This is a genomic window from Enterobacter sp. Bisph1 (genome assembly GCF_000814905.1).
Classification (GTDB): Bacteria; Pseudomonadota; Gammaproteobacteria; order Enterobacterales; family Enterobacteriaceae; genus Kosakonia.
Window position 1 is genome coordinate 1 of the sequence record NZ_JXAG01000040.1, and the last position, 55,598, is coordinate 55,598.

General features: G+C 52.2%; 63 protein-coding genes, 1 other RNA gene, 6 pseudogenes and 1 other annotated feature (1 of these 71 running past the window's edge). Of the genes and pseudogenes, 45 read left to right on the top strand and 25 right to left on the bottom strand.

Going from position 1 to position 55,598, the window contains the following annotated elements; genetic code table 11:
• Nucleotides 1–192: 192 nt before the first annotated feature.
• From clpB to rluD, 3 genes are all read right to left on the bottom strand, one after another.
• Complete coding sequence (gene clpB / locus RW65_RS12170; RefSeq protein ID WP_039057015.1) at nt 193–2,766, bottom strand: ATP-dependent chaperone ClpB; 2,574 nt, start codon at nt 2,764–2,766, stop codon at nt 193–195.
• 129 nt (nt 2,767–2,895) lie between these two features.
• The gene (yfiH, locus tag RW65_RS12175) at nt 2,896–3,627 is read right to left on the bottom strand and encodes a purine nucleoside phosphorylase YfiH (RefSeq protein ID WP_039057016.1); all 732 of its coding nucleotides are present in this window, start codon (nt 3,625–3,627) and stop codon (nt 2,896–2,898) included.
• On the bottom strand, nt 3,624–4,604 hold the full coding sequence (gene rluD / locus RW65_RS12180) for a 23S rRNA pseudouridine(1911/1915/1917) synthase RluD (protein ID WP_039057017.1): 981 nt from the start codon (nt 4,602–4,604) through the stop codon (nt 3,624–3,626). The genes yfiH and rluD overlap by 4 nt, the downstream gene beginning before the upstream one ends.
• 131 nt (nt 4,605–4,735) lie before the next feature.
• Here rluD and bamD point away from each other — a divergent pair, with 131 nt between their 5' ends.
• The 4 genes from bamD (at nt 4,736) to pheA (ending at nt 7,501) form a co-directional block, all read left to right on the top strand.
• Entirely contained in the window at nt 4,736–5,473 is a 738-nt protein-coding gene (gene bamD / locus RW65_RS12185; protein WP_039057018.1) for an outer membrane protein assembly factor BamD, read from the top strand.
• A gap of 268 nt (nt 5,474–5,741) precedes the next feature.
• Entirely contained in the window at nt 5,742–6,083 is a 342-nt protein-coding gene (raiA, locus tag RW65_RS12190) for a ribosome-associated translation inhibitor RaiA (protein WP_039057019.1), read from the top strand.
• A 101-nt stretch (nt 6,084–6,184) separates the two neighbouring features.
• Nucleotides 6,185–6,310: a sequence feature (Phe leader region), on the top strand.
• Entirely contained in the window at nt 6,186–6,236 is a 51-nt protein-coding gene (gene pheL, locus RW65_RS22680) for a pheA operon leader peptide PheL (protein WP_156124000.1), read from the top strand. It overlaps the preceding feature by 51 nt.
• 30 nt (nt 6,311–6,340) lie before the next feature.
• Entirely contained in the window at nt 6,341–7,501 is a 1,161-nt protein-coding gene (gene pheA / locus RW65_RS12195) for a bifunctional chorismate mutase/prephenate dehydratase (protein ID WP_039057020.1), read from the top strand.
• Here pheA and RW65_RS12200 read toward each other — a convergent pair.
• The 6 genes from RW65_RS12200 to RW65_RS12225 all read right to left on the bottom strand — a co-directional run bounded on the left by RW65_RS12200 (nt 7,498) and on the right by RW65_RS12225 (nt 13,614).
• A complete protein-coding gene (locus RW65_RS12200; protein ID WP_039057021.1) occupies nt 7,498–8,370 on the bottom strand; it encodes an SMP-30/gluconolactonase/LRE family protein in 873 nt (290 codons plus the stop codon). The two genes, pheA and RW65_RS12200, sit on opposite strands and share 4 nt — an antisense overlap.
• A 70-nt stretch (nt 8,371–8,440) precedes the next feature.
• A complete protein-coding gene (gene tyrA, locus RW65_RS12205) occupies nt 8,441–9,562 on the bottom strand; it encodes a bifunctional chorismate mutase/prephenate dehydrogenase (RefSeq protein WP_039057022.1) in 1,122 nt (373 codons plus the stop codon).
• A 9-nt stretch (nt 9,563–9,571) separates the two neighbouring features.
• Nucleotides 9,572–10,642, bottom strand: a complete 1,071-nt coding sequence (gene aroF / locus RW65_RS12210) for a 3-deoxy-7-phosphoheptulonate synthase AroF (RefSeq protein WP_039057023.1) — start codon at nt 10,640–10,642, stop codon at nt 9,572–9,574.
• A gap of 179 nt (nt 10,643–10,821) precedes the next feature.
• Nucleotides 10,822–12,183 (bottom strand): PepSY-associated TM helix domain-containing protein, encoded by a 1,362-nt coding sequence (locus RW65_RS12215; protein ID WP_039057024.1) that lies wholly within the window; start codon nt 12,181–12,183, stop codon nt 10,822–10,824.
• Nucleotides 12,184–12,247: 64 nt separating this feature from the next.
• Nucleotides 12,248–12,673, bottom strand: a complete 426-nt coding sequence (locus RW65_RS12220) for a DUF2946 domain-containing protein (protein WP_039057025.1) — start codon at nt 12,671–12,673, stop codon at nt 12,248–12,250.
• 89 nt (nt 12,674–12,762) lie between these two features.
• Complete coding sequence (locus RW65_RS12225) at nt 12,763–13,614, bottom strand: phage repressor protein CI (protein WP_039057026.1); 852 nt, start codon at nt 13,612–13,614, stop codon at nt 12,763–12,765.
• 476 nt (nt 13,615–14,090) lie between these two features.
• On the opposite strand from RW65_RS12225, the gene RW65_RS12230 reads away from it, so the two are divergent.
• From RW65_RS12230 to RW65_RS12345, 26 genes are all read left to right on the top strand, one after another.
• Nucleotides 14,091–14,429, top strand: coding sequence for a DUF5347 family protein (locus tag RW65_RS12230; protein ID WP_039057027.1), 339 nt, complete (start codon nt 14,091–14,093; stop codon nt 14,427–14,429).
• A 64-nt stretch (nt 14,430–14,493) separates the two neighbouring features.
• Nucleotides 14,494–14,721 carry a DUF2732 family protein gene (locus tag RW65_RS12235; RefSeq protein WP_039057028.1) on the top strand — a complete coding sequence of 76 codons (228 nt, stop codon included), beginning with the start codon at nt 14,494–14,496 and terminating at the stop codon, nt 14,719–14,721.
• Nucleotides 14,721–14,942 carry a TraR/DksA family transcriptional regulator gene (locus RW65_RS12240; protein ID WP_039057029.1) on the top strand — a complete coding sequence of 74 codons (222 nt, stop codon included), beginning with the start codon at nt 14,721–14,723 and terminating at the stop codon, nt 14,940–14,942. Before RW65_RS12235 ends, RW65_RS12240 begins: the two co-directional genes overlap by 1 nt.
• Complete coding sequence (locus tag RW65_RS12245) at nt 14,943–16,997, top strand: replication endonuclease (protein WP_039057030.1); 2,055 nt, start codon at nt 14,943–14,945, stop codon at nt 16,995–16,997.
• Nucleotides 16,998–17,071: 74 nt separating this feature from the next.
• On the top strand, nt 17,072–17,257 hold the full coding sequence (locus RW65_RS12250; protein WP_039057031.1) for a hypothetical protein: 186 nt from the start codon (nt 17,072–17,074) through the stop codon (nt 17,255–17,257).
• A gap of 211 nt (nt 17,258–17,468) precedes the next feature.
• The gene (locus tag RW65_RS12255) at nt 17,469–17,672 is read left to right on the top strand and encodes a tail protein X (RefSeq protein ID WP_039057032.1); all 204 of its coding nucleotides are present in this window, start codon (nt 17,469–17,471) and stop codon (nt 17,670–17,672) included.
• Nucleotides 17,663–17,893: an HP1 family phage holin gene (locus RW65_RS12260; RefSeq protein ID WP_039057130.1), complete on the top strand. Its 231-nt coding sequence runs from the start codon at nt 17,663–17,665 to the stop codon at nt 17,891–17,893. Before RW65_RS12255 ends, RW65_RS12260 begins: the two co-directional genes overlap by 10 nt.
• Nucleotides 17,868–18,377: a lysozyme gene (locus RW65_RS12265; RefSeq protein ID WP_039057033.1), complete on the top strand. Its 510-nt coding sequence runs from the start codon at nt 17,868–17,870 to the stop codon at nt 18,375–18,377. The genes RW65_RS12260 and RW65_RS12265 overlap by 26 nt, the downstream gene beginning before the upstream one ends.
• A complete protein-coding gene (gene lysB / locus RW65_RS12270) occupies nt 18,374–18,799 on the top strand; it encodes an Rz-like lysis system protein LysB (RefSeq protein ID WP_039057034.1) in 426 nt (141 codons plus the stop codon). Before RW65_RS12265 ends, lysB begins: the two co-directional genes overlap by 4 nt.
• Nucleotides 18,687–18,932: an Rz1-like lysis system protein LysC gene (gene lysC / locus RW65_RS23040; protein WP_231564386.1), complete on the top strand. Its 246-nt coding sequence runs from the start codon at nt 18,687–18,689 to the stop codon at nt 18,930–18,932. Before lysB ends, lysC begins: the two co-directional genes overlap by 113 nt.
• Entirely contained in the window at nt 18,895–19,362 is a 468-nt protein-coding gene (locus tag RW65_RS12275) for a phage tail protein (protein WP_039057035.1), read from the top strand. The genes lysC and RW65_RS12275 overlap by 38 nt, the downstream gene beginning before the upstream one ends.
• Before the next feature lie 83 nt (nt 19,363–19,445).
• Complete coding sequence (locus RW65_RS12280) at nt 19,446–20,081, top strand: phage baseplate assembly protein V (protein WP_039057036.1); 636 nt, start codon at nt 19,446–19,448, stop codon at nt 20,079–20,081.
• Complete coding sequence (locus tag RW65_RS12285) at nt 20,078–20,425, top strand: GPW/gp25 family protein (protein ID WP_039057037.1); 348 nt, start codon at nt 20,078–20,080, stop codon at nt 20,423–20,425. The genes RW65_RS12280 and RW65_RS12285 overlap by 4 nt, the downstream gene beginning before the upstream one ends.
• A gap of 4 nt (nt 20,426–20,429) precedes the next feature.
• Nucleotides 20,430–21,338, top strand: a complete 909-nt coding sequence (locus RW65_RS12290) for a baseplate assembly protein (protein ID WP_039057038.1) — start codon at nt 20,430–20,432, stop codon at nt 21,336–21,338.
• Complete coding sequence (locus tag RW65_RS12295) at nt 21,331–21,939, top strand: phage tail protein I (protein WP_039057039.1); 609 nt, start codon at nt 21,331–21,333, stop codon at nt 21,937–21,939. The genes RW65_RS12290 and RW65_RS12295 overlap by 8 nt, the downstream gene beginning before the upstream one ends.
• Nucleotides 21,940–22,093: 154 nt before the next feature.
• Nucleotides 22,094–23,152: a phage tail protein gene (locus RW65_RS12300; RefSeq protein WP_039057040.1), complete on the top strand. Its 1,059-nt coding sequence runs from the start codon at nt 22,094–22,096 to the stop codon at nt 23,150–23,152.
• Complete coding sequence (locus RW65_RS12305; protein ID WP_039057041.1) at nt 23,152–23,745, top strand: tail fiber assembly protein; 594 nt, start codon at nt 23,152–23,154, stop codon at nt 23,743–23,745. Before RW65_RS12300 ends, RW65_RS12305 begins: the two co-directional genes overlap by 1 nt.
• 133 nt (nt 23,746–23,878) lie before the next feature.
• Nucleotides 23,879–24,829 carry a phage tail protein gene (locus RW65_RS12310; protein WP_039057042.1) on the top strand — a complete coding sequence of 317 codons (951 nt, stop codon included), beginning with the start codon at nt 23,879–23,881 and terminating at the stop codon, nt 24,827–24,829.
• Between the two features lie 144 nt (nt 24,830–24,973).
• Nucleotides 24,974–26,155: a phage tail sheath protein gene (locus RW65_RS12315; protein ID WP_039057043.1), complete on the top strand. Its 1,182-nt coding sequence runs from the start codon at nt 24,974–24,976 to the stop codon at nt 26,153–26,155.
• Nucleotides 26,156–26,167: 12 nt separating this feature from the next.
• The gene (locus RW65_RS12320; RefSeq protein ID WP_039057044.1) at nt 26,168–26,686 is read left to right on the top strand and encodes a phage major tail tube protein; all 519 of its coding nucleotides are present in this window, start codon (nt 26,168–26,170) and stop codon (nt 26,684–26,686) included.
• A gap of 60 nt (nt 26,687–26,746) precedes the next feature.
• Complete coding sequence (locus RW65_RS12325; RefSeq protein WP_039057045.1) at nt 26,747–27,028, top strand: phage tail assembly protein; 282 nt, start codon at nt 26,747–26,749, stop codon at nt 27,026–27,028.
• Between the two features lie 32 nt (nt 27,029–27,060).
• The gene (locus tag RW65_RS21420; protein WP_052250308.1) at nt 27,061–27,180 is read left to right on the top strand and encodes a GpE family phage tail protein; all 120 of its coding nucleotides are present in this window, start codon (nt 27,061–27,063) and stop codon (nt 27,178–27,180) included.
• Nucleotides 27,173–28,852, top strand: coding sequence for a phage tail tape measure protein (locus RW65_RS12330; protein WP_039057046.1), 1,680 nt, complete (start codon nt 27,173–27,175; stop codon nt 28,850–28,852). Before RW65_RS21420 ends, RW65_RS12330 begins: the two co-directional genes overlap by 8 nt.
• Before the next feature lie 2 nt (nt 28,853–28,854).
• Nucleotides 28,855–29,319 (top strand): phage tail protein, encoded by a 465-nt coding sequence (locus tag RW65_RS12335; RefSeq protein ID WP_039057047.1) that lies wholly within the window; start codon nt 28,855–28,857, stop codon nt 29,317–29,319.
• Nucleotides 29,312–30,475, top strand: a complete 1,164-nt coding sequence (locus tag RW65_RS12340) for a contractile injection system protein, VgrG/Pvc8 family (protein ID WP_052250309.1) — start codon at nt 29,312–29,314, stop codon at nt 30,473–30,475. The genes RW65_RS12335 and RW65_RS12340 overlap by 8 nt, the downstream gene beginning before the upstream one ends.
• 83 nt (nt 30,476–30,558) lie before the next feature.
• Nucleotides 30,559–30,753, top strand: coding sequence for an ogr/Delta-like zinc finger family protein (locus RW65_RS12345; protein ID WP_039057048.1), 195 nt, complete (start codon nt 30,559–30,561; stop codon nt 30,751–30,753).
• 127 nt (nt 30,754–30,880) lie between these two features.
• On the opposite strand, the gene rplS is transcribed toward RW65_RS12345, so the two are convergent.
• From rplS to ffh, 5 genes are all read right to left on the bottom strand, one after another.
• Nucleotides 30,881–31,228 carry a 50S ribosomal protein L19 gene (gene rplS, locus RW65_RS12350; RefSeq protein WP_039057049.1) on the bottom strand — a complete coding sequence of 116 codons (348 nt, stop codon included), beginning with the start codon at nt 31,226–31,228 and terminating at the stop codon, nt 30,881–30,883.
• 43 nt (nt 31,229–31,271) lie between these two features.
• Entirely contained in the window at nt 31,272–32,039 is a 768-nt protein-coding gene (gene trmD / locus RW65_RS12355) for a tRNA (guanosine(37)-N1)-methyltransferase TrmD (protein ID WP_039057050.1), read from the bottom strand.
• A 30-nt stretch (nt 32,040–32,069) separates the two neighbouring features.
• Entirely contained in the window at nt 32,070–32,618 is a 549-nt protein-coding gene (gene rimM / locus RW65_RS12360) for a ribosome maturation factor RimM (protein WP_039057051.1), read from the bottom strand.
• A gap of 18 nt (nt 32,619–32,636) precedes the next feature.
• Nucleotides 32,637–32,885 (bottom strand): 30S ribosomal protein S16, encoded by a 249-nt coding sequence (rpsP, locus tag RW65_RS12365; RefSeq protein WP_039057052.1) that lies wholly within the window; start codon nt 32,883–32,885, stop codon nt 32,637–32,639.
• Nucleotides 32,886–33,143: 258 nt separating this feature from the next.
• Nucleotides 33,144–34,505, bottom strand: coding sequence for a signal recognition particle protein (gene ffh, locus RW65_RS12370; RefSeq protein ID WP_039057053.1), 1,362 nt, complete (start codon nt 34,503–34,505; stop codon nt 33,144–33,146).
• Between the two features lie 166 nt (nt 34,506–34,671).
• Here ffh and RW65_RS12375 point away from each other — a divergent pair, with 166 nt between their 5' ends.
• Nucleotides 34,672–35,460, top strand: a complete 789-nt coding sequence (locus RW65_RS12375) for a cytochrome C assembly family protein (RefSeq protein ID WP_039057054.1) — start codon at nt 34,672–34,674, stop codon at nt 35,458–35,460.
• Nucleotides 35,461–35,476: 16 nt separating this feature from the next.
• Nucleotides 35,477–36,763, top strand: a complete 1,287-nt coding sequence (locus tag RW65_RS12380) for an HlyC/CorC family transporter (RefSeq protein ID WP_039057055.1) — start codon at nt 35,477–35,479, stop codon at nt 36,761–36,763.
• 49 nt (nt 36,764–36,812) lie between these two features.
• Here the strand turns inward: RW65_RS12380 and grpE are convergent, their stop codons facing one another.
• A complete protein-coding gene (grpE, locus tag RW65_RS12385) occupies nt 36,813–37,409 on the bottom strand; it encodes a nucleotide exchange factor GrpE (RefSeq protein WP_156123998.1) in 597 nt (198 codons plus the stop codon).
• A gap of 123 nt (nt 37,410–37,532) precedes the next feature.
• Between grpE and nadK the strand changes: the two genes are divergently transcribed.
• From nadK to bamE, 3 genes are all read left to right on the top strand, one after another.
• On the top strand, nt 37,533–38,411 hold the full coding sequence (gene nadK / locus RW65_RS12390; protein ID WP_039057057.1) for an NAD(+) kinase: 879 nt from the start codon (nt 37,533–37,535) through the stop codon (nt 38,409–38,411).
• Nucleotides 38,412–38,498: 87 nt separating this feature from the next.
• Entirely contained in the window at nt 38,499–40,160 is a 1,662-nt protein-coding gene (recN, locus tag RW65_RS12395; protein WP_039057058.1) for a DNA repair protein RecN, read from the top strand.
• A 147-nt stretch (nt 40,161–40,307) separates the two neighbouring features.
• A complete protein-coding gene (gene bamE, locus RW65_RS12400) occupies nt 40,308–40,649 on the top strand; it encodes an outer membrane protein assembly factor BamE (protein ID WP_039057059.1) in 342 nt (113 codons plus the stop codon).
• 126 nt (nt 40,650–40,775) lie between these two features.
• Here the strand turns inward: bamE and RW65_RS12405 are convergent, their stop codons facing one another.
• Complete coding sequence (locus tag RW65_RS12405) at nt 40,776–41,069, bottom strand: RnfH family protein (RefSeq protein WP_039057061.1); 294 nt, start codon at nt 41,067–41,069, stop codon at nt 40,776–40,778.
• Nucleotides 41,059–41,496, bottom strand: a complete 438-nt coding sequence (locus RW65_RS12410; protein WP_197058888.1) for a type II toxin-antitoxin system RatA family toxin — start codon at nt 41,494–41,496, stop codon at nt 41,059–41,061. The genes RW65_RS12405 and RW65_RS12410 overlap by 11 nt, the downstream gene beginning before the upstream one ends.
• A gap of 158 nt (nt 41,497–41,654) precedes the next feature.
• On the opposite strand from RW65_RS12410, the gene smpB reads away from it, so the two are divergent.
• The 4 genes and pseudogenes from smpB to RW65_RS12425 form a co-directional block, all read left to right on the top strand.
• Entirely contained in the window at nt 41,655–42,137 is a 483-nt protein-coding gene (smpB, locus tag RW65_RS12415; protein WP_039057062.1) for an SsrA-binding protein SmpB, read from the top strand.
• A 359-nt stretch (nt 42,138–42,496) separates the two neighbouring features.
• Nucleotides 42,497–42,859, top strand: a transfer-messenger RNA (tmRNA) gene (gene ssrA, locus RW65_RS21955).
• 165 nt (nt 42,860–43,024) lie between these two features.
• Nucleotides 43,025–43,843 (top strand): hypothetical protein, encoded by an 819-nt coding sequence (locus tag RW65_RS12420; RefSeq protein ID WP_039057063.1) that lies wholly within the window; start codon nt 43,025–43,027, stop codon nt 43,841–43,843.
• A 196-nt stretch (nt 43,844–44,039) separates the two neighbouring features.
• Nucleotides 44,040–44,768 (top strand): annotated as a pseudogene (locus RW65_RS12425) (site-specific integrase); the annotation flags it as partial.
• A gap of 27 nt (nt 44,769–44,795) precedes the next feature.
• On the opposite strand, the gene RW65_RS12430 reads toward RW65_RS12425, so the two are convergent.
• The 8 genes and pseudogenes from RW65_RS12430 to RW65_RS22875 all read right to left on the bottom strand — a co-directional run.
• Entirely contained in the window at nt 44,796–45,485 is a 690-nt protein-coding gene (locus RW65_RS12430) for a DarT1-associated NADAR antitoxin family protein (RefSeq protein ID WP_039057064.1), read from the bottom strand.
• A 3-nt stretch (nt 45,486–45,488) separates the two neighbouring features.
• Nucleotides 45,489–46,121 (bottom strand): DarT ssDNA thymidine ADP-ribosyltransferase family protein, encoded by a 633-nt coding sequence (locus tag RW65_RS21960; RefSeq protein WP_072037754.1) that lies wholly within the window; start codon nt 46,119–46,121, stop codon nt 45,489–45,491.
• A gap of 532 nt (nt 46,122–46,653) precedes the next feature.
• Nucleotides 46,654–46,813, bottom strand: a pseudogene (locus tag RW65_RS12435) (transposase); the annotation flags it as partial.
• Nucleotides 46,814–46,937: 124 nt separating this feature from the next.
• Nucleotides 46,938–47,084: pseudogene (locus RW65_RS22410) on the bottom strand (phage tail protein I); the annotation flags it as partial.
• Nucleotides 47,085–47,354: 270 nt separating this feature from the next.
• A complete protein-coding gene (locus tag RW65_RS12440) occupies nt 47,355–48,863 on the bottom strand; it encodes a P-loop ATPase, Sll1717 family (protein WP_039057067.1) in 1,509 nt (502 codons plus the stop codon).
• Nucleotides 48,864–48,982: 119 nt separating this feature from the next.
• Nucleotides 48,983–49,358, bottom strand: a pseudogene (locus tag RW65_RS23050) (phage virion morphogenesis protein).
• Between the two features lie 10 nt (nt 49,359–49,368).
• A pseudogene (locus tag RW65_RS21975) lies at nt 49,369–49,606 on the bottom strand (phage tail protein); the annotation flags it as partial.
• Nucleotides 49,602–49,846: pseudogene (locus tag RW65_RS22875) on the bottom strand (transposase); the annotation flags it as partial. The pseudogenes RW65_RS22875 and RW65_RS21975, both read right to left, overlap by 5 nt.
• A gap of 469 nt (nt 49,847–50,315) precedes the next feature.
• Between RW65_RS22875 and RW65_RS12445 the strand changes: the two are divergent.
• The 6 genes from RW65_RS12445 to RW65_RS12470 form a co-directional block, all read left to right on the top strand.
• Nucleotides 50,316–51,734 carry a Tle-like phospholipase domain-containing protein gene (locus RW65_RS12445; protein WP_082022444.1) on the top strand — a complete coding sequence of 473 codons (1,419 nt, stop codon included), beginning with the start codon at nt 50,316–50,318 and terminating at the stop codon, nt 51,732–51,734.
• A gap of 1 nt (nt 51,735) precedes the next feature.
• On the top strand, nt 51,736–52,473 hold the full coding sequence (locus RW65_RS12450; protein WP_039057068.1) for an ankyrin repeat domain-containing protein: 738 nt from the start codon (nt 51,736–51,738) through the stop codon (nt 52,471–52,473).
• A gap of 369 nt (nt 52,474–52,842) precedes the next feature.
• Entirely contained in the window at nt 52,843–53,301 is a 459-nt protein-coding gene (locus tag RW65_RS12455) for a hypothetical protein (RefSeq protein ID WP_039057069.1), read from the top strand.
• Nucleotides 53,302–53,490: 189 nt separating this feature from the next.
• Nucleotides 53,491–54,039, top strand: a complete 549-nt coding sequence (locus RW65_RS12460) for a peroxiredoxin (protein WP_502685556.1) — start codon at nt 53,491–53,493, stop codon at nt 54,037–54,039.
• A gap of 38 nt (nt 54,040–54,077) precedes the next feature.
• Complete coding sequence (locus RW65_RS12465; protein ID WP_039057071.1) at nt 54,078–55,301, top strand: protein-disulfide reductase DsbD family protein; 1,224 nt, start codon at nt 54,078–54,080, stop codon at nt 55,299–55,301.
• 8 nt (nt 55,302–55,309) lie between these two features.
• Nucleotides 55,310–55,598, top strand: the 5' portion of a protein-coding gene (locus RW65_RS12470) for a sigma-70 family RNA polymerase sigma factor (protein ID WP_039057072.1). The gene runs 266 nt beyond the window's last position; the window shows 289 of its 555 coding nt (coding positions 1–289); its start codon is at nt 55,310–55,312; the stop codon falls past the right edge of the window.

The following is a 55,598-nucleotide window of genomic DNA, read 5'->3' on the forward strand; positions in this document are numbered from 1 at the left end:
ACCGGCCGGTTTGTTTGCCGTTGTGCCGTGTCAGTGGAGGCGCATTATAGGGAGTTAATTCCGCCTGACAACCCTTAATTTGAAAAAAGTGATCGTTTGCTCATTCTGCAAGCAAATTACTCAAAAAAGGGTGATTTTTGGCTATTTTTTAAACAAAAACGAGCCCGGCGGGCTCGTTTTTTCTTTTATGACTTACTGCATGGCCACGATACGCTCATCTTTCACCGTTAGCTGTACCGGTTTGCCCGGTATTAACTCACCAGAAAGAATCTGCTGCGCCAATGGGTTTTCGATCTGCTGTTGGATAGCGCGTTTGAGAGGACGCGCGCCATAGACCGGATCGTAACCATTCGCACCGAGCAGTTTCAGCGCTTCGTCGGAAATTGTGACCGTATAGCCACGCTCTTCCAGACGTTTATAGAGACGCTGCAGCTGTATCTGGGCAATCGAGGCGATATGTTTTTCCGCCAACGGGTGGAACACAACAACTTCGTCGATACGGTTAATAAACTCTGGACGGAAGTTTTGACTAACAACACCCAGCACCAGCTCTTTCATATGACTGTAGTCCAGGTCGCCAAAACGTTCCTGAATCAAATCGGAACCCAGGTTTGACGTCATTATGACCACCGTATTACGGAAGTCGACCGTTCTGCCCTGCCCGTCTGTCAGACGACCGTCATCCAGCACCTGCAACAGAATGTTGAACACATCCGGGTGCGCTTTTTCGACTTCATCTAACAAGATGACGGAATAAGGGCGACGACGAACCGCCTCGGTCAGATAACCGCCCTCTTCATAACCGACATATCCCGGAGGTGCACCCACCAGCCGCGAAACGGAGTGTTTTTCCATAAACTCCGACATGTCGATACGCACCATCGCGTCATCACTGTCGAACATAAAATTCGCCAGGGTTTTACACAGTTCGGTTTTACCCACCCCGGTCGGCCCGAGGAACAGGAACGAACCAATGGGCCGATTCGGATCGGACAGCCCCGCGCGGCTACGGCGAATAGCGTTGGATACAGCCTCGACCGCTTCATCCTGACCGATCACCCGATGATGTAGATCGTGTTCCATGCGCAACAATTTTTCGCGCTCGCCTTCCATCATTCGTGCGACAGGAATACCGGTCCAGCGCGCCAGCACTTCGGCGATCTCCGCATCGGTGACGCGGTTACGCAACAGGCGCATGGTTTTACCTTCCGCTTGTGTTGCGGCAGCCAACTGTTTCTCCAGTTCAGGGATTTTCCCATACTGAAGCTCCGACATACGCCCAAGATCGCCATTACGCCGCGCCTGTTCCATGGCAATTTTTGCCTGCTCCAGCTCCGACTTAATTGTCTGCGTACCAGAAAGAGAGGCTTTTTCCGCTTTCCACTCTTCTTCTAATGTAGAGTACTGCCGTTCTTTATCGTCGAGCTCTTCATTTAACATTTCGAGCCGTTTGATACTGGCCTCATCAGACTCTTTCATAAGTGCCCGCTGTTCCAGTTTGAGCTGGATAATGCGGCGATCGAGCCGGTCGAGTTCTTCCGGTTTCGAGTCAATCTGCATACGAATGCTGGAGGCGGCTTCATCTATCAGGTCAATGGCTTTATCCGGCAGTTGACGGTCAGAGATATAACGGTGCGACAGCGTTGCCGCAGCCACGATTGCCGGGTCGGTAATTTGCACATGATGATGCAACTCATAACGCTCTTTCAGACCACGCAAAATAGCGATGGTATCTTCCACCGTCGGTTCGGCGACCAGCACTTTCTGGAAACGACGCTCAAGCGCCGCATCTTTTTCAATATACTGGCGATACTCGTCAAGAGTGGTTGCGCCGACGCAGTGCAGTTCACCGCGAGCCAGCGCGGGTTTCAGCATATTGCCCGCGTCCATGGCGCCGTCGGCTTTACCGGCCCCAACCATCGTGTGCAGCTCGTCGATAAACAGAATGACGTTGCCTTCCTGTTTCGACAGATCGTTCAGTACGCCTTTTAGACGTTCTTCAAATTCACCACGATATTTAGCACCTGCGACCAGCGCGCCCATATCCAGTGCCAGTACCCGACGGCCTTTCAGCCCTTCCGGTACTTCACCGTTTACTATGCGCTGCGCCAAACCTTCAACAATAGCGGTTTTACCGACACCCGGTTCACCAATCAGTACCGGGTTATTTTTGGTACGCCGTTGCAGCACCTGAATGGTACGGCGGATCTCTTCATCACGACCGATAACCGGATCGAGCTTGCCCTGTTCTGCACGCTCGGTCAGATCAACGGTAAATTTTTTTAAGGCCTGACGCTGATCCTCGGCCCCCTGATCGTTCACGCTGTCTCCCCCACGCATTTGTTCAATCGCCTGGGTCACATTAGCGGTTGTCGCGCCAGCAGATTTGAGTAAATCCGTCAGCGTACCGCGTGATTCCAGCGCTGCCAGAACGAAGAGTTCCGACGAGATAAAGTTGTCGCCTCGTTTTTGCGCCAGCTTGTCGCAAAGGTTCAGCACGCGCACCAAATCTTGTGAAGGCTGCACATCGCCGCCGGTGCCTTCCACCTGCGGCAAACGGCTTAGTGCCTGCTCGATAGCGGTACGTAACTGGCCAGCGTTGACGCCGGCTGAGGTTAATAAAGGATGAATCGAACCGCCTTCCTGATTCAGCAAGGCGCTCATTAAATGAAGAGGTTCGATAAATTGGTTGTCGTGCCCGAGTGCGAGGGACTGGGCATCGGCGAGAGCAAGCTGGAATTTATTGGTAAGACGATCCAGACGCATAACTCCTCCCATAACAGGTCAAAATTGCTACTGGAGATTAAATGAGGTCATCCCTCAATTATTCAAGGTGAATGACCTGAATTATGCGAAAGAAAACCTACGCGTACTGGATCGTCTTGATTCTTTAGGTTATATCAGCCAAATGAAACTTGCCATACGCCCCGTCGTCTTGTCCCGGCGGTATGAGAAAAAATCACCCTTCTCGGTAAAAGTGCAGCGATCGCCACCGAAAACCTGCGTAACGCCAGCGCCTGCAAGCCGCTGGCGCGCAAGCTGATAAATATCAGCAAAATATTTTTCACCGTGGGGACGAAAAGCGCTGTCGGCCCGACGGTCGTGGGCCATAAACGCTTTGCGAACTTCTGCGCCAACTTCAAACGCCTGCGGACCAATCGCCGGGCCGAGCCACGCCAGCAGGTTTGCCGGTTTATCCTGGAAACAGGCAATCGTCTCTTCCAGCACGCCCGCGCATAACCCGCGCCAGCCAGCGTGCGCCGCCGCCACTTCGGTGCCATCACGGTTACAAAACAGCACCGGTAAACAGTCTGCGGTCATCACCGCACAGACCGTACCGGGTGTGTTGCTGTATGACGCATCCGCCCGTTTCGACGCATAAGGCTCACCGCTGAGCGTTAGCACAGCGGTGCCATGCACCTGTTCAAGCCAGACCGGTTTTGACGGAAAACCGCCTGCGGCGAACAAGCGAGCACGATTCTCTTCAACATGTTCGCCATTATCGCCACAGTGAGCGCCAAGATTCAGGGAATCCCAGGGCGGCAAACTTACGCCGCCTGCACGCGTAGAGCTGCAGGCCGCTACACCTTGCGGCTGCGGCCAGTCCGGGAGGATCAGATTGGTCATAACCAGGCAATATCATCCTTATGGGTTTCGAAATCAGCACGCATCGCATCAATCAAATCGACCATATCTTGTGGAATGGGCGCATGCCATTCCATTTCAATCCCGGTGATTGGATGGTAAAGACGCAGCATGGTGGCATGCAGAGCCTGACGGTCAAACTTGCGCAGCGCATCGATAAACTCTTCGGATGCACCTTTCGGTGGACGCGGGCGTCCACCGTAAAGCTGATCGCCCACCAGCGGATGGGTAATATGGGACATATGCACGCGAATCTGGTGCGTACGCCCCGTTTCCAGGCGCAGACGCAGGCGCGTATGTACCCGGAAGTGTTCCATAATCCGGTAGTGCGTTACCGCCGGTTTGCCCATCGGGTGCACCGACATATGCGTACGCTTGGTCGGATGGCGGCTGATGGGTTCTTCCACCGTACCGCCGGAGGTCATATGCCCAATCGCTACCGCTTCATATTCACGGGTGATTTCACGCAGCTGCAGTGACTCCACCAGCCGCGTCTGGGCGGGTACGGTTTTCGCCACCACCATTAAACCGGTGGTGTCTTTATCCAGGCGATGGACGATACCGGCGCGCGGCACATCGACAATCGGTGGATAATAATGAAGCAGTGCGTTAAGTACCGTACCATCGGGATTACCGGCACCGGGGTGCACCACCAGATCGCGCGGTTTATTAATGACCAGGATGTCATCATCTTCATAAACGATGGTTAGCGGAATATCCTGCGGTTCAAAGCGGGCTTCTTCTTCGATTTCCGCATTGATAGCAATTCGTTCTCCACCCAACACTTTCTCTTTCGGCGTGTCGCAGACAACGCCGTTGACCAGCACGCGCTGGTCAAGAATCCATTCTTTTATTCGCGAACGTGAATAATCCGGGAACAATTCGGCCAAAGCCTGATCTAAGCGTTGACCGAGTTGATTTTCGGACACCGTTGCGGTGAGTTGTACCAGTTGTGCCATATACAGCTTCTTCGTTAACGTTGGGTTTTACGGCTTCGCCGTTTAATATAGTGTGCTATTGTAGCTGGTCTTAGTCGGGAGCAGGAATAAAGAATCTCCCGCATAAACATTCTGAGGAAAGTCTAAACGTCATGACGCGCTTGAAATATCTGGTGGCAGCCGCCACGTTGAGTCTGGCTTTGGCGGGTTGCTCCGGTTCAAAGGAAGAGGTGCCTGATAACCCACCAAATGAAATCTACGCGACTGCACAGCAAAAGCTGCAAGACGGTAACTGGAAGGCGGCAATAACGCAACTGGAAGCTCTGGATAATCGTTATCCGTTTGGTCCTTACTCACAACAAGTGCAGTTGGATCTGATTTATGCGTACTACAAAAACGCCGATCTGCCGCTGGCGCAAGCCGCTATCGACCGTTTTATCCGTCTAAATCCAACCCATCCCAATATCGACTACGTGATGTATATGCGTGGGCTGACTAATATGGCGTTGGATGACAGTGCGCTGCAGGGGTTCTTCGGCGTCGATCGTAGCGATCGCGATCCGGCGCATGCCCGTGACGCATTTAAAGATTTCTCAAAACTGGTGCGCGGCTATCCAAATAGCCAGTACGTGACCGACGCCACCAAACGCCTGGTGTTCCTGAAAGATCGCTTGTCGAAATATGAACTGTCGGTCGCGCAATACTATACCGATCGCGGTGCATGGGTTGCCGTAACCAACCGTGTCGAAGGCATGCTGCGTGACTTCCCGGATACCAAGGCGACACATGAGGCGCTACCGCTCATGGAAAGAGCCTACCGTGAACTGCAGCTGAATGCGCAGGCGGACAAAGTGGCGAAGATCATTGCGACGAACAGCAACCGCAGCTGATCGCGCCTGAAATGCAAAACGGCAGCCCTTGAGCTGCCGTTTTTTTATTCGTTTTATCTATCACCGGAGCGGCTTAGCCGCAATCCATCCTATCAACTATGACCTCAATCCCGGGCTTATACAAGGTTAATTTGCCCTCATCCTGTCCTGTCTCACAAAACCTTTGCTTTGACAAAAAGTGACAAAATAATGAGATTTAAATCACACATTTTGACATTAGGGGAGGTATGCTGAGATCACCTAGACGGAAAGACAAGAGGTAAAATTTATGACAATGAACATTACCAGCAAGCAAATGGAAATTACTCCGGCTATTCGCCAGCATGTCACAGACCGTCTCGCCAAACTTGAAAAATGGCAAACTCAACTGATTAACCCGCATATCATCCTGTCCAAAGAGCCGCAGGGCTTTACCGCTGATGCAACAATCAACACACCGAACGGGCAACTGGTCGCCAGCGCGAAGCATGATGATATGTATACCGCAATTAATGATTTGATTAACAAGCTGGAACGGCAGCTCAATAAAGTGCAGCACAAAGGTGAAGCGCGTCGCGCCGCAACATCGGTGAAAGATGCAAGCTTCGTTGAGGAAGAAGAAGAAGAGTAATCTCTATATTGAGTCCATCCTGACGCGCCTTCGGGCGCGTTTTTTATTGACAGAGCGAAAACAGTGCGGGTACTGTACTTCCGTCGCCTACAGGATAATTTTATGAAAAGTGTTCCGTTTTTCTTCGCATTCTTTTTTACCTTCCCCAATTAGGGAGGCGATTCGTTTTGTGATAAAGAATGCGAAGACGAACAATAAGGCCTCCCACTGCGGGAGGCCTTTTTTATTGATAACAATTAGAGATAAAAGGCAACAACATGACGGCTGAAAACCCCTTACTGGATTTACGCGTTAAGATAAGCGCACTGGATGAACAGTTGCTAAAGCTGCTGGCCGAGCGCCGCCAGCTCTCTGTTGAAGTTGGCAAAGCCAAGCTGGAATCTCACCGTCCGGTACGCGATATCGATCGCGAACGTGATTTACTCGAACGCTTAATCGAACTGGGCAAGTCGCACCATCTGGATGCGCATTATATTACCCGCCTGTTCCAGTTAATTATCGAAGACTCCGTTCTTACGCAGCAGGCATTGCTTCAGCAAAACCTCAATAAAAATAACCCGCATTCCGCCCGTATCGCCTTTCTGGGTCCGAAAGGCTCTTACTCTCATTTGGCCGCGCGCCAGTATGCGGCGCGTCATTTTGAAGAGTTTATCGAAAGCGGCTGCCTGAAATTTCATGATATTTTCAGCCAGGTGGAAACCGGCCAGGCGGATTACGCCGTCGTCCCGCTGGAGAATACCACCTCGGGCGCGATTAACGACGTGTATGACCTGCTCCAGCACACCACGTTATCGATTGTTGGCGAACTGACGGTGCCTATCGATCACTGCCTGCTGGTTTCTGGTACCACCGAACTTGAACAGATCACTACCGTTTACAGCCATCCGCAGCCTTTCCAGCAGTGCAGCCAGTTCATTAACCGCTTTCCGCAGTGGAAAATTGAATATTGTGAAAGTACCTCCGCAGCGATGGAAAAGGTCGCTCAAGCGAATTCTCCGCAAATTGCGGCGCTGGGCAACGAGGCCGGTGGCGCACTGTATGGTTTGCAGGTGCTGGAACGTAATTTGGCGAACCAGACGCAGAACATTACACGCTTTGTGGTGCTGGCCCGCAAAGCGATTGATGTTTCCGATCAGGTACCGGCAAAAACGACCCTGCTGATGGCCACCGGCCAACGGGCCGGTTCGCTGGTTGAGGCTCTGCTGGTGCTGCGCAATCATAATGTGATTATGACCAAACTGGAGTCGCGGCCGATTCACGGCAATCCATGGGAAGAGATGTTTTACATCGATGTTCAGGCCAACCTGCAATCCGCCCAGATGCAAAAAGCGCTACGCGAACTCACGGATATCGCGCGTTCGCTGAAAGTTCTCGGCTGCTACCCAGGCGAGAATGTGCTGCCGGTCGATCCGACTTAACACTCTTTAAAAAGTGGCTTCTTCATGCCTGCCACCGACACCGGCAGGGTGAAGATCGCGCCCGACAGCGGATACTGGGCGACTTCCTCCTGCGACATATTTTCTCGGGTGGTAGTAATAAACAGCGTTTTCATATCGGGACCGCCGAAGCAGACCATCGTCGGGCAACGCACCGGCAAACGGTACTCTTCAAGCTGTTCGCCCTCAGGCGAAAAACGGGCCACGCGCCAGCCGTCAAACATGGCGCTCCAGTAACAGCCTTCCATATCCATCGCCGCCCCATCCGGAATGCCTTCCCCGGCACTGAAACGGCGGAATACTTCCCGCCTTCCCGGCTCGCCCTGCTCGTCCAGTGGCGTGCGGTAAATCACGCCGTTCGGCGTATCGGAGGTGAACATCCACTGCTTATCATGGCTAAAGGCAAGGCCATTGGCGCCATGAATATCGCACTGCACCACTTTCGGCGTGAGATCGTTATCAATGCGCATCAGAAGCGCGCCATTATAGTCGCCCGGTCCCCAGAACGTGCCGGCATAAAAACGGCCAAGATGATCGGTACCGCCATCGTTGAAGCGCGCCAGCTGCGGGTTGGATGGGTTATCGCACACTTTTTGTCGCAGTAAGCCGCGCGTATCTGTTAGCCAAATGGCATTGCGCATCGCCACGATAAAGCCGCCTTTTTCACGTAACGCAAAACAGCCTACCTCTTCAGCAAACGACAGCACCGTATGTTCGCCCGAGGCTAAATGGTAACGGTGAATCTCGCCTTGCAAGATATCCGCCCAGTAGAGCGCCTGCTCCGTCTCGCTCCAGGTGGGGCATTCCGGTAACTCTCCGGTGTAATCAAACAGCGTCTGCAGCTCAGCCATTACATGTATCCCTTAAATGAAAAAAGCCAGCGGGTTAGCACTGGCTTTTCAGTATAAACGGCTTTTTAACTTACGGTCGGCTGTCGTTGGCCTGACGTAGCAACACGCGGCTTTCGCTCTGGAATCGTTGAGCATAGTCGCCAAACCAATGTTCAACTTTGCGGAAGCTGTCGATAAACGCCTGCTTATCGCCCTGCTCCAGCAGGCCAATCGCCTCGCCAAAGCGCTGATAGTAACGCTTGATCAGCGCCAGGTTATTAGAGGAGGACATAATAATGTCGGCATACAGCTGGGGATCCTGGGCAAACAAGCGGCCGACCATTGCCAGCTCAAGGCGATAAATCGGTGACGAGAGCGCCAGTAACTGCTCAAGCTGCACATTCTCTTCCGCCAGATGCAGGCCATAAGCGAATGTCGCAAAGTGGCGCAGCGCCTGAATAAACGCCATGTTCTGATCGTGCTCAACGGCGCTGATGCGGTGCAAGCGCGCACCCCAGACCTGAATCTGTTCTAAAAACCACTGGTAGGCTTCCGGTTGCCGCCCATCGCACCAGACCACGACCTGTTTCGCCAGGCTGCCGCTGTCTGGTCCGAACATCGGATGCAGGCCGAGCACCGGACCGTTGTGGGCCGTGAGCATGGCCTGCAATGGGCCGCTTTTCACCGACGCCAGATCCACCAGAATACAATCCTGCGGCAAGGTGGGCAGCTTAGCGATAACCTGTTCGGTGATATGAATAGGTACGCTGACAATGACCATGCCCGCGTCCGCCACCAGCGTATCGGCTTGCGCCCAATCCTCTTTCTCGAGGATACGCACCTGGTAGCCCGAAAGGGTCAACATTTTGCCAAACAGCTGCCCCATCTGCCCGCCGCCGCCAACAATCACCACCGGGCGAAGCGCCGGATAGAGGGTTTTGAAGCCCTTATCATTTTCGCTGGAGTAGGATTCGCGCATTACACGGCGCAGCACATCTTCAATCAGATCCGGCGGCACGCCGAGGGATTCGGCCTCTTTTCGGCGCGATGCCAGCATGCTCGCTTCGCGCTCCGGCACATAAATCGGCAAGCCAAACTTGCTTTTCACCTCACCAACTTCCGCCACCAGCTCCAGACGACGAGCCAGTAGTCCCAGCAGCGCCTTATCCACTTCATCAATTTGATCGCGCAGCGCGGTCAGTTCAGCAACCATAACACCCTCTTAAGCAAAACGCGTCGCCAGACTATTTCGCAGATCGTTATTAAGTTCACGCAGTAGCGCTTCCGTCGTTTCCCAACTGATACAAGCGTCGGTTACGGAAACGCCGTACTTCATCTCGCTGCGCGGCTGCTCAGACGATTGATTGCCTTCATGGATATTGCTTTCAATCATCAGGCCGGTAATAGAACGGTTACCGTCTTTGATCTGAGCCACCACCGATTCGGCAACGGCGGGCTGGCGACGGTAATCTTTATTGGAATTACCATGGCTGCAATCTACCATCAGCGACGGTTTCAGTCCCGCCTGCTCCATCTCTTTTTCACACTGCGCGACATCCGCCGGGCTGTAGTTCGGCGCTTTGCCACCGCGCAGGATCACATGCCCATCCGGGTTGCCCTGGGTTTGCAGCAGGCAGACCTGACCGGCCTGGTTAATACCAACAAAACGGTGCGGCATCGCGGCGGCGCGCATAGCATTAATGGCGGTCGCCAGGCTGCCGTCGGTCCCGTTTTTGAACCCTACCGGCATTGATAAACCGGACGCCATTTCGCGGTGCGTCTGCGATTCCGTGGTACGCGCGCCAATGGCCGACCAGCTAAACAGGTCGCCAAGGAACTGCGGGCTATTGGGATCCAAAGCTTCTGTCGCCAGCGGCAGGCCCATACTCACCAGCTCCACCAGCAGACGACGCGCGATCTTAAGACCCGCTTCCACATCAAACGAGCCATCCATGTGCGGATCGTTAATCAGCCCCTTCCAGCCAACGGTGGTACGGGGTTTTTCAAAATAGACGCGCATCACCAGGTAGAGGCTATCGCTGACCTCTGCGGCAAGGGCTTTAAAACGACGGGCATATTCAATCGCGGCATCAGGATCGTGAATCGAACAGGGACCGCAGACCACCAGCAGACGCGGATCGCGCCCGGCAATGATATTCGAGATGGTCTGGCGCGACTGCGCAATTTGCGCTTCCTGCGCGGCGGTCAGCGGGAATGTCGTTTTTAACTGATCCGGGGTGATCAGCACCTGTTCGTCGGTAATATGTACGTTGTTCAGCGCGTCTTTTTGCATGATGGTGATCCTGTATGACTCGTTTGCGATAGAGGTTCCTCAAGTGAGGGTGACGTAACGATAACATAATCGGTAAAGATTTCAATCCACAAAACGGAACGATTACTTTACAAAGTGAAAATGAACGCTGTTTAACAGCCATTCAATTGGAATGAAATCTTTACATTAGCAGTAGTAATTTATGCCCTCGTCGTAACCGATCGCGCTGCACGCTGTTTCCAGCGCGCGGCATCTATCAGTATAAACACCAGCAGGCTTGCCCCCATTACCGGCAACGCCACCGCGAAAAAGAGCGCGAGGCAAGCGGTGATGACTCGTCCTGTTACTGGCAGCAGCAACCAGCCGTGTAATAGCGTGTTTGCCGGATTCCCATTCGCACTGGCCGGACGGCGGATCCACCACAAGCGATAACCCACCACAATCATCACGCACAGCGCGCTACCAAACGCGATCAGCAGTAGCTGATTCACCAGCCCAAACAGGATCCCCATATGGAAATCGACGCCCCAGCGGGTCAGTTTTGCCATGAGTGGAAAATCGGCGAACCGCGTGCGATTGGTAACGGTCATGCTGTTGCCATCGATCGCTACCGCATCCACGCGCGTCGGCCAGCGGCGATCGATTTCCGTTACCGTCCAGGCTTTATCGGTGCTGCGCGGCGGGCGGATCTCCACCTTCGTGGCGGCGATCCCCGCCTGCCGCGCGCTGCGCAATGTCTCGTCGAAAAGCCGCGGATCAAGCGGCATCTCCGGCATCGTCATATCAGCCATCCTGTGATGTTCCGCGTGCGGATCGCTGGCGCCCGGCGCACCAGCCAGCTGTGTATTAAGCTGGGGCGTCATCCAGTCAAACTTCGCACGCAGGCTGTCGACATTGCCGCCGGCCCATTGCGACCACGTCAGGCCGGTGGCAGAAAAAAGCAGCATGCCGGCAAGCAATATCCAGCCCAACGTGACATGCAGGCGGCGATGACGCTGCAGCGCATTATTAAGGCGTCGTTTTGGCCGGGTAAAAAACCACAGCGTAATGCCACCAAGGGCCGCCACCCACATCCATGAGGCGGCCAGTTCGCTGTAAACCCGGCCAATATCGCCCAGCAGTAACGAACGGTGGAGATAATCAATCCATTGACGCAACGGCAAGATCCCGCTGGTGCCATACACCGTCATATCCCCTTTCACCTCCAGCGTTACCGGATCGATAAACAGGGCGCGGTTTTCTGATGCGCCTAACTGCGGGTCAGCAAACATCACGCGGGTAGTTTCATTCCCGTCGAGTCCCGGACGTACCGCATGCAGGCGCAGATGGCCGCCGGTAGCCTGTTCAGCAACGGCAATTTGCTCGGCAAGGGGCTGCCTCGCTCCCCCCTCAACGCTATAAAGCGCATCGTGATAGAGCCAGTTTTCCAGCTGTGGCGTCGCCACATACAGGGTGCCGCTCAGGGCGGCGACAAAAATAAACGGGCCAATAAACAGGCCTATATAAAAATGCAGGCGTCGCAGCAGGTTCAGCCACGCCGCACGCGGGGTGCAGGTTGTCATACTTTTCCTCAGAAATAGCAAAGCGTTGCCGTTTCGCGCAGGCGAACGGACCGAATGTTAAGGGTCAGGAAAAGCAGATTTGCGGCGGGGCGCGGGTATCGGGGCACAGCCAGGGGAAGAAGATCCAGTGTCGAACGCGCTGGCGGCGAATCGCCTGCCGAATGCGAGCCACGTGACCAGACACCAATAAAACAATGAGAAAAATGAGGCCAGGGACATGGGCCAGCAACACGCAGTAACCGCAGGCTTCACCATGATCGACGGGCAGGCTGTGGGATGAATCAGGCTGGTGAGAATCCGGCTGCGATGTCAGATCATGATTGTGCATCGGCATACTCATCTCGTGATGCATGCCGGGCATCGCGCTCAGCGGATCTTTTTGCAGCGCGACGGAGATAAGCGGCGCGACAAGGATCAGCAGAATCGCAAACAGCGCCAGCCCTGCGGCTGCGCGTTGAACGGCGGTATGCTGAAAGACGTTTTTTACCACTTCTCCTCCCGGATGAAGCGGCATTGTAAACGAAATATCAGCAGAAAGTTAATGGTTCTGTTGCTTGCAGGCGTGCTGAGCGCCGGGGTTTAAACGTGTTTTTCCAGCGTGAAGATCACCACGCCAAACGGCACTATTTCCGCAACGCCGCACTCAAAATCCACCGCACCGTTGGTGAGGCGCACTTTGCCGCCCGGCAGACGCACCACATCAAACACGTCCAGCGCATCGTCAATACTGATAAACCAGCGGCCGTTGCCAATTTTTTGCGCGTTGGTATCCACCAGCCAGCCCGCATTGAGCCCTTCAATAAACTTCAGGCCGTCCGTTGAGGATGGCGCAAAGCTGCTGTCCAGCGTCCAGACGCCTGCCTCTTTCAACTCGCCGGATTCGAGGCGAAACTTCGCAATGCTGAGAGCGGCGTCATTTTTTTCTGTTCCGCTAACCGTAGCGGGATACATCTCGCCTTTACCCGTCGCCAGCCAGCCTAACGAGACACCGGTATCCAGCGCGCAGGTCACCACCACATCGCCGGGGAAAAACTCGCGGCGCACCCAGGTACTGATGGTACCGGAAGAGATATCGAGCAAATCCCCCAGCTCTTTTTGCATCTCAAAGCCGTAGGCATCAAGAATGCGGCGCAGCACCGGACGCCCGCCGGTGGCGAGAATTTCATCGTATAAGGCTTTACCTTTCGGCACTGGCTTATCAGAGAGTTTTGCATTTGCAAACTCACCGCTTACCAGCCACTGCAATTCAGCACCGGTATCAAGGGCGCATTTGACTATCGCTTTATAGGGCACGCTGTCGCGCTGGATCCAGCTGCTGATATTGTTCGCCGGCACGTCCAGCGCCTCCGCGAGGGCCTTCTGGCTGGAGACGGAATAGGACGCGGCAATGCGCTCAATCACATCCTGAACACTCATCTTGTTTTCACTCATGGACACCAACATCGAAAAAGTGATTTACACAATCGCATTTGCGATCTATATTGCTGTGTATCGACAGAAATGCACACTCACTCAGTACATTTCAAACAACAGGAGATAATGCGATATGTCAGATGCAAAATCAATGCCGCCGCATCTATTATTCATCTCACAAATACAATTCACTTCTCTATCTCTTTGCCGGGAGAACAATGTAATGGCTATGCGGCGTCCGCCGCGTGCCGTGGAAATTAAGCAGACGAAACGGCATCGCTTAAGTGGGAGTGCCGCCCGGTGCGGATCTTGCGCAGGCGTACGTTTTATCGAAAAGGCGTCAAGGACAACATGGTTCAGCCATTGCTCAACCCCGATGAAAAGCCATACCAGACGGTTTACAGGGTTTGGCACCTCCTTACAGCAAGGAGCCGCAGCAGCCTGCCGATACACAAATTTTGCTTTTGCAAGCTAGCACTTGTGCAGGAGCACCTATGGCTATCACATCTCCCGCCGCCCATGTTCCGCTCAATACCTCGCAACGGCTGAGCGGGTTAAACCATATTGCTGAAATTCGCTGCCGCTTATGGGGCGATAACTGGAACGAAGTGGCACGCTTTATCGAAGCGCTACGCGATAAGCGCGATGAATATGCAGAAGAGAACAACCGGGCGCTGGCGGCGATTTTCTTTCTTGCCCGCGTGCCATCCGCTCGCCAGGCGCTAGCGCCAAATGCGCTGACCCTTGAGGAGAAGCGCGCGGTGATTGCCGCCATGAACCATTTCCGCGCAGTGGTAAGCCAGTTTCCGAAACGGCTCACCATGCCGCTGTAACCCAACGTTTATCACCATGACGTCAACCCGTCGGGCATTCCTTTGCCCAAATTCAGGAGAAACCATGAAAAAACAGCCCCGCCAATCATCCACCCGCAGCCCGGAGGAGCTCTCGCTGCTGCTGGCGAAAGCGCGCGCCCATGAACGCCAGCGCTGCGCTCGCGCTTTTTCTGACAGGCTTGATGGACTGGCAACGCATATCTACAACTTGCGCCTCGGATGGTGCGACACCACCGAGTTATTGCGCCAGGAAGTCAACCATATTGAAAACCAGGCGCAGGAGATTGATTAATGGCCGATGAAATGGATCTTGCCCAGCAACGTGAGCTGGAAGAGCGCGAACGCCATATTCACCATGCGCGTCATCGTCTGCTGGCCCCCTCAAGGCTGACCTGCGAACTTTGCGATGCCCCGATCCCACAAGCGCGGCGCATGGCCCTGCCCGGCGTGACCTGCTGCGTCGGTTGTCAGCAGATTGTCGAGCAAAAAGACAAGCATTACAGGAGACGCTAATTGTCCGTCACCTGGGCTTATCCCTGGAACGCGCCGCGTTCTGCCATCAGTTGCCCCGGCCTTACCCACGCTGAACTGCACCGCCGCAACCACCATATTGCTGCGGTGTTGCAGGCGCGAAAGGCGCTGGCACTGCAACCTGAGTGCGTGCGCGTTTCATTGACCCTTGCTGCGGATGCGCTGGAAAAAGAGCAGGGTACGGCGCGCACCGAAGCCTTTCTGCTGCATTTCCACCAGCGACTGCTACCGAGGCTCAAGGTGGTGGCGCAACGCTATCAACTTAGCAATCTACATCCGCAAGTATCGAAAGCGGTGTTCAATGGTCATTTCGACACGGTGATTCATCACGGACTGGCGGATCGCTTAGTGTCGCTTTTCACCCGCTACAACCAGTTGCCGGATATGAGCAAAGCGCAGACAGAGCGGCTGGCCGCGGATATCGCCAATTTTATACGCGGCGAACTGGCTGAACACGACGACGCCAGCGCCAGTGAGCTGAAGACGTTGCACCGCTGGTATCTGCATGCGGGCACCATCGCTCTGCAATTTAATGTGACCCCGCCGCACTGGCAGCGCGTGACGCAAAAAGTCGCCCGCGCGGAAGATATGGCACCAGCAATAATGCGCCTGTTCAACGAACAGTGGTGGCGCGGGCATTTGCGCAAAACCGCCGCGCAATGGCGGGAGCATCTGCATATCGCCCTTGGCAACGTCAGTAAGAAAAAGCAGCCCTACGCCAGTGCACAGTGCGTAACGGCGTGGCGCGAGCAAAAGCGGCGCAACCGCGAATTTCTCAAGAGCATGGAGCTGGAAGATGAAGAGGGAAATCGCATTAGCCTTATTGATAAACACGACGGTTCAGTGGCCAACCCGGCGATCCGCCGCTGTGAGCTTATGACACGGATGCGTGGTTTTGAAACTATCTGCGAAAGCCTCGGTTATGTGGGCGAATTTTATACGCTTACCGCGCCTTCGGCCTGGCATGCGACCACGCGGGCCGGTTACCGCAACCGGAAATGGAACGGCGCCAGCCCGGCGCAAACTCAGGCCTATTTCACGCGGCTGTGGGCGCGTATTCGCGCGAAACTGCACCGCAACGGTTTACGCGTATTCGGTATCCGCGTCGCGGAACCTCATCATGACGCAACCCCGCACTGGCATCTGCTGCTGTTTATGCAGCCGCAGGAGGCGGCACGCATCCGTGAAATCTTGCGTGATTTCGCCTGTCAGGAAGATAACGCTGAACTCAGCAGCGCGAAGGCGCAGCGGGCGCGCTTTCATGCTGAACCCCTCGATGCAAAAAAAGGCAGCGCTACCGGTTATATGGCGAAGTACATCGCCAAGAATATCGATGGCTATGCGCTGGAAGGTGAAATCGACTTTGACAGCGGCGCGTTGTTGAAAGAGAGCGCCTGCGCCGTCTCCGCGTGGGCGACGCGCTGGCATATCCGCCAGTTTCAGTTTGTTGGCGGCGCGCCGGTGACGGTTTACCGTGAGTTGAGAAAGCTTGTCGATAGCGAACTCGCCCAGGGTTTAAGCGTGGAATTCGCCCAGGTACATAACGCTGCAGATAACGGGGACTGGGCAGGTTACGTTAACACGCAGGGCGGGCCCTTTGTTACACGCGATGCGGTGCAGGTACGCACGCTGTATGAGGCCGATGGTGATATGAATCAATATGGCGAAGAAATCCTGCGTGTGCGCGGCGTTTATGACAGTACGGTTGGCAGCGGGTCGCCGTTGCTTACCCGGCTGAAGAAGTGGAAAATTGTGCCAAAACGCGCGCAAGAAGCCAGCCCGAACGCGGCTCTTTCTTGGAGTTCTGTCAATAACTGTACGCCCTTCGATCCCGATCAACGGTTGAACCGGCGCCAGCGTCGACAACTGACCCACCGGCTGCGGAACGATATTCTACAGACACGTAAAGGTATGAAAAAAACCTGTATCTTTACCCATAAAAATATCAGGGCATTAGCTGGAAACACATGGGAAGAACCGCTAGCAGAAAGAGATAATGGTTTTCTTAATCAGCAACATAGTGATGGCCCGAAATAATTATCGCTTCCCATAAGTAATCGGCCTATGATACTGTACAAATATACAGTAAAAGACATTCATGAGAGGGATTCATGGTCTCTGAACAACTCAATCAGATGCAGCATAAATGGGCATGTGTGCAATTTATTGCCGAGGTGTCTCTGCTGGCGAACTGCAAACCGTCCGATTTGAAGCTGGCGCTGAGTCTGATTGCGGACCTCGCCAACAGCGAAAACGCCGCCGCCGAAGATAAGGATATTTTTTACCAGGCTGAATAGCCCCCTGCCCTTTCCCCGCTACCGACAGTTAACGCTGCCGGGATCCCATCGCGCCATGCAGAATGCTGTTGCTGGCGCGCTTATACCTGCTTTTTCTGCCACCTGCCTGTTGTGCCAGCCCTTAACCAGCCCTGAAAGATAGCCGCCATTGCCGCCAGTCAGCAAACTTAACCATGGGGAAAAACCTTCCTGATGGTGAGAGAAGCGAACGATGAATGTACAAACACAACAAGGCGATACCCTCGACCTGCTTTGCCTACGCTATTACGGCCGTACGGCCTCGGTGGTCGAAGCGGTCCTTGCTGCCAATCCCGGACTTGCCGAGCTCGGCGTAATTTTGCCGTATGGCACGACGGTGAGCCTGCCTGACGTTCAAACACAACCCGTTAAAGAGACGGTGAACCTATGGGCCTGACTATCGAAAAAGTCACCTCATCGCTGGCGTACTGGATAAGCGTTGCGCTGACCTTTTTCGGTGCCATGACCCCGCAGGACTTCGCCGCCTATTTTGGTGCGCTGGGCGTAGCCGTGACCGTGGCGGTGAATTGGTACTACCGTCGCAAAAGCTATTTGTTCCTGCGGTCCTGCGCATCCACACAGGAGGTGATAAATGGGATTACCGATAAAACGCTGTAGCGCCGCAGCGGTGCTGGCGCTGGCGGTCATGCTGCCGGATTTTCGCTTATTGAAAACCTCGCAGCAGGGGCTGGCGCTGCTTGCCGATCTGGAAGGCTGTCACCTGCGCCCTTATCAGTGCAGCGCTGGGGTTTGGACATCGGGCATTGGTCATACCTCTGGCGTGACCCCGACGCGTGATGTCAACGAGAAAAAGGCAGCGGGCAATCTGGTCGCCGATGTGTTGCAGATTGAACGCCGACTGGCGCAGTGCGTACCTACGCAGATGCCCGCCCCCGTCTATGACGCGGTGGTTAGCTTTGCTTTTAACGTCGGCAGCGGCGCGGCGTGCCGTTCGACGCTGGCGTATTTCCTTAATAAAGAGCAGTGGCAACAGGCTTGCGATCAGCTGCCACGCTGGGTGTTTATTAAGGGCGTGCGCAGTGGCGGGCTGGAAATCCGTCGCCAGCGCGAACGCGCCAGATGCCTGCAGGGGGTGCAATGAAAGCCTGGTTAATCGCCCTGGTCATCGCCTCCCTCGGCCTTTTGTGGCTGGTACAGCAAAACCACTCCCTTAGCGCCGCGCTGGCGCAATCCCGTCAGCTTGCACATGAGCAAAACGACACCATCGCGCAGTTAAAAGCCCAACTGAGCGCCACCCAAACGTTAGCGGATAAAAATCAGCAAGCCCAGGTTGCGCTGCGCCTGCAGCTGGACGCGGCCAGCACGCACGCGGTGCAGCGCGAACAGGCTATTACGAGGTTAGTAAATGAAAATGATGCGTTTCGCCGCTGGTACAGCACTCGCTTACCTGATGCTGTGCGTCGGGTGCACCAGCGCCCCGCCTGCCCCTCCGCCGGTCACTGTTTACAGCAGTTGCCCGCAGGTCAACCTGTGCCCGATGCCGGCAAGCGCACCGCAAACTAATGGCGATTTGAGCGCCGATATCCGTCGGCTTGAGAACGCGCTTGAACAGTGCGCGTTACAGGTCGAAACCGTTAAACATTGTCAGGATGAGATCAATGCTAAAACCCAAAACGCTGCGCACCGCGCTGATTGAAGCCGTTCCGGTGCTGCGCGATAACCCTTCCATGCTGCGCCTGTGGGTAGATAAAGGGCGTAATACCGCCACGCTGTCAAACTCACTGTCGTTTGAAAAACAGTTCAGCCTGAATATCGCCGTCAGTGGTTTTGCCGACGATATTGATACGCTGTTCGTGCCGGTGATGGCGTGGCTGCGTGATAACCAGCCCGAGATCCTCACGACCGAAGCCGGTCGTAACGGCTGCTTTAGCTGGACGCTGGTGACCAACGCCGACGGCACGCAAGATTTAAACATCGTGCTGCAGCTGACCGAGCGGACCAAAGTAACGGAAGTGAATGGCGCGCTGTATGCCGAAACGCTGGCGGAACCGCTGCCGCCCGCCGTCGTTAACCGCCCGACAGAGCTCTATATCAACGGTGAGCTGGTGAGCCGCTGGCCTGGCTAATCGCCATTAAGGCCGCGTTGTGCCAAAAGCCGGACAGCCTTGTCCGTTTCTCAATGCCGCTCACCCATAGGATGATTTCCGTTATGAATACACAACTTTCCCTCTCTGAACTGGCCCGCTTGCTGCGCAATATGATCCGCACCGGGATCATCGTTGACGTCGACCTGAATACCGGCCGCTGCCGCGTGCAGAGCGGTGGCCTCATTACGCAATGGCTGCAGTGGTTAACCCAGCGCGCCGGGCAATCGCGCAACTGGTGGGCCCCTTCCGTTGGTGAACAGGTGCTACTGCTGGCCGTCGGCGGCGAGCTTGATACCGCTTTTGTGCTGCCGGGGATCTTCTCCGATGACCACCCGGCACCTTCGGCTTCGGCGGACGGCGTGCATATCGCCTTTCCCGATGGTGCGGTAATTGAATATGAGCCCAAAACCAGTGCGTTAATGGTGAGCGGCATTAAAACCGCTACCGTCAGCGCCTCGCAATCCCTTACCGCTACCGTGCCGGAAGTGCTGGTAAAAGCCACTACTCGCATCACGCTGGACACCCCGGAAGTGGTTTGCACTCACAAACTTATCACCGGCACGCTGGAGGTCCAGCAAGGCGGCACGATGAGCGGCAATATCAGCCACGGCGGCGGATCCCTTTCGTCCAACGGCAAAGTACTGCATACCCATCAACACCCCGGCGACAGCGGCGGCACAACAGGAGCGCCTTTATGACCTTTCGTTACTGCGGATTAAACCGCGACACCGGCAAACGTCAAACGGACGTTGAACATATCCGCCAGAGCATTAGCGATATTTTACGCACGCCGCTTGGCTCAAGAGTGATGCGACGCGATTACGGCTCATCGCTGTTTGAGATGATCGACCAGCCGCTTACCCCGACGCTGGCGCTGCAAATTCAGTCCGCCTGCTATATGGCGCTGCTGAAATGGGAGCCGCGTATCACCCTGAGCGCGGTGACCGCCGAGCGCCAGTCGGACGGCAAGCTGGTGGTCGATTTGACCGGCCAGCTCGCCAGCACCGGCGAATCACTTTCATTAACCCTTCCAGTGAGTTAAAACCATGCCGATTATCGATCTGAGCCAACTGCCGGCGCCGGATGTGGTCGAGGAGCTTGATTATGAGGCTATCCTCGATGACCGCAAAGCGACGCTGATTTCTCTGTTTCCCGCTGATGAGCAAGAAGCGCTGGCGCGTACGCTGGCCCTTGAATCCGAGCCATTGACCAAATTCCTGCAGGAGAATGCCTACCGGGAAGTTCTCTGGCGCAGCCGCGTTAACGAAGCCGCGCGCGCGGTGATGCTGGCCTACGCTGCCGGGAACGATCTGGATGTGATGGCCGCCAACAGTAACACCGCGCGGCTGGTAATATCCCCTGCCGATGACCGCACCCTTCCGCCGACACCGGCGGTAATGGAATCCGATAAAGATTTGCGCCTGCGCGCGCAGCAGGCCTTTGAAGGATTAAGCGTTGCCGGGCCGGAAGGCGCTTATGAGTATCATGGCCGCAGCGCCGATGGGCGAGTGGCGGATATTTCGGTTTTCAGCCCGAACCCGGCTTATATCACCGTCTCCGTGCTCTCCCGCGAGGGCGACGGCAGCGCCAGCGCCGAACTGGTCGCCATCGTCGATAAAGCACTCAACGCTGAAGATGTGCGCCCCGTTGGCGACCGCGTTACGGTGCAGAGCGCGGAGATCGTCCCTTATCAGATCCATGCCACCCTCTACTTTTACCCCGGCCCGGAGTCGGAGCCCATTCGCCTGGCCGCCGAACAGAAGCTGAAAGCCTATATCAGTACGCAGCGGCGACTGGGGCGCGATATTCGCCAGTCGGCCATTTATGCCGCGCTGCATGTTGAAGGCGTGCAGCGGGTCGAACTGAGCGCGCCGCTTAGCGATTTGGTGCTGGCGAAGAATCAGGCGTCGCACTGCACCGACTGGAGCATTACCGCCGGAGGCACCGATGAATGACGACCGTTTGTTGCCCGTTGGCTCATCGAAGCTTGAGGTGGCAGCGGTAAAAGCGGCGGCGAATATTGAGCGCGTGCCGGTGCCGCTGCGCTCATTGTGGGATCCGCTGACCTGCCCGGCCGAACTGTTGCCGTACCTGGCGTGGGCGCTCTCCGTCGACCGCTGGGATTTTAACTGGCCGGAAGCGACCAAACGTAAAGTGATCGCCGCGTCTTTTTTCGTCCATCAACACAAAGGTACTCGCAGTGCGCTGCGCCGGGTGGTTGAGCCGCTGGGCTTTCTAATTGAGTTACGCGAATGGTGGGAGGATAACGCCGAGCCAGGCACCTTTAAGCTGGTGATTGGCGTACAGGAGAATGGGATTACCGAGGAGATGTACCTTGAGCTGGAACGGCTGATTCATGATGCCAAACCGGCGAGCCGTCATCTTACCGGTTTAAATATCAGCCTGAGCAGCAGCGGTGAGTTTTACGTGGGCACTGGTTGCTATCTGGGGGAAGAGCTGACGGTCTATCCCTACCTGCCTGAGGAGATTTCGGTGGGCGGTGAATATTACCCCGCATCCGCTGTGCATCTCGTTGATGAAGTCAGCATTTCTTAACTGCCTTGAGTGCAGATAACGGGCTTCGGCCCGTTTTTTTTACCCGCTACGTTGTGCCAGCGGGCAGCCAACCCCCGTCGATAGCGTTCGGTTGGTGCTGAACGGAAAATGCTTTCTGTACCCATTCATCACCCAACAACCTGAGAGTTAACGCATGACAGCAAAATTTTTTGCCATTCTGACCAATCAGGGTGCGGCGAAGCTGGCGAACGCCGCCTCGCTCGGCACAAAACTGAATCTTTCACAGATGGCGATCGGTGACGCGAACGGCGCATTACCGACTCCCGATCCGGCGCAAACTAAACTGATTAATCAGAAACGCATTGCGCCGCTAAACCGCCTTTCTGTTGATCCTAACAACACTAACCAAATCATTGCCGAACAGGTTATTCCGGAAAACGAAGGCGGCTACTGGATCCGTGAAATCGGCCTGTATGACGATGAAAACGTGCTTATCGCCGTCGCTAACTGCCCGGAAACCTACAAACCGCAGCTGCAGGAAGGCAGCGGACGGACGCAGACGATTCGCATGGTGGTGGTGGTGTCATCCACGGCGGCGGTCACGCTGAAAATCGACCCGTCTGTCGTGCTGGCGACGCGCCAGTACGCCGATGACCTGATGAGTAATCATGTTAAAGCCAGCAATCCGCACGCCCAATATGCGCCGCTGGCAAGCCCGGTATTTATTGGTATGCCCACCGTACCGGATACCCATATCGGCAATGCTGGTCAGCAGATCGCCAACACCAGATTTGTGCACGATGTTATCAACGACGACAACACTATTTTGCCGGTGGGCGTCCCTGTTCCCTGGCCGCAAGCAGCGGCACCCGGCGGATGGTTTAAATGCAACGGCGCAGCGTTTGATAAAGCGCGGTATCCAAGATTAGCGACTGCGTATCCGGCAGGCGTGCTACCGGATCTGCGCGGAGAGTTTATTCGTGGTTTGGATGATGGCCGAGGGTTGGATATTGGACGTGCATTACTTTCAGCGCAAGCTGATGAATTCAGATCCCATAACCATAGATTTATCAATGAATATCATACTCCGACGATAAGAATCGTTGGTGCTACAGATGAAAATAGCGAAGGTGTTGAAGCCAATCAGGTCGCTGGAGTACGGGCATGGACTTATATTTGGATGGAAGAAACAGGTGGCGTAGAAACACGCCCGCATAATATCGCATTTAACTACATCGTGAGGGCGCAATAATGTCTACAGCCACCCTGAATAAAAACCGCTTAGCTACCGAAACCGGTGAGATAACTGTTTATAACTTTAACGCAACCACTCGCGAATACCTTTCAACCTCTATTGAATATCTGGTCGTTGGCGTGGGCATTCCGGCAAACGCGACGCTTGATGCGCCGCTTGCAGCAAAAGAAGGGTATGCCGTATGCCGATCCACGACCAATGAGACATGGGAATATATTCCCGATCATCGTGGCGAGACGGTGTATGACATCGAGAATGGCAAACCAGTACCGCTGACTGAACTGGGCGATTACCCGGCGGATGTCACCAGTCTTGTGCCAGCAACGCCTTACGATAAATGGAATGGCAGCGCATGGGTGACAGATGAAAATGCGCAAAAAACCGCGCAGGTTGATAAAGCGGAACAGAGTAAAACGCAACGGCTAATAGCCGCCAAAAATACTATCAGCCTGTGGCAAACCGAACTGCAGCTCGGCGTTATCAGCGATGACGATAAAAAGCAGCTTATCGCCTGGTTAAATTACATCAAGCTTGTGCAGGCGGTTGATACCTCGACCGCACCGGATGTCAGCTGGCCTGCACAGCCGTAACATCCACCAAACGGGCCGCGGCCCGTTTTTTACTTGTCAGTTGTCTTACCCCCGAGCCAACCCTCATTTATAGCCTGTCGTCAGTGCTCAGCGGAAAATTGTGGTTACGTTTCCGACAACTGAGAGTAAACGCATGACCGCAAAATATTATGCCATTCTGACCAACCAGGGCGCGGCGAAGCTGGCAACAGCCGCCGCCCTTGGCACCCAAATCCGTATTACGCAAATGGCCGTCGGTGACGGCAATGGCACGTTGCCCATGCCTGACGCCGCACAAACCCAACTGCTCAATCAAAAACGCATCGGTGCCATTAACACCCTGACCATTGATGCGGCCAACAGCAGCCAGATTATTGCCGAACAGGTGATCCCGGAGGACGAAGGAGGATTCTGGATCCGCGAAATCGGTTTGTATGACGATGCTAATGTGCTGATCGCGGTCGCCAGCTGCCCGGAAACTTACAAGCCCCTGTTGCAGGAAGGCAGCGGCCGTACGCAGACCATTCGTATGGTACTGATTGTCTCGTCAACGGCGGCCGTCACGCTAAAAATCGACCCGTCGGTAGTGCTGGCAACGCGTAAATACGTTGATGACAAAGTTATCGAGATTAGGGCTTATGCCGATGACTTAATGCGCCAACATATTTCGACTGAGAACCCACATACGCAATACCCGCTAATTTCGAACGCATTGCAGGAAATCGCCAACGCGGGATTAGTAAATCATGTGCATAAGAATCTAAATCTGAGCGGCATTGTGCTGGCGGGCACCGCAATGGCGCAGTTAGCGAATCCCGGTTATTTAAAAATCCCTGTGATCATTGCGAATGTCAGACATGAACTCATTATCCAGTGGATGTTCGGTGGAACAAGCCTAACTAACGGTATGGACTCGGTTATAAACTGGCCGATCCCCTTTCCCACGGCCTGCTTTAGTGCACAGGCAACATTTAATGAAAGTACAGCGCCATATACTGATGTTAATACGCCCATTTTTATCACTGCCCGTTCGCAACAGGCAATCACTATTCGTTCCTACACAGGAGCTGGGAACGGCGTAGATATTCTCGGTATCGGTTATTAGCTTTAACGCTATTTTTTGAAACGGGCTCCGGCCCGTTTTTTTCCCCGCTGCTGTTGTTTCATCCGCCCCCCAACCCCGACAAATAGCGCTCTACCTCGCCGTTCTGGAAAATAGCTCTCACCCCAACACCACGGAGTTAATCGGATGAGTGACTACCATCATGGCGTTCAGGTCGTCGAAATCAACGACGGCACGCGCGTCATTTCCACTGTCTCAACCGCCATCGTCGGCATGGTTTGTACCGCCAGCGATGCCGATGCGGCAACCTTTCCACTGAATGAACCGGTGCTGATTACCAGCGTACAAAGCGCCATTGCCAAAGCGGGTACTAAAGGTACGCTGGCCGCCTCGTTACAGGCGATTGCCGATCAGGCAAAACCGGTGATCGTTGTGGTCCGCGTCGCGGAAGGCAGCGGTGAAGGCGCTGAAGCACAGACCATTTCCAATATCATTGGCACTACCGATGCCAACGGTAAATATACCGGTCTGAAAGCGCTGCTGACCGCCGAAGCTGTTACCGGCGTTAAACCGCGCATTCTTGGCGTACCGGGACATGACTCACTGGAAGTCGCTACCGCGCTGGCTCCTATCTGCCAGAAGCTGCGCGCCTTCGGTTATGTCAGCGCCTGGGGCTGTAAAACCATCTCCGATGCCATTAAGTATCGCGCGAACTTCAGCCAGCGCGAACTTATGGTGATTTGGCCGGACTTGCTCGCCTGGGATACCGTCGCCAATGCGTCAGCAACCGCCTTCGCTACTGCCCGCGCCCTCGGCATGCGTGCCTATATCGACCAGGCTGTCGGCTGGCACAAAACCCTGTCTAACGTTGGCATCAACGGCGTAACCGGCATCACAACCCCGGTATTCTGGGATTTACAAGAATCCGGTACCGATGCCGATCTGCTGAACCAGGCTGGCGTGACCACGCTGATTCGCAAAGATGGCTTCCGCTTCTGGGGCAACCGTACCTGTTCCGACGATCCGCTGTTCCTGTTTGAAAACTACACCCGTACCGCGCAGGTGATCGCCGATACGATGGCGGACGCACATATGTGGGCGGTGGACAAACCGATTACCGCGACGCTTATCCGCGACATCATCGATGGGATCAACGCCAAGTTCCGCGAGCTGCGCAGCAACGGTTATATCGTCGATGCGAACTGCTGGTTCGATGAATCCGCCAACGACGCCGAGACCCTGAAAGCCGGGAAACTGTATATCGATTATGACTATACGCCGGTCCCGCCACTGGAAAATCTGACCTTACGCCAGCGCATCACCGATAAATACCTGGCGACCCTGGTCTCCTCGGTTAACAGCAATTAAGGATCCTGATAAATGGCAATGCCGCGAAAACTTAAATATATGAACGTGTTCCTGAATGGCTATAGCTATCAGGGAGTGGCTAAATCCATCACGCTGCCAAAACTGACCCGCAAGCTGGAGAACTATCGCGGTGGCGGTATGAACGGTGTCGCACCGATTGATATGGGCCTCGACGACGACGCCCTGTTAATGGAGTGGACGCTGGGCGGTTTCCCCGATGAGGCTATCTGGGAACTGTATGGCGCAACCAGTACCGATGCGGTACCGATTCGCTTCGCGGGCTCCTATCAGCGCGATGACACCGGCGAAACGGTGGCGGTTGAAGTGATGATGCGCGGTCTGCAAAAAGAGATCGACACGGGTGAAAACAAGCCGGGTGAAGATACCGAGTCCAAAATCACCGTGCTGTGCACCTACTTCAAACTGACCATTGATGGCAAAGAGATGGTGGAGATCGACACCGTCAACATGGTTGAAAAAGTCAACGGCGTCGACCGTCTCGAGCAACACCGCCGCAATATCGGCCTGTAATGCCCTCCGGCCAGCCTGCTGGCCGGGATTTTTCCCCGCAAATGGAATCACGAGGATCTTATGAACAACGAATCTGAAAACGTTATTACCCTGCAAACCCCGATTAAACGCGGCGAGCAGCTGATCGGCACCCTGACCCTGATGAAACCGAACGCCGGTACCTTGCGCGGGCTGAGCCTAGCAGCGGTGGCCAATGCCGACGTGGACGCGCTCATTAAAGTGCTGCCGCGTATTACCTCCCCTTCTCTGACCGAGCACGAAGTGGTGGGGCTGGATCTGGCGGATATGGTGGCGCTGGCGGGCAAGGTGGTTGGTTTTTTGTCGCCAGCTTCGGCGCAGTAAATTTTCCGCCCAAACTGTCGGTTGACGATTTGATGGCGGATATCGCGGTGATCTTTCACTGGCCGCCATCGGAGCTTTACCCCCTGAGTCTGAGCGAACTCATCATCTGGCGCGAAAAGGCGCTGCAGCGAAGCGGAAATACCCATGAGTAACAGCACAAATATTGAAGAGCTGCTCACTGCTGTTGATCAGGCAACGCGGCCATTTAAAAATCAGCAAACGACGAGTGTGTCGCTGTCGGCCAGCATCAACGCAACGGAAACTAGCCTGCGCAATCTTAACGATCAGCTTGCGCAGGTGGGCAAGCTAAAGCAGACGGAAAAAGAACTTGCCAGCGTTAGCGTTAAGCTAAGAGTGGAGCAAGAACGCGCTTTGGAACTGGCGGGGCAAACCCAGACGCCCGAAAACGCTAACGTTCTTGCTTTGTCGCAACTGCGCGTAAGTCGGCTGCAACAGCAGCAGTCTCGCCTTAGCGATACCGTTGCCGGGCAGAGAAGTGAGCTAACGCAGTCCGGTCTTAATGCAGACGCGCCATCGGAGGAGTTAGCACGCCTGCAAAACAGCATTAGCGAAAGTACAGCGCTGCTGGACACGCAGCAGAAATCCTTAAAAAAGGTTAAACGACGGGAGAAGATCGAGGGCTTCCAGGCGGCGCTGCAGGATACGGCGGAGAAGTTCTCCGCCGTTGGCGAAAGGGGAAAATCCATCGCCGCCACCGGTTTTAATCTCGGCAAAATGATTATGCAACCGGGCTACGAGGCGTCGCTAAACGCCGATCCCCAGCAGAGCGAGGGAGGCCCGGCATCCGGTAAGCAAGGCGGAAACCTCGGTACCGATTTACAAGCGCTACAGGATGCGTATCAATCCCTGAGCGTTGATTTCTTTGCAACTCAGGAATCGTCGCTGCGTATGCTGGTGCAAACGGCGACCGAATTTGTTGGCAAGCTGCAACAGTGGGTACAGAACAACCAGGGGATTGTGCAAAGCTTCGGTATGGTTGCTACCACAGTGGTCGGCGTGGCGGGCGCCGTTGGCTATGTCGCCAGCGCCATAGGGCCAGTTTTTTCAGGTATAAGTGGGCTAATCACGATAGCCACGTCCCTTGGAAGCGTTTTTACCACTGTTTTCGGCGGTATTGTGACGATACTCGGCTCGCTCACCCTGCCCATCATCGGTGCTATTGCGGTTTTTGCCGCCGCCGCGCTGGCCATTTACACATTCTGGGAACCGGTTAGCGCGTTCTTTGGCGGCGTGGTCGAAGGCATAAAAGCTGGCTTCGCCCCGCTCGCTGACCTTTTTACGCCTTTCAAGCCGGTTTTCGACGCCATTGGTAGCGCCTTATCCGCGGTTAAAAACCTTTTCAGCGATCTGATAGCCCCTATTACTTTTAGCCAAAACGCGCTGGAAAGCTGCGGTAACGCAGGAGAGATAGTTGGCCGGATACTCTTCGAAATGTTTTCACTCCCCTTTGCTCCCCTGAAAGCATTGATCAACGGCGTCAGTTGGCTGCTGGAGAAGATGGGCGTTGTAAACAAGCAAGCGTCAATCGAGCTTCCAGCACCCCAGGCAGCCACCACGGGCGCAACATTCGATTATGTCCAGCCAACCAGCACTATGTCTGGATTCAACAATTATCAGGCCGCCAAACCCACTGGCGGTAATTCGTATGTTGATCAGAGCAAACGAGAATATAACGTGACGCTTCAGGGTGATATCAGGCCCGGTAGCGACAGTGAGCGCTACCTGCTGGATCTGTTCCGCCAGGACGCCGATAACAAACGCAACGCGACCTTTTCACAATTCAATCCATCAGGAGGGTTTTAATTATGATGATGGCGCTGGGGGCTTTTGTCTTTATCGGCAAAACACTCCCCTTTCAAGGTGTTAGTCACTCGACCAACTATACATGGAGCAGCAATGAGCGGGTGGGCAAACGCGCGGCGTATCAGTATCTTGGTCCGGGTGCCGAAACCCTCGAGATTACCGGTAAAGTCTCTACAGGCATGACCCACGGCGCGGTCTCGCTGGCAACCTTGCGCCTGATGGCTGAACTGGGTAAACAGTGGCCGCTTATCGGCGGTAACGGCATGATTTACGGAATGTTTGTTATCAACAGCGTCAAAGAGAATGGCTCTGATTTTGCAAGCGACGGGACGCCGCGTTTCATTAGCTTCACGCTGTCACTCACGCGTGTCGACGAATCGCTGCTTTCCATCGCTGAACAAGCGCGAACAAAAGCTTTCGAACTGTACGATAGCGCCCTCAACATGCTGGGGGTCGGCAATGTTTGATATGCAGTTTAACGATCCCTTTCAGGCAGATGCCCCGGCGTTTAGGGTGGCGCTAAAACCCAACCCTGGCCGCGCTAACAGCACCAGCACCTCTGCTGAACAACCCGATAACAGCAAAGATGAAACAAAAGACATCACCGCCACGCTCGCTCCGCGATTAATTGCCCTCACGGTGACGGATAATCGTGGCTTTGAGGCCGATACGCTGACGCTGACGCTGGATGACAGCGACGGCAAAATCGAAATGCCGGAGCGTAACGCGCAGGTTACCGTCTCCATTGGTCGACAGGGTTCACTGCTGACCGATATGGGCAGTTTTTTTATCGACCAGGTCAAACATCAGGGCGCACCGGATCGGCTGATCATTACCGGGCGTAGCGTCGATTTTCGTAGCAGTATGAATACCGCAAAAGAGTGGTCATGGCATGACGCCACCCTGGGCGACATCGTCAAAGATATTGCCTGGCGTAATTCCCTAAGCGCCAATGTCGCGCCGGAACTGGCTGGCATTAAGATTGCGCATATTGATCAATCCAAAGAGACCGACGTCGCGTTTCTCACCCGGCTGGCTGTGAGTAACGGCGCGGAGATTGCCGTCAAATCGGGCGTGCTGATCTTTCTTGTACCGGGTAAGTGCCTGCGGGGCGGCAAGGAGATATCAACCGTCACCATCAACCGTAGCGATGGCGATTCGCACGCGTTTGATCTTACGGATCGTACAGCCTACGGCAGCGTTATTGCGCGCTGGGAGGATACCAAAACGCCGAAGAAGCAGACAAAACAAGTCAAACTTACGCGTAAAGGTGTCAGCAAACCGCAATGGAAAACGGATTATCTTGCTGGTTTAACGGAGAATACCAACGTCCTGCAAAATAATTTCGCGTCACGAGATGAAGCCTTCCGCGCGGCACTGGCGGAATGGCAAAAGCGTCAACGGGACGCAGCGGCTTTTTCCCTGACGCTGGCACAAGGACGTGTCGATATCGCACCGGAAACACCCGTCCAGTTAGCCGGCTTTAAAGAAGTCATTAATCAAACGCCGTGGGTAATCAAAAAATTAACCCACGGCATTGATTCAAAAGGCTTTATCACCAAGCTGGAACTTGAAGTAGATATCCGAAAAATCGAGTATGAAGTTGAGGAATCGATTATCTGACAACGTCAAATGCAACCTTTAACTTGCATTTGCGAGTTAAAGGTTTATCATTACTGGCATATCCACGCAGGAGAGATCGCAAAATGATGCATTGCCCGATATGCCAGAAAGCGGCGCACGCGCGCTCAAGCCGCTACCTCAGTTCTGAAACCAAAGAGCGCTACCACCAGTGTCAAAATATCAACTGCGGTTGTACGTTCGTTACCCATGAGTCGCTGGCGCGCTATATTGTTCGCCCGCCCACGCTGGATGTGACCGCAGCTCATATTGGAAAGTAACCGCAACGCGCATACAAAACCTGCAGCCGCAGGTTTTTTTTCGCTTGTTATCAGAGATAAAAAAAGGGGCTGGCAGAAGCCAACCCCTTGTTTCATTACACGCTTTGGATGTAGCGTGAGTGCGTTATCAGTTAAGACGCTCTTTGATACGAGCAGACTTACCAGTACGCTCACGCAGGTAGTACAGTTTAGCTTTACGAACGGCACCACGACGTTTGACAGAGATGCTGTCAACTACCGGAGAGTGAGTCTGGAAGACACGCTCAACGCCTTCGCCGTTGGAAATTTTACGAACAGTGAATGCAGAGTGCAGACCGCGGTTACGAATAGCGATAACCACGCCCTCGAATGCCTGCAGACGTTTTTTGGAACCTTCAACAACCCATACTTTCACTTCCACGGTATCGCCCGGACGGAAGGAAGGTACGTCCTGCTTCATCTGCTCTTGTTCAATTTGCTTAATAATGTTGCTCATAATTTAATCTCTTATCCTGGGTAAACTGATATTCGGGGGTGTATTACACCAGCCCATCATGTTTGTGTTGCTGTTGTGCGTGTTCACGCTGGAACTCCGCCAGCAACCTTGCTTGCTCTTCAGTCAGAGCCAGGTTTTCCAGAAGTTCAGGTCTTCTAAGCCAGGTTCGGCCCAGCGACTGCTTCAAACGCCAGCGACGTATGTCGGCATGGTTCCCCGACAGTAACACCGCCGGTACGTCCATCCCTTCTAACACTTCAGGTCGGGTATAGTGTGGACAGTCCAGCAACCCATCGGCAAAGGAATCTTCCGTTGCCGAAGCTTCATGGCCCAGTACCCCCGGAATAAACCGGGAAACCGAATCAATCAGCGTCATCGCTGGTAACTCACCACCGCTGAGAACGTAATCGCCGATAGACCACTCTTCGTCAATCTCGGTTTGGATCACGCGCTCATCTATCCCTTCGTAGCGACCGCACACCAGAATCATTTTCTGATTGGTAGCCAGTTCGCTGACGCCCGCTTGATCAAGCTTGCGCCCCTGAGGCGACAGATAAATCACTTTGGCGCCTTCACCCGCCGCGGCTTTTGCTGCATGAATGGCGTCCCGCAAAGGATTCACCATCATTAGCATCCCCGGTCCGCCGCCGTAAGGACGATCGTCCACGGTACGGTGCCGGTCATGAGCGAAATCACGCGGACTCCAGCTCTGGATGCTCAGCAGGCCATTTTTTACTGCCCGGCCAGTTACCCCGTAGTCGGTAATCGCGCGGAACATTTCAGGAAACAGGCTAATTATGCCAATCCACATAGCGCCGTCTTTTACCGTATATCCGGAGGTTTAAAAACCAGGATCCCAATCTACTTCAATGGTTTGAGTAGTGAGATCGACTTTCTTGATAACCTGCCCATCGAGGAACGGAACCAGCCGCTCCTTGATACCAAACGCATCTTTCAGGTTTGCCTTGATGACGAGAACGTCATTGGACCCGGTTTCCATCATATCGACGACTTTACCGAGGCTGTAACCTTCAGTAGTCACTACCTGGCAGCCCATCAGGTCTTTCCAGTAGTAGTCACCCTCTTCCAGTTCCGGCAACTGCGCGGAATCCACGACAATTTCGCAATTGGTCAGCAGATTCGCGGTATCTCTGTCATCAACACCTTTCAGTTTGATGACGATATCCTGACTGTGGTAGCGCCAGCTCTCCAGCTCGATACACTGCCACTGACCCGCCTTCTGGATAAACCAGGGCTGATAGTCAAAAATGCTTTCGGCGTCTTCGGTGGAGGAGAACACTCTGAGCCAACCACGAATCCCGTAAGAAGATCCCAGCTTGCCGACAATGATTGGCTCTACGGGGACCTGTGTGGCTTGTTCCTTGCTCATCATGACCACCGTGACAGATTAAGCTGCTTTCTGTGCTGTTTTGATCAGCGCGGAAACGCGATCGGAAACGGTAGCGCCCTGGGCAACCCAGTGCTGAATACGATCCAGATCCAGGCGGGTGCCTTCTTCTTTATCGGAAGCAATCGGGTTGAAGAAACCAACGCGCTCAATGAAGCGACCGTTACGTGCATTGCGGCTGTCAGTAACAACAACCTGGTAGAACGGACGCTTTTTAGCGCCGTGACGTGCTAAACGAATAGTTACCATAACATCCTCTTGTGTGAATAAAACACCAGGCCCCATCGAGGAACGGAGCCCGGTGTCATATTAAAAGCCCGAAAATTTTACTCATTTTTTGCTAAAAAGCAATCGACATGTACGAATCGTTGCGGTGCGAGGCCGTCGGCGGTGCAGACAGTTTGACGCCGGCGTGCGCGCAGTCACCGCAGCGTACACGCAGTACGTGAGGATGACGAGCACACCCCGGCGTCAAAATGGCAAATAAGCCAGGCCGTTTAAAACCTCTTAGCGGCCAGGGAATCCTGGGGGCATCATCCCTTTCATCCCGCGCATCATCTTCGCCATCCCGCCCTTCTTCATCTTCTTCATCATGCGCTGCATGTCGTCGAACTGTTTAAGCAGGCGGTTGACATCCTGCACCTGCATGCCGCAACCGGCGGCGATACGGCGCTTACGGGAGCCTTTGATAATGTCCGGGTTGGCGCGCTCTTTCAGCGTCATGGAATTGATGATGGCTTCCATGCGCACCAGCACTTTGTCGTCCATCTGTGCTTTTACGTTGTCCGGAATCTGGCCCATGCCCGGCAGTTTGCCCATCAGGCTGGCCATGCCGCCCATGTTTTTCATCTGGCGCAGCTGCTCAAGGAAGTCGGTCAAATCGAAACCGTCGCCCTTCTTCAGTTTATTCGCCAGCTTCTCGGCCTGGACGCGGTCAACTTTGCTTTCGATATCTTCGATAAGGGAGAGCACATCGCCCATGCCGAGGATACGCGAAGCAATACGATCCGGGTGGAACGGCTCCAGCGCGTCGGTCTTCTCACCGACGCCGAGGAATTTGATTGGTTTGCCAGTGATATGGCGAATGGAGAGGGCCGCACCGCCGCGGGCGTCGCCGTCCACTTTGGTCAGTACCACGCCGGTGAGCGGCAGCGCTTCATTAAAGGCTTTCGCGGTATTCGCCGCATCCTGACCGGTCATCGCATCGACGACAAACAGGGTTTCCACCGGCTTAATCGCCGCGTGAACCTGTTTGATCTCATCCATCATCGCTTCATCAACATGCAAACGACCGGCGGTATCGACCAGCAGCACGTCGTAGAACTTGAGTTTCGCTTCTTTCAGCGCGGCATTAACAATATCGACCGGCTTTTGTGTGACGTCAGAAGGGAAGAAATCCACTTCGACCTGCTGCGCCAGCGTCTCCAGCTGTTTGATCGCCGCCGGGCGATAGACGTCGGCGGAAACGACCATTACTTTTTTCTTGTGCTTTTCGCGCAGGAATTTACCGAGCTTACCGACGCTGGTGGTTTTACCTGCACCCTGCAGGCCCGCCATCAGCACCACCGCTGGCGGCTGCGCGGCGAGGTTGAGGATCTGGTTCTCTTCGCCCATCGCCGACACTAATTCGTTACGGACGATTTTGACGAACTCCTGACCTGGCGTCAGGCTTTTATTGACTTCATGCCCAACCGCTTTCTCTTTAACGCGGTTGATAAAATCACGCACCACCGGCAGCGCAACGTCCGCTTCCAGCAGCGCCATGCGCACTTCGCGCAGGGTTTCTTTGATGTTGTCTTCAGTGAGGCGTCCACGGCCGCTGATATTGCGCAGGGTGCGCGACAAACGATCGGTTAAATTATCAAACATTGTCTCTCGCCTGAGGTGATACGATGGCCGCCAGCGCGACGCATTACAGAAATTTCACGCAGTATAACATGAAGACATTGCTCCTGTATGTGATGCAACTGTTGGAGCCTGGGTCACGTAACGCTATACTGCTTTTCTTTCTTCTTCAGTCAACTGCCGACATCCTATGCCCGTTTTTGCCCTGATTGCTCTTGTTGCCTATTCCATCAGCATTGCGCTGATTATTCCCAGCCTGCTGCAGAAAAACAGCGGCTGGCGCAGAATGGCTATCCTTTCGGCGGTGATCGCGCTTATTTGTCACGGTTTCGGTTTAAAAGAGCGCCTGTTCCCCGACGACGGCGGGCAAAACCTGAGCCTGCTTAACGTTGGCTCGCTGGTAAGCCTGATGATCTGTACGGTAATGACCATTGTGGCGTCGAAAAACCGCGGCTGGCTGCTGCTGCCGATCGTTTATACCTTCGCCCTGATCAACCTCGCCTTCGCCGTGTTTGTGCCTAATGAGTACATGATTCATCTGGAAGCCACGCCGGGGATGATGGTGCATATTGGCCTGTCGCTTTTCGCTTATGCGACTTTAATTATTGCCGCTATGTACGCGCTGCAGCTGGCGTGGATTGACTATCAGTTAAAGAACAAACGGCTGGCCTTCAGTAATGAAATGCCGCCGCTGATGGTGATTGAGCGTAAAATGTTTCATATCACCCAGGTTGGCGTGGTGCTGCTGACGCTGACGCTTTGCACCGGTTTGTTCTTTATGCACAACCTGTTCAGTATGGAAAATATCGACAAAGCGGTGCTGTCCATTATCGCCTGGTTTGTCTATATCGTGCTGCTGTGGGGCCATTACCATGAGGGCTGGCGCGGCCGCCGGGTGGTGTGGTTCAACGTCGCGGGCGCCGGGATTTTAACGCTGGCCTATTTTGGCAGCCGCGTCCTGCAGCAATTTTTGAGTTAAGACAAAGGAGTCCCCCCTGGACAACATCTCCACCACGACGCTTATCATTACCCTTATCATCATGGTCGTGGTCTCTGCTTATTTTTCCGGTTCCGAAACCGGGATGATGACTCTCAACCGCTACCGCTTGCGCCACTTAGCCAAGCAGGGAAACCGTGCGGCAAAGCGTGTCGAAAAGCTGCTGCGTAAGCCCGATCGCCTGATAAGCCTGGTGCTGATCGGTAATAACCTCGTCAATATTTTGGCCTCGGCGATCGGTACGATTGTCGGTATGCGCCTTTACGGTAACGCGGGCGTCGCGATCGCCACCGGCGTGCTGACCTTTGTGGTGCTGGTGTTTGCCGAAGTGCTGCCAAAAACTATCGCCGCGCTGTATCCCGAAAAAGTCGCTTTCCCCAGCAGTTTCCTGCTGGTACCGCTGCAGGTGATCATGCTGCCGCTGGTGTGGCTGCTCAATGGCGTTACCCGGGTGCTGATGCGCATGATTGGTATCAAGGCTGATGTGGTGATCAGCGGCGCGCTGAGCAAAGAGGAGCTGCGCACCATCGTGCATGAGTCCCGCTCGCAAATCTCGCGCCGCAATCAGGATATGCTGCTGTCGATTTTGGATCTGGAAAAGGTCAGCGTGAACGACATTATGGTGCCGCGCAATGAAATCGTCGGTATCGATATTAATGACGACTGGAAAGCGATTGTCCGCCAGCTCACCCACTCGCCGCACGGGCGCATTGTGCTGTACCGTGATTCCCTCGATGACGCCATCAGCATGCTGCGCGTGCGCGAAGCCTACCGGCTGATGACGGAGAAAAACGAATTCACCAAAGAGGTGATGCTGCGCGCCGCCGATGAGATCTATTACGTCCCGGAAGGCACGCCGCTGAGCACGCAGCTGGTGAAATTCCAGCGTAATAAAAAGAAAGTTGGGCTGGTGGTCAATGAATACGGTGATATTCAGGGGCTGGTAACGGTTGAAGATATTCTGGAAGAGATTGTCGGCGATTTCACCACGTCTATGTCGCCAGCGCTGGCCGATGAGGCAACGCCGCAAAATGACGGTTCGGTGATTATCGACGGCAGCGCCAACGTGCGTGAACTTAATAAAGCCTTTAACTGGCGCTTACCGGAAGATGAAGCCCGCACCGTCAACGGCATGCTCCTTGAAGCGCTGGAAGAGATCCCGGCCATCGGCACCCGCGTGCGCATCGAGCAGTACGATATCGATATTCTCGACGTGCAGGACAATATGATTAAGCAGGTGCAGGTCATTCCGGTGAAAACGCTGCGGGAAAGCGTCGCCGAATAGGCGAAAAAAAACCCTCTCCGACGGAGAGGGTTTGGTTTATGCGAAAAAGTTACGCTTTCTCTTTGGCTACTGTAACCATCGCAGCGCGAATGGTACGGCCATTAAGGGTGTAACCTTTTTGCATCACGCCGAGCACTTTACCAGCGGCAATCTCTTCCGATTCCACCATAGCAATCGCCTGATGCACGTTCGGATCCAGCGGAACGTCGGTTTCAGCAATCACGTTAACGCCGAATTTTTTCACCACATCGAGCATGTTTTTCAACGTCAGTTCGATGCCTTCAACCATCGGCGCCATCTCGGCGTTATCTTTGTCCGCTACTTCCAGTGCGCGATCCAGGCTATCGACAACCGGCAGCAGTTCATTGATGAACTTCTCCAGCGCGAACTTATGCGCTTTCTCGATATCCTGTTCGGTACGGCGACGCAGGTTTTCCATTTCCGCTTTAACGCGTAAAACCGTTTCGCGCTCGCGGCTTTCCGCTTCAGCTAACTGCGCTTCAAGGTTCGCAATTTTCTCATCGCGCGGATCCACCTGCCCAGCAGAGTCATCAGCCTCAGCGACTGCTTCAACCTCATCGTGCTGTTCCATGATAATTTCTTCCGGGGCTTGCCCGTCAGGCGTTTTCTGTTCTTTACTACTCATGAATTTCTCCGCGTTTTTTTGCATTCATTTCGCTAACCTGCATTATTATGGGGATCAGTTTCCGGGAATCAAGGGAACGAGACAGATTGTCGATATTTCATTCGCCAAAAGGACCACCAGAAAATGACCCATCATTTCAAGTGTATTGGTATTGTCGGGCATCCACGGCACCCTACCGCGCTGACAACACATGAAATGCTCTATCGCTGGTTAAGCGCCAAAGGTTATGACGTCATTGTCGAGCAACAGATTGCCCAGGAACTGCAGCTCAATAATGTGAGAACAGGCACACTGGCTGAAATTGGCCAGCAGGCGGATCTCGCGGTGGTGGTCGGCGGCGACGGCAATATGCTTGGCGCGGCGCGCACGCTGGCACGTTATGACATCAAGGTTATTGGTATCAACCGCGGCAACCTCGGTTTTCTCACCGATCTCGATCCGGACAACGCCCAGCAACAGCTGGCGGATGTGCTGGAAGGCCATTATATTGCCGAAAAACGGTTCCTGCTGGAAGTGCAGGTGTGCCAGCAAGAGTGCCAGAAGCGCATCAGCACGGCGATTAACGAAGTGGTGCTGCATCCGGGCAAAGTGGCCCATATGATTGAGTTCGAAGTCTATATCGACGAAATCTTTGCCTTCTCCCAACGCTCCGATGGTTTGATTATCTCCACGCCGACGGGTTCCACTGCTTATTCCCTCTCTGCGGGCGGGCCGATTCTGACCCCTTCGCTGGATGCGATTACGCTGGTACCGATGTTCCCGCATACGCTCTCCGCGCGCCCGCTGGTGATCAATAGTAGCAGCACTATTCGCCTGCGTTTTTCCCATCGCCGCAGCGATCTGGAAGTGAGCTGCGACAGCCAAATCGCCCTGCCCATCCAGGAAGGCGAAGACGTATTAATTCGCCGCTGCGACTTTCATCTGAACCTTATTCACCCAAAAGATTACAGCTATTTCAATACATTAAGCTCTAAGCTCGGCTGGTCGAAAAAATTGTTCTGAAAATCATTGCACAACGCTTTACTGTATATAAAACCAGTTTATACTGTACGAAAACACAGTTATGGTTTTTCATACAGGAAAGCAACCATGTTGGCACAACTGACCATTAGTAATTTTGCTATCGTTCGTGAGCTTGAGATCGATTTTCACAGCGGGATGACGGCTATTACCGGCGAAACCGGGGCGGGTAAATCCATTGCCATTGACGCGCTCGGCTTGTGCCTTGGCGGTCGTGCAGAAGCCGACATGGTGCGGACCGGTGCCTCACGTGCCGATCTGTGCGCGCGCTTTGCCCTTAAAGATACCCCGGCTGCCCAGCGCTGGCTGGAAGAGAACCAGCTTGAAGATGGACGTGAGTGTTTACTTCGCCGCGTTATCAGCAGCGACGGGCGCTCCCGTGGGTTTATCAACGGCACAGCGGTACCCCTTTCCCAGCTGCGTGAGCTTGGCCAGTTGCTGATTCAGATTCACGGCCAGCACGCACATCAACTCCTCGTAAAACCCGAACACCAGAAAAACCTGCTTGACGGCTATGCCGGTGAGTATGCGCTCACTTTGCAAATGACCGAACGCTATCGCGCCTGGCATCAAAGCTGCCGCGAACTGGCGCAGCATCAGCAGCAGAGTCAGGAGCGCGCCGCGCGTGCCGAACTGCTGCACTATCAGCTGAAAGAGCTGAATGAATTTAACCCGCAAGCTGGTGAGTTCGAGCAGATCGATGAAGAGTACAAACGCCTCGCCAACAGCGGGCAGCTGCTCTCGACCAGCCAGCATGCGCTGAACGTACTGGCCGATGGCGAAGAGGCTAATTTGCAAAGCCAGCTCTATACCGCGCGTCAGTTGGTCGGCGAATTAACTGGCATGGACGCGCGTCTTTCCGGCGTGCTGGATATGCTGGAAGAAGCAGCGATTCAGATTAGCGAAGCCAGCGATGAGCTGCGCCACTATTGCGACCGCCTGGATCTCGATCCTAACCGCCTGTATGAACTCGAGCAGCGCATCTCTAAACAGATTTCGCTGGCGCGTAAGCACCATATCAGCCCGGAAGAGCTGCCGCAGTTCCATCAGTCCCTGCTTGATGAGCAGCAGCTTTTAGAAGATCAGGCCGATTCCCAGGAAACCCTGGCGCTGGCGGTGACGCATCACCATCAACTGGCGCTGGAGACGGCGCAGCAGCTGCACGAGCAGCGCATGAAGTATGCACAAGAGCTCAGCGAATTAATCACCGAAAGTATGCATGCCCTCTCAATGCCTCATGGCGTATTCGCGATCGATGTGGCGTTTGACGGGCATTCGCTAACGGCAGAAGGTGCCGATCGGATTGAATTCCGCGTGACTACCAACCCAGGGCAGCCGCTACAGTCGATCGCTAAAGTCGCCTCCGGCGGTGAGCTGTCGCGTATTGCGCTGGCTATCCAGGTGATTACCGCGCGGAAGATGGAAACCCCGGCGCTGATTTTTGATGAAGTGGACGTGGGCATCAGCGGACCGACGGCGGTGGTGGTAGGTAAACTGCTGCGTCAGCTGGGCGAATCCACCCAAGTGATGTGCGTTACCCACCTGCCGCAGGTTGCTGGCTGCGGGCATCACCACTTCTTTGTTAGCAAAGAGACAGATGGCGCCATGACCGAAACCCATATGCAGCCGCTGGATAAACGTGCGCGTCTGCAGGAGCTGGCGCGCCTGTTGGGCGGTAGTGAAGTGACCCGTAATGCACTGGCAAACGCCAAAGAGCTGCTGGCGGCGTAAACTTTTTTGTAATGTGACGGTCTGAGTTCTCGACAAAATTGACAACAGACCCGCCGGCAAAGGTTTTAAACTGGCGAAAGGTCTATTATCATCGGCATATTACATATGAGCCACGTCTTGTTCGGGCCGAAAAGGAATCAAATCACTATGCGCTGTAAAATGCTGACTGCTGCCGCAGCGGTTCTTCTGATGTTGACCGCAGGTTGCTCCACTGTCGAACGCGTGGTTTACCGCCCTGATATCAATCAGGGGAACTACCTGACGCCAAACGATGTTTCTAAAATTCGCGTAGGTATGACGCAACAGCAGGTTGCTTATGCACTGGGTACGCCGATGATGACCGATCCGTTTGGCTCCAATACCTGGTTTTACGTGTTCCGCCAGCAGCCGGGTCATGAAGATGTTTCTCAGCAAACCCTGACGCTGACGTTTAACACCAGCGGCGTATTGACCAATATGGATAACAAACCGGCCCTTACCAAAGGCTAACGGTTTCAGAAATGCGAAAAGGTGCTCAATGAGCACCTTTTTTATTGGCAACTTTTGCCTCGATACTTTAACGGCTGCCGGGAATATCAGCGGCAACATCATCAGGCAGTAATACTGCCTGCCGCGTTACGCTTTTTTCGCCGCTTTCTCTGCGCGCTGGCGGCGCAGCTCTTTCGGATCGGCAATCAGCGGGCGGTAAATCTCTACGCGGTCGCCATCATGCACGATGTCATGCAGCTTCACCGGTCGGCTGAAGATCCCCACTTTGTTGACCTTCAGATCGATATCATCACGCAGTTCGAGCAAACCGGAAGCCATAATCGCCTGCTCGACGGTTGCGCCCTCTTCCAGCTTTACCCGCTGCAGATACTGTTTCTGCGGCAGCGCATAGGCCACCTCAACAGCAATATTACCCGGCACGGTAAACCTCTTTCGCCCGGTGCGTAAACGCCTGCACCATATTGGCCGCCAGCTCTTTAAAGATGCGGCCGAACGCCAGTTCGATCAGCTTGTTGGTAAATTCAAAATCCAGCTGGAACTCAATCCGGCAGGCATCAGGGCTAAGAGGCGTAAATCGCCAGCCGCCAATCAACGACTTGAACGGGCCATCGACCAGATGCATCAGAATGCTTTGGTTAGTATTCAGCGTATTACGCGTGGTAAAGGTTTTGCTGATCCCCGCTTTCGAGACATCCACCGCCGCGGTCATCTGCGTCGGGCCAGCTTCCAGAACCCGGCTTCCCGTACAGCCCGGCAGAAACTGCGGGTAAGAGTTCACATCATTCACTAACTGATACATTTGTTCCGCGCTATAAGGCACCAGCGCAGTACGACTAATCTGAGGCATAAGCTTTTCCGCGTTCACACAATCACCAAATAATAACATTTCCAGCGGATGAAAGGAAAACGCTGTGCCCGAACTCATGCTAAGATAACCGGCTAAACCTCACAGGACGCAATGAGGTCAGTTTCAAATATCAGATTACCGGATGGCTTCACGACACTATGACGAAGAAAAAAGCATATAAACCAGGTTCAGCCACCATTGCGCAGAACAAGCGCGCCCGCCATGAATACTTTATTGAAGAGGAATTTGAGGCCGGGCTGGCATTGCAGGGCTGGGAAGTAAAATCCTTACGCGCCGGTAAAGCAAACATTGGCGATAGCTACGTTATTTTGCGCGACGGCGAAGCCTTTCTGTTTGGCGCAAACTTTACCCCGCTGACCGTGGCCTCCAGCCACTACGTTTGCGACCCAACCCGCACGCGTAAACTGCTGCTTAATCAGCGCGAGCTGGATTCCCTCTACGGTCGCATCAACCGCGAAGGCTACACCGTACTGGCGCTGTCGCTGTACTGGAAAAACGCCTGGTGCAAAGTGAAAATCGGCGTGGCAAAAGGTAAGAAACAGCACGACAAGCGCACGGATTTGAAAGAGCGCGAATGGCAGCTGGATAAAGCCCGTATTATGAAAAACGCCGGGCGTTAATCGCGCCCGCTTCGCCCTCTCACGCCGGGAGAGGGCAGCAAACTTCCGTTAGCTTCTCTCAACACATCCCGTAGATCCTTGCGTAGTTCCAACGCCTCTCTCGCATCGATAGCTGCTCGATTTGTTCTCTGTGTAAACCCTGCTGCAGAATGGGTTTTGTATGCCTTACGGTGCGAACGCACCTGTCAGACGTTATGGCAAATTGGCGCGTGGGTAATGCGTAGAAGTCTTATCCTGTTTTCACAAGCAAATTGTTGATAATTGAATGTATTTTGACCAGTCAGAGCTATGTTTGCTACCAGCGCGATATGGACTGGTATGCCGTGTCAAAATTCTGTTATACTCACCGTCACACTTTTGGGGCTGATTCTGGATTCGACGGGATTCGCGAAACCCAAGGTGCATGCCGAGGGGCGGTTTGCCTCGTAAAAAGCCGCAAAAAAATAGTCGCAAACGACGAAAACTACGCTTTAGCAGCTTAATAACCTGCTTAGAGCCCTCTCTCCCTAGCCTCCGCTCTTAGGACGGGGATCAAGAGAGGTCAAACCCAAAAGAGATCGCGCGGATGCCTTGCCTGGGGTTGAAGCGCTAAAACTAATCAGGCTAGTTTGTTGGTGGCGTGTCTGTCCGCAGCTGGCAAGCGAAATTAAAGACTGACTAAGCATGTAGTACCGAGGATGTAGGAATTTCGGACGCGGGTTCAACTCCCGCCAGCTCCACCAAATATACATGGACAGTGGCAGGACAGAGTCTTAAAAAACAGTAAGTTAGCCACTTATCCCGGACGGTGACCGGACACCAACGGGACAAAAAAGGATACGTAAAGGAGCCGCGGCTCCGTGTAATATTAAAACCCGCCTAGGCGGGTTTTTTTTAATGAGGCGCACATGAAAGATGCTGCAATCCAGTGGTTATCTAATCCTTCGATTGGAAGCCTTATTGGAATCATTGGCATATTTATAGCTGTTTTAACCTACTTCCTTAGCCGTTCCACTCATCGCATCTCTGTACATAAAACAACCAAAGAACTTATCGGTCTCTCGGATTCTATGCTTCCCGAACAAGTTGAAGTTCTTTATGAAGGTGAAAAGGTAAATAAATTATCTTCAACATCTTTCATTCTCTGGAATTCAGGAAATAAAGTCATTACAAAAAATTCACTAGAAACCATAGATCCTTTGCGTATCAAAATTGAAAACCATGCAAAAATTCTGAGATATGAAATAAAAACCATTAACAACTTAACAAGTAACATTTCAATTAAGCCTGATGAAGAAGGTTTTTTTTTGAAATTGCTTTTTGACTTTTTGGAGAAAAACAACGGGTTTCATCTTGAAATCCTTCATACTGGTAAAGACTCAGATATTAAAGTTGCCGGGAAAGTAATTGGTGTCAAAACTCCAAATAGTACGTTTAGAAGCACTTTCTTTTCAGCAATCCAAGAAACACGAATCCCTTTTGCAAAACCCACTGGTTTATTGTTCTTCATTGGCTTTTTTGGGTGCATGTTGGGTGCCTCATTCCTTTGGCCGGAACACTTTAACAACATAAATAAGGTTTCACCGGATTCATTTCTTTGGATGATTAGATCTGCAATTTTGGTTAATTTGGTGCCCTTCGTGCTCTTATTTATTTTTATTAATCGCTCTTACCCCTCATCCCTTAAAGACCGGGTGCAGTCAAATAACGAAAAAGAAGTTGGGTAACATGGGGTGTCAGGGGTCGGAGGTTCAAATCCTCTCGTGCCGACCAAAAAATCCCAAAGAAACCAATCTATTGCGGTTGGTTTTTTTATGCCTGCGATTTGCCGAAGGTAAAACAAAGGTAAAATGAAGGTAAAACCTCTGTCAGTCTGATGCTTTTTTGCGAGCAGCTTTCCAGAATTCTATTCACCCGCTTTACCAGACCATTAGAAACAAGCTTTCTTTTTTGCGATCTGCTCTTGATGAGGCTGTGACAGATGGCGTCTTACAGATTAATCCGGTATCGCTGGTCACCGCTTCCCGCTACCAAAGCGATAAGGCCAACTCTGACAGTGATTATATTGTCGATCCTCTTTCACCTGCTGAAGTAGATGCCCTTCTCATGTCTGCCGGTAACAAGCAATGGGAAAACCTGTTCATGTTTGCCATTCAGACCGGTTTAAGGAGTTCCGAACTCTGCGCGCTGCGCTGGCGCGACATAGATTTTATCGGAAAAACTGCACATGTTCAGAATGCAAGTGTTGTAGGTGTGATCAAGGGGACCAAAACGAAGGCAGGTACACGTAAGGTTGAGCTCAACGAGACGGCAATGGCGGTGCTGGCTGCACAGAAAACTTTCACATTCATGAAAAATGCAACGATATTTGAGGATCCAAAAACGAATAAATCGTGGGCTGGAGCCGATGCCATTAGAAAAAAAGCATGGGTACCAACCTTACGCAAAGCCGGGATACGATATCGTAACCCTTATCAAACTAGGCATACATTTGCTACTCGCCACATCAGTCAAGGGGCAAATTTGTTTTAGCTAGCAGGACAAATGGGGCACAAAGGACCAGAAATGCTATTTCGACATTATGGCTCATACATAAAAGAATACGATGGGAATACTGTCGCCAGCTTAAAAAAGGTATATAGATTAATATGAATGAACATGGTCCAGACTGGGCTATGTTCATAATAAAAGACTTTGAACAGAATAATTATCCACCCCGTAGTGAGATGATAAAACTGACAAAAAACTATCCTGAGAATTTAGCACCTCATCCAATAAATTCCTTTTAACCAAAGAGACAAAAAGTGCAGCAGTTCTGGCTTGGCAATTTATTGATTTTGAAGGATTAAACTCAATATCGGTGAAACCATCAAAATTTAATAAGTGCTGAGCTATTACTTTATTTTGATTGAGCGCACTCAGGTATAACCAATCATAAAAAGCAGTACGCGGTACTAGTTGCCAAACTGTATTATAGAATTTAAATTTAACAAGATTGCCTGACTCTTTAAGTCTAATATCTTTTTTTGCGTCCCGAGATTCTTTATCTAAGATATCTACGTAAGGGCCGCCATTTTCAAAAACTTTGCTTGCCTGGAATGCCGACTCGACAGAAAACTCTTTGGATAGCTTTTTCGTTTTTATTTTTAGATTGAATGCACTAAGTGCAACGCCAAGCTCATCCTCCGATTTGCTGGATATCTCTAATATGGGCCCCAATCCCTGAGCAGTTGCTGCCGCATGTAATGCTCTGATAGATTTTTGTTTTTGCACTTTTGCCATCCCTGGAGCCCAAGGGAAATCCAAATCTTTAGTAACAGAAAATGCTGAACCAAAAAATGAGGGTACAAAAACTGGTCGAACGGCCATAACTTATCCTAAATAATAATGCCTCTGAGAATACAATGTAGGTGTAGGCCCACTGATGCCATCATAGTACCGATGTTGAAATGTGCTATGCAAGTTAAAAAAATGATCGTGTGATTTTTTGTTTGGATGGTAAACACTTGATATATATCTACTTTCAATTGGTTCAAAGACCAAAACCTCAGCCTGAACATCTGTTGGATATTCACTGGTAAGATTTAGTGTTTTTCTTGATGAACCAGGTGCCGGCTCTAAGAACAAATTTTCGAAAGCTGCTTTCCCCTGCATATCTTTCCTATCAGTGCTCCTAAAGCTACTTGAAGCCGCATTAAAGGGATAAAATGAACAATCTTTCTCCCATAAAATTCTTGGAGCAAGATCAAGTATTACCCAATCCCCCCCTTTTTCACTTCTGCATTTAAAAAACATTTTAGCATTAGGAAAGCTTATTGAAAGACATAATGCATCTGGATACCCCTCCAATCTAACCTCATCATTTGCTTCGAATTTATATTTTTCATCTTGCAAAGTCTGACGGCCAATCAACCCTTTGGTTAATATTGAACTTAAGTTATCTGAATGTGTGAAGTGGTAAAGATGAAAAATATTCCTTGCCGCAACCGCTTGCTGTAAAGTCATTATTTTATCCAATATATAACAAAGCAAAAATAAAAAATAATAATGTATTTAAGAATTTACACCATAATGGCAAGTGTCCGCAAAGGGTACGCATGTGATCCATATCTAAAAATAAGCAATATAAAACAATACATTATATATGGAGGCGGGTTCAACTCCCGCCAGCTCCACCAAAATTCTTGGTTGATGGTCACCAGAGCCAGTCAACGAAGTCCTGAAAGCCCGCACGGCGCAAGCCTGGCGGGCTTTTTTGTGTCCTCAATTTGTCCTGCGAAGTCTGAAGCCAACTAATTAAATCCGAACCTTTTAGGCCCATTGCCAGGCTCAACGAAAAGCTCAATTGTTTTCGTTGGGCCTAAACGCATGAAGACTCCCCATGGCAAGTAAAACCAAGCCGTTAACTGACACGAAAATCAAAGTCGCCAAACCTTAAAATGCCGAATATCAGCTGTATAATGGTGACGGGCTTACACTATTAATCAAGTATCTGTTTGAGACGGCGGTTATTATCCTCAAGATCTTTTATCTTTTAAATATCAGAAGTTTCTATATCGCCGTATTTAGATTTCCAGTTGTAATAAGTCGGCCTCCGAAATACCAGACTCCCGGCAGATTCCCTTAACAGTTCGTCCTGCTTCGATTGACTTAATCACAGCGATGATCCGATGCTCAGTAAAATGGGCTTCACGCATAGCGATCTCCTTCGTTGGCTGACTGATTATGCCGGATGATCTCTAAATGTGAATGGCACGATTATGCGGGATGATTACAGATCAGGCGTTCCAGTTTTAGATAGGTTTTTTCAGTAATATCTTAGTCCTGCGCAACAAAATCCAGGCGAAACGTTCGTGATGTCTCTCCAGTCTGCAACCATTCAACGATGCGGCCCAGGAAGCCGAACGGCTCCAGCACGCGTCGCACGGCTCTGGTTGTTCATTTATGCTGATGAATATAGAAAGCATCTAGCTTTCGTCTTAGCAGTCATCGGAAAATGCCCACACCTTGACCCGTCACAGCCAGTTTTTCCGATCCACTTCGTTTACAATGCCGGTGAGGAGCAGGTCTTTGCTAAGGCGCATTATTTCTGGCAGCTGTGCATTCCTTACTCAACTTGTCATTAGAATAAAAATAGTTCATCGAATAATGAATAGTAAGGGATTTAGTAAAGTGGCTATTTTAGGCCAAAACACAACAAAAAATAATAAACGCCCTATAGCGGGGCGTTATATGACCTCACCTACTTTTAGGCTTAACAACGCCCAAAGCGTCCCATAAACCACAATGTATTTCAAAATTCATAGACAAATCCATTTCCAAGTCCTCATCATTATAAGACCAAAAATAAGCATCCCCGCCATCTACTTTGGATCGTCTAATTACATTACCAATTGCACCAACCTTAAACAAACTACTCAGCATTTTCCCTAGTGTAAGAGAATCCTGACTCAAATCCAACCCGCTATATTTTTCCTCAATCAAGTTAAAAGTAAACCCCCTTTTTTTAACTAAACGTAAAAGTGAAAAGCAAGCATCTATTTCACTATCACTTAAATGTCCCGCAAGCTCGGACCTGATTTCACGTAAAAGATAAGAGGAATACTTTTTAGAAATTTTAGTAAACATTGGACCTTCAAATCTTTCCATGTTTTCCCCAAACTCGTCTTGGATGTATGTGAGCATCCTTATTGCATCTCTAGGACGGCCTAAAGTTCGATGCAATATGTAAACAGAACCATGTTCACCCGCCACCCTATCAGCAAAGACCGTTCCAAATAAGTCAGCCCCATCTAAACCATTATAATAACTAGTTGAATTTTTGATTTTAAAAGCTAGCATATCAAATATTTCAGAGTCACTCGCCCTTTCACCCGTAGTGCACCAGTCAAGGGTAACGGAGTTATCTTCGATGATTTTATTAATATTTGGGGATGAAAAGGTATTTATTATATCATGACGAATCACCGCGCCAATTTTGGCATCTATGTTATTCTGCATAAAACTTTTATTTATTGACATAACTGCATTTAGAAAACTTATCATTGCATTTTTATATTCAATTGTTGCATCGAATTTATCATCCAACTCATCATAAAATATAAAAACTTTTTTGTTATTTTCCTTTAGCATTTCAAGAATAAAAAACTGGAGAGACTCGATGCACTCAAGGTAGTTCCGTTTTATTTCTTTTGTTTTCTCGACCTCACCAGATTTAGCTTTTGCTTCTCCACGTAATAATGGAACTTTAAATCCGAAACCGGCCTCTCCGGAACTTTGATACTCCCTAGTGATCTCGACAGTTTGTTCTGGCCTTAATTCCCCTGCAACATGACCAAATGAACGCAAAAATGATTCCAATTGAGAAACCTTCTCACTATTGAACCCAGAATTATTTTTAACAATATTTTTTGCTATATTTACCAATATCATCCATTTAAATATTGGCACATATTTAGTTGAGGAAACATCCTGCCCTTGAAAATGAATCAACTCATGAAATACAAATTCTTTTAACGATTCAACAACTGCAATATCATTATTTTTACGTTTAGCATCACAGTAAACATTAACAAGTAGTGTTTTTCCGGTTCCTTTTCTTCCGATAACGATCATTTTATTTGCTTTATCTAACTTACCCAAAGAACTATTAATATCGTAGAAATATTTAGAATAGTTATCGAGGTAGAGAACTTCGTTTTCTCCATAAACTTCACCAAATTTGAACTCATGAATTTTCGGCCGCATAAAATTCCATCCATTTTAAATGTAGTTTTTTCAATATGTGCAGTCATATATAACAGATATGAAAGTTTCCTTGAAGTAATTTCACTCCTTTGCGCTGCCCTTATCAGTTTGTAAGCCAACTAAAAAATGTCCTTATAGTAAGATTTTTCTTTTTCACAAATTCCTTGCAAAAGACGCTCCGCGTTCTTAACCTCGGTGCCTTTGCGACTAACGCATTAGCGCAGGCCATAATGGTGAACATGGGCAATGCACCTTATTATCAAACTGCCCACAGGCAGAGTCCGCGCTGGAAGAGGTTTTCAGGTATTTTGCGGTACATAGCCTTGCAAACATCTGGTGTTTAATGCGCCCCTTCTTGCTTCTGGCTATCACCCGACGCTGCTCATAGCCATTGAGCTGCCCCCTGATGTTATGCGCCAGCGTCCAGCGCAGTTGTTGCGCCAGTTACCGCATCATACTGCTGCGTGCGGCAGGCTCCAGCTTTGCCAATAGCACCGTTAGTCAGTTACCCACCCTTAGTAGTACATCCACGTTTCACCGTCACATTTCTTCTGTGCGTCCGGCTCCGGCACCGCTTCAATGCACAAAATACTCCCGTCAGTGCTGAGCTGCACGCGCTCAGTCAGTTGCAGGTTAATACAGATATCGCACACAGAATTGCGAAGAACATTCGTTTCGAAGGTTGACAGTTTTTCACGCCGCCCTGGGCTTTTAATGGTGTCCGGCTGACTGACACGGAGCCACCTGCAACCCTTCTTTATCGGGCATGGCTTTTGCAAGCAACTTATTAAGGCGGGCGTTCTCTTCTTCAAGTGACTTAAAACGTTTTACTTCAGGCTCGTCTCTGCCATAAAACTTCTTGCGCCAAGTGTAAAGGTAGTATTGGAGATAGCGTGCATGCGGCAAATCTCCTAGGTAGAAACTCCGGCTTCAGCTTCGCGTAGGATACTGATGATCTGTTCGTTAGAAATAAGCTTCTTAATGGGGATGTCCTCGCGATTTTGTTAAAGACATTAATAACATCGAGGTGTATTAATCAACAAGGAGAAGGTCATTCATATTTGGGGTATGTCATCATAAGCCAAGCAACCTTATATCAGAGGATTTGTTCTCGCAGCCTTTCTTACTTTCTCTTTATTTAACTTACTGGCATTAGGCTTTGCCTGTGCAAGCTCTTTTCATATGTTGAGCCAAACGGCATTATTATTAACTCAAAATTTTGCAACTATCAAAAATGATAGGAACTAACCACATAAGGCAAATACCGACTGGCCCATGCGAATGATTTTTACATCTGCCTGTCATTTACAGTAATTATTTATATAATTGTTTATCGAGTCGTTTAGGGCACTATTAGTGGGTTTAGCAGCAGCTCGTAGGCTAAATGATCATCCTTTCTGGAGCACCCATGCATATCAGTAAACGGAGTAGTGTGAAGCGGGAGTCGGTGTTATGACAAGTTACATGTCTCTGACCTACATCCTGGAAGAAAAAGTCGCTCCCGAGCGTTTTCCTTTCATTGTTCACCCTAAACTTGCAGTGCAAAGGATTAGAACACTGCCTCCCTCCTTTGTAAGCTCAATGTTTAGCCGACAAGACACGTTTACCTCACGCACTGGCGCAAATCCTAATCAAACAAACCGCGATCCTCGCACAGTCGCAGCCGTTGATCTTGAGCGAGGAACGCTGGTCGCTATCGATGATAGTTACCGATTATGGTCACCTGTCACCGGACTTTTTTTCATTAATAACGAAGGGCGACTTCAACAGTTTTCGGCGGACCTCTCGGTCAATTATCCCGTCAACTCTATCATTCGCCGCTATGAAGAAATGGTAAACACCTTCGGCAAACGGCCCCCGGCAACCGATATTCCGCTTGGGCAATCCACTCGTACAAATCCGGCGATGCGAGGCGAAGAACCCAGCTCTTCGTATGGTCGTCGCGGCGGGATAAATGAGCCGGCAGCACCGTTAACAAAAGCTGAGCGCTGGCAGGAGAGGAAGAATCTCATTAGTAAAGGGCAGCGCAGTGTATACCCCGACGCACAAACCGCAGCGAATCGTCTGGCAGCAAATAACGTTGCTGTAGAGAAAGCTAAGCTTGCCCAAAACGTTTACGGTCGCGCCGGGCAGCCCATAAAAGCATACGAAGCTATGCCGGATGTACCTGAGGGGTGGAGAGATATAAGCAACGATAAAGAGGCCCTCAGAAAAATGGGGCTGAATCCGATGATATTATCTGATAAGCCTTTAGACCCTGATTTTTTTGCACGCGTATATGAACCGGATGAGTATGTATTTGGAAAGGATATGAACCCGACAGTAGTTTTTCGAGGTACCCGTCCCGATAAAATGGTCGATTGGGGCAACAACACGGCTCAGGGAGCGGGCTTTGACTCTCCATATTATGAGAACGCAGTCGAAATCGGCAAAAAACTTTCTCGTGCACGAGAAAAGGTCGATGTTTCGGGTCACTCGCTTGGTGGAGGGCTGGCTTCCGCTGCAGGTCTGGCCAGTGGCCAGGCAACCTGGACATTCAATGCCGCGGGGCTTAATACTGGTACGGTTGAGAAATATGGTGGCGAACTGATAGGCGATGGTTCTGCGATATCTGCTTACAGAGTCAATGGAGAGATGCTGACAAAAATTCAGGAAGTTAGCTATTCAGACTTCGTTGATGCTAATTTTGATACGTCACTTATTGCTATGAAAGTGGGCGTATCAAACATGTTTCCTGATGCCATAGGTAACCGCACTGGCCTTCCCGGCGGTACGGGTAACATGTTGGACAAGCATGGCATGTCACAAGTTATTGACTGCATTGAGGCACAAAAGGATGAGGATATTGGAATTATTAAAAGCAGGATTTAGCATGAAAAAACTCGCCTCCGCGATACTCTTTTCTTTTCTGTTAGCTCTGTTATCGGCGTGTAATGATATGAAAAAAATAGAACCTGAAAAACATTTTGCTGGCCCACAACTTGTTCTGGCAAAAGCGATTGAGGCGGCAGATCGCCAGTCTGTTCTCCGTCTGGCAAAAGTGACTGACCTCAAAACGCCTGGAACTGAAGAGCTGACTATCCTCTTTTTTGCCCTTAATGAGTGCTTCTACAATGACAATCCCCCAGAACGATTGCAGATAGTCACCGATTTGGTCCAGGCAGGCGCCGACCCATTACAACCACAAATGAATATGCCGGGTAGTCCTGCCGAGCTAATGGCAATGGGTGACAAAGATATATGGCTTAAAGCGTTGTTGGATGGAGGATTAAACCCTAACGCCAAGGACAAGCTGTACGATGAACCCCTTATCTTCTCAACTATCAAATCAAAAAACACCTCTACGCTGGCGTTATTACTAGACCGCGGAGTCGATATAAACACCAGAAACTCACTCGGTGAAACTCTGCTAGTAGATGCTTTTTTTAAAGCCGATTTTGATAAAATGTTCTTTCTGCTGGACCACGGAGCAGATCCAAACCCGGTAAACCTGCAAGGAAGCTCCTTTCGTCAAATAGTTAATCAAGACCTTGAAAAAATTAAAAAAGGCAGTGATTACTACAATAACCTACTGAAACTGGATAAAAAGCTTAAAAGCCTCGGTGTTTAATATCCGACTCTTTCTTTTAGGTTAGAGCCCTATCAATGCAAACGACCAGTAGAGGCTAATTCCCCTACTGGCCGATTCAGATAACTATTCATAAACCTCCCAATTACCGTTGGTCATTCTGGTAACAGACAACTGTTTTTGCGAGCACGCTTCCAACACTAACAATACGTTCATTAACTTCGTTATCTCCCCTTGCCGCCAGCCACGTTTCTCATTATGTTTGCCCGGCATCTGCAAAAACAGGTGACGGGATTGACCTCTCCGAAATGTTACAGGCGATACGCTTGCGTATCGTGCTTCTTACTCACCTCTTAAAGGAGTAAGAGGCGCAATCACCTGAAAATAAAACCGTTACAGGAGACTGCCCGTATGCCAACACCTTTATCTTTTCCTTATTCCTTACTCACCGTGCCATTTAATCACGCCACGGATTTCCTCGAGCTTGCGGATAACTGCGAGCGCTTTGCCGAAGTGCTGGTAGAGTGTGACGATCCGGCGCTAAAGCTGGCGCTGTGCGGACGCCTTTCCGCCTGTCTGGCGCTGCTACAGCCCACGCTGCTGGAACCGGTGCCGGAGACGTTAAAACCTTTTTTGACCGTTGATAGCTTGCCTGCGCACTTTCCCGAATTCGACGCCGAAGGCGATGAACTGTGCCGTTACTGTCAGGTTTTAACGCAGTTGCTGATGAGCGGTTCGCTGGCACCGCACCAGCAGCGGGTTATCGGGAATTTACTCGCGAGCCTGGTGAGCTTTTTCGCCGATATGGTGAAAATGCCGCGCTGGATTAAAACGCAGCAAGGCGTCATCAGCCTGGACGCGTTTCACTAAACATTTACCTAGAGGATGCCGCAGGCATCCTCTCCCCGCGATTCACTCCTATAACTATTAACAGTCCCAACCAAACACACCGCCCGGAACCCGCTTCGCAAAATTTTTTCACCCCTGCGAAACTTTTGGTCGACCCCGAGCGAACTGTGTATGAGCGTTAATTAATTTCACCTGATGGAGCGCAACAAGATGCCAATGAAAAAACTCGTTCTGAGCCTGACCGCCGCCGCACTGCTGAGCGTCGCGACCGCCCACGCCGCCCTGCCGACCGGTTCGCAAGCGCCGGATTTTAAATTACAGGGGGCGCTGGCCGGTAAACCGCTGACCTTCTCGCTGCAGCAGGCGCTGCAAAAAGGCCCGGTAGTGCTCTACTTCTTCCCGGCGGCGTTCAGTAAAGGCTGCACCATCGAAGCCCATGCCTTTGCCGAAGCGACGGACGATTTTAACAAGCTGGGCGCCACGGTGGTCGGCGTAACGGCGGGCAACACCGATCAGGTGGATGAGTTCTCTAAACTGGAGTGTCGCGATAAATTCACCGTCGCCGCCGATCCGGGGGCAAAAATCGCCGCGCAATACGACACGCAAATGCAAATGAAGGGCAAAACCCTGTCGGATCGCACCTCTTATGTAATTGCGCCGGATGGCAAAATCCTGCTCAGCTACACAGACAGAAATCCGGAAGCACATATCCAGAAAACGATGGAAGCGGTGAAACAGTACGCTAACGCGCACTCCTGAAACGCCATTAACTCTCTTTAATCCAGCCGGGAATCGCTATGTTAACCGCTATGCTCGCCGCCTTCGCAGGCGGCATTATTCTGAACCTAATGCCCTGCGTGTTTCCCATTATCTCGCTGAAAGCGCTCGGGCTTTTGCGCCATAGCGAAAGCCCGGCGCAACGGCGTAAAGAGGGGCTCGGCTTTCTGCTGGGCACCGTCATCACCATGCTGGCGCTGGCGGGCGTGTTACTGGCGCTACGTGCGGGTGGAACCGCTGTCGGCTGGGGCTTTCAGCTGCAGTCGCCGTTGGTGATCGCCTTTCTTGCGCTGGTAATTCTTGGCGCGGCGCTAAATCTGCTTGGCGTATTTGAAGTGGGCCTGTCGGTGCAGCGCGCCGGCGAGTTGAATATTGAGCGCGGCGCGTTTTTGCGTGCAGCGCTGACGGGCGCACTGTCGATTATTGTCGCTACGCCCTGCGCGGCTCCCTTTATGGCAGGCGCAATCGGCTATGCGCTGGTTCAGCCCCCCACCGTTGCGCTGGCGATCTTCTTTACCCTGGCACTCGGTTTTGCCGCGCCCTTTACGCTGATCTCGCTGTTTCCGGCTCTTGGCAAAGTATTGCCGCGCCCCGGAGCCTGGATGAACACCCTAAAACGCGGTCTGGCGTTCCCGATGTTTGGCGCGTTCGGCTGGTTGGTATGGGTTCTGGCGCAACAGGCAGGAACCACCGCGCTGGCGGCAATCATTGCCGCAGCGGTGGTGGTCAGCTTCGCGGCCTGGCTGTATGGCATGGCGCAGCAGCGGCGTTTTGCCGGACGGAGCTTTAAAGCGCTTTTCGCCGTTACCGCCGCGCTGCTGCTGGCGGCGATTGTGCCGCTGCCGAAGGTAGTACAAAGCGGTGCACCGCTGGCGGCCAGTGAGCAGGTTGCCCAGCTAAAATGGTCGCCGCAAACCGTGGCGGAGAATCGTGGGCACGGCAAAGCGATTTTTGTTAACTTCACCGCTTCCTGGTGCATTACCTGCCAGGTAAATGACAAGACCTCGCTCTCCACGCAAACGGTGAAGGATGCGTTGGCAAAAACCGGCACGCTCTATATGGTGGCGGACTCGACAAAATTTAACGCCGATATTGATGATGCGTTAAACGAGCTGGGGCAAGGCAGTCTGCCGCTGTATGTCGTCTATCCGGCGGATGGCGGCGCGCCGAAAATTCTGCCGCAGGTGCTAACACCATCAATTGTGGTTAACGCCCTGACGCAGGCCAGCGGTAAAAAAACCTGAAGGCGGATATGGAAAAAAGCGAGGCAGCACGCGACGAATGGCCGCAGTTGATGACGCTGGCGCAGGCCGGTGACAGCAAGGCCTATACGCGGCTGCTGAAAGCGCTGGTGCCGGTCATCCGCACCCTTGCGCGCAAACATATTGCCGATGAAGTGCTGGTGGAAGATGTGGTTCAGGATGTGCTGCTTACGGTGCATCGCGTGCGCCACACTTACGATCGCAACGCGCCTTTCCTGCCGTGGCTGATGGCGATTGCCAACGCCCGCGCGATCGATGCCCTGCGCAAGCGGGGTCGCC

Coding starts and splice junctions, on each gene's coding strand:
- RW65_RS12440 (WP_039057067.1), bottom strand. CDS start 48,863: ATGCGGCCGAAAATTCATGAGTTCAAATTTGGTGAAGTTTATGGAGAA.
- smpB (WP_039057062.1), top strand. CDS start 41,655: ATGACGAAGAAAAAAGCATATAAACCAGGTTCAGCCACCATTGCGCAG.
- RW65_RS12335 (WP_039057047.1), top strand. CDS start 28,855: ATGATGATGGCGCTGGGGGCTTTTGTCTTTATCGGCAAAACACTCCCC.
- grpE (WP_156123998.1), bottom strand. CDS start 37,409: ATGAGTAGTAAAGAACAGAAAACGCCTGACGGGCAAGCCCCGGAAGAA.
- rpsP (WP_039057052.1), bottom strand. CDS start 32,885: ATGGTAACTATTCGTTTAGCACGTCACGGCGCTAAAAAGCGTCCGTTC.
- RW65_RS12295 (WP_039057039.1), top strand. CDS start 21,331: ATGAATGACGACCGTTTGTTGCCCGTTGGCTCATCGAAGCTTGAGGTG.
- yfiH (WP_039057016.1), bottom strand. CDS start 3,627: ATGACCAATCTGATCCTCCCGGACTGGCCGCAGCCGCAAGGTGTAGCG.
- RW65_RS12430 (WP_039057064.1), bottom strand. CDS start 45,485: ATGGCCGTTCGACCAGTTTTTGTACCCTCATTTTTTGGTTCAGCATTT.
- RW65_RS12200 (WP_039057021.1), bottom strand. CDS start 8,370: ATGGCTGAGCTGCAGACGCTGTTTGATTACACCGGAGAGTTACCGGAA.
- recN (WP_039057058.1), top strand. CDS start 38,499: ATGTTGGCACAACTGACCATTAGTAATTTTGCTATCGTTCGTGAGCTT.
- RW65_RS12445 (WP_082022444.1), top strand. CDS start 50,316: ATGACAAGTTACATGTCTCTGACCTACATCCTGGAAGAAAAAGTCGCT.
- clpB (WP_039057015.1), bottom strand. CDS start 2,766: ATGCGTCTGGATCGTCTTACCAATAAATTCCAGCTTGCTCTCGCCGAT.
- RW65_RS12300 (WP_039057040.1), top strand. CDS start 22,094: ATGACAGCAAAATTTTTTGCCATTCTGACCAATCAGGGTGCGGCGAAG.
- RW65_RS12215 (WP_039057024.1), bottom strand. CDS start 12,183: ATGACAACCTGCACCCCGCGTGCGGCGTGGCTGAACCTGCTGCGACGC.
- rimM (WP_039057051.1), bottom strand. CDS start 32,618: ATGAGCAAGGAACAAGCCACACAGGTCCCCGTAGAGCCAATCATTGTC.
- lysC (WP_231564386.1), top strand. CDS start 18,687: ATGCTGTGCGTCGGGTGCACCAGCGCCCCGCCTGCCCCTCCGCCGGTC.
- RW65_RS12260 (WP_039057130.1), top strand. CDS start 17,663: ATGGGCCTGACTATCGAAAAAGTCACCTCATCGCTGGCGTACTGGATA.
- RW65_RS12250 (WP_039057031.1), top strand. CDS start 17,072: ATGGTCTCTGAACAACTCAATCAGATGCAGCATAAATGGGCATGTGTG.
- RW65_RS12465 (WP_039057071.1), top strand. CDS start 54,078: ATGTTAACCGCTATGCTCGCCGCCTTCGCAGGCGGCATTATTCTGAAC.
- tyrA (WP_039057022.1), bottom strand. CDS start 9,562: ATGGTTGCTGAACTGACCGCGCTGCGCGATCAAATTGATGAAGTGGAT.
- RW65_RS12240 (WP_039057029.1), top strand. CDS start 14,721: ATGGCCGATGAAATGGATCTTGCCCAGCAACGTGAGCTGGAAGAGCGC.
- RW65_RS12235 (WP_039057028.1), top strand. CDS start 14,494: ATGAAAAAACAGCCCCGCCAATCATCCACCCGCAGCCCGGAGGAGCTC.
- lysB (WP_039057034.1), top strand. CDS start 18,374: ATGAAAGCCTGGTTAATCGCCCTGGTCATCGCCTCCCTCGGCCTTTTG.
- RW65_RS12320 (WP_039057044.1), top strand. CDS start 26,168: ATGGCAATGCCGCGAAAACTTAAATATATGAACGTGTTCCTGAATGGC.
- RW65_RS12450 (WP_039057068.1), top strand. CDS start 51,736: ATGAAAAAACTCGCCTCCGCGATACTCTTTTCTTTTCTGTTAGCTCTG.
- aroF (WP_039057023.1), bottom strand. CDS start 10,642: ATGCAAAAAGACGCGCTGAACAACGTACATATTACCGACGAACAGGTG.
- bamD (WP_039057018.1), top strand. CDS start 4,736: ATGACGCGCTTGAAATATCTGGTGGCAGCCGCCACGTTGAGTCTGGCT.
- RW65_RS21420 (WP_052250308.1), top strand. CDS start 27,061: ATGGCGGATATCGCGGTGATCTTTCACTGGCCGCCATCGGAGCTTTAC.
- rplS (WP_039057049.1), bottom strand. CDS start 31,228: ATGAGCAACATTATTAAGCAAATTGAACAAGAGCAGATGAAGCAGGAC.
- RW65_RS12375 (WP_039057054.1), top strand. CDS start 34,672: ATGCCCGTTTTTGCCCTGATTGCTCTTGTTGCCTATTCCATCAGCATT.
- RW65_RS12455 (WP_039057069.1), top strand. CDS start 52,843: ATGCCAACACCTTTATCTTTTCCTTATTCCTTACTCACCGTGCCATTT.
- RW65_RS12290 (WP_039057038.1), top strand. CDS start 20,430: ATGCCGATTATCGATCTGAGCCAACTGCCGGCGCCGGATGTGGTCGAG.
- RW65_RS21960 (WP_072037754.1), bottom strand. CDS start 46,121: ATGACTTTACAGCAAGCGGTTGCGGCAAGGAATATTTTTCATCTTTAC.
- bamE (WP_039057059.1), top strand. CDS start 40,308: ATGCGCTGTAAAATGCTGACTGCTGCCGCAGCGGTTCTTCTGATGTTG.
- RW65_RS12280 (WP_039057036.1), top strand. CDS start 19,446: ATGAATACACAACTTTCCCTCTCTGAACTGGCCCGCTTGCTGCGCAAT.
- raiA (WP_039057019.1), top strand. CDS start 5,742: ATGACAATGAACATTACCAGCAAGCAAATGGAAATTACTCCGGCTATT.
- RW65_RS12285 (WP_039057037.1), top strand. CDS start 20,078: ATGACCTTTCGTTACTGCGGATTAAACCGCGACACCGGCAAACGTCAA.
- RW65_RS12325 (WP_039057045.1), top strand. CDS start 26,747: ATGAACAACGAATCTGAAAACGTTATTACCCTGCAAACCCCGATTAAA.
- ffh (WP_039057053.1), bottom strand. CDS start 34,505: ATGTTTGATAATTTAACCGATCGTTTGTCGCGCACCCTGCGCAATATC.
- RW65_RS12230 (WP_039057027.1), top strand. CDS start 14,091: ATGGCTATCACATCTCCCGCCGCCCATGTTCCGCTCAATACCTCGCAA.
- RW65_RS12265 (WP_039057033.1), top strand. CDS start 17,868: ATGGGATTACCGATAAAACGCTGTAGCGCCGCAGCGGTGCTGGCGCTG.
- RW65_RS12345 (WP_039057048.1), top strand. CDS start 30,559: ATGATGCATTGCCCGATATGCCAGAAAGCGGCGCACGCGCGCTCAAGC.
- rluD (WP_039057017.1), bottom strand. CDS start 4,604: ATGGCACAACTGGTACAACTCACCGCAACGGTGTCCGAAAATCAACTC.
- RW65_RS12315 (WP_039057043.1), top strand. CDS start 24,974: ATGAGTGACTACCATCATGGCGTTCAGGTCGTCGAAATCAACGACGGC.
- RW65_RS12460 (WP_502685556.1), top strand. CDS start 53,491: ATGCCAATGAAAAAACTCGTTCTGAGCCTGACCGCCGCCGCACTGCTG.
- RW65_RS12225 (WP_039057026.1), bottom strand. CDS start 13,614: ATGAGTGAAAACAAGATGAGTGTTCAGGATGTGATTGAGCGCATTGCC.
- RW65_RS12340 (WP_052250309.1), top strand. CDS start 29,312: ATGTTTGATATGCAGTTTAACGATCCCTTTCAGGCAGATGCCCCGGCG.
- RW65_RS12310 (WP_039057042.1), top strand. CDS start 23,879: ATGACCGCAAAATATTATGCCATTCTGACCAACCAGGGCGCGGCGAAG.
- RW65_RS12305 (WP_039057041.1), top strand. CDS start 23,152: ATGTCTACAGCCACCCTGAATAAAAACCGCTTAGCTACCGAAACCGGT.
- RW65_RS12255 (WP_039057032.1), top strand. CDS start 17,469: ATGAATGTACAAACACAACAAGGCGATACCCTCGACCTGCTTTGCCTA.
- RW65_RS12420 (WP_039057063.1), top strand. CDS start 43,025: ATGAAAGATGCTGCAATCCAGTGGTTATCTAATCCTTCGATTGGAAGC.
- trmD (WP_039057050.1), bottom strand. CDS start 32,039: ATGTGGATTGGCATAATTAGCCTGTTTCCTGAAATGTTCCGCGCGATT.
- RW65_RS12330 (WP_039057046.1), top strand. CDS start 27,173: ATGAGTAACAGCACAAATATTGAAGAGCTGCTCACTGCTGTTGATCAG.
- RW65_RS12410 (WP_197058888.1), bottom strand. CDS start 41,496: ATGCCTCAGATTAGTCGTACTGCGCTGGTGCCTTATAGCGCGGAACAA.
- nadK (WP_039057057.1), top strand. CDS start 37,533: ATGACCCATCATTTCAAGTGTATTGGTATTGTCGGGCATCCACGGCAC.
- pheA (WP_039057020.1), top strand. CDS start 6,341: ATGACGGCTGAAAACCCCTTACTGGATTTACGCGTTAAGATAAGCGCA.
- RW65_RS12275 (WP_039057035.1), top strand. CDS start 18,895: ATGCTAAAACCCAAAACGCTGCGCACCGCGCTGATTGAAGCCGTTCCG.